The sequence below is a fragment of the Erwinia mallotivora genome, from assembly GCF_000590885.1.
Classification (GTDB): domain Bacteria; phylum Pseudomonadota; class Gammaproteobacteria; order Enterobacterales; family Enterobacteriaceae; genus Erwinia; species Erwinia mallotivora.
Genome location: NZ_JFHN01000075.1, coordinates 1 through 57,671 on the forward strand (window position 1 = coordinate 1; position 57,671 = coordinate 57,671).

Annotated in this window: 53 protein-coding genes and 1 pseudogene (1 of these 54 running past the window's edge); 26 read left to right on the forward strand and 28 right to left on the reverse strand. The window is 55.6% G+C overall.

Translation table 11 applies throughout. The features are described from left to right. The 6 genes from BG55_RS20065 to mntR form a co-directional block, all read right to left on the reverse strand. Positions 1–229, reverse strand: a 229-nt coding sequence (locus BG55_RS20065; RefSeq protein ID WP_034941384.1) for a DUF3289 family protein, incomplete at its 3' end; no start/stop codon positions are given. 275 nt (positions 230–504) lie between these two features. Continuing rightward, positions 505–2,061: an efflux transporter outer membrane subunit gene (locus BG55_RS20070; protein WP_034941386.1), complete on the reverse strand. Its 1,557-nt coding sequence runs from the start codon at positions 2,059–2,061 to the stop codon at positions 505–507. Between the two features lies 1 nt (position 2,062). Then, positions 2,063–3,631, reverse strand: a complete 1,569-nt coding sequence (locus tag BG55_RS20075) for a DHA2 family efflux MFS transporter permease subunit (RefSeq protein WP_034941388.1) — start codon at positions 3,629–3,631, stop codon at positions 2,063–2,065. Beyond that, the gene (locus tag BG55_RS20080) at positions 3,628–4,746 is read right to left on the reverse strand and encodes an HlyD family secretion protein (protein WP_235192806.1); all 1,119 of its coding nucleotides are present in this window, start codon (positions 4,744–4,746) and stop codon (positions 3,628–3,630) included. The genes BG55_RS20075 and BG55_RS20080 overlap by 4 nt, the downstream gene beginning before the upstream one ends. A 117-nt stretch (positions 4,747–4,863) precedes the next feature. Next, positions 4,864–5,979 (reverse strand): SLC13 family permease, encoded by a 1,116-nt coding sequence (locus BG55_RS20085; RefSeq protein ID WP_034941394.1) that lies wholly within the window; start codon positions 5,977–5,979, stop codon positions 4,864–4,866. Positions 5,980–5,998: 19 nt separating this feature from the next. Further along, positions 5,999–6,451: a manganese-binding transcriptional regulator MntR gene (gene mntR / locus BG55_RS20090; protein WP_034941397.1), complete on the reverse strand. Its 453-nt coding sequence runs from the start codon at positions 6,449–6,451 to the stop codon at positions 5,999–6,001. A 165-nt stretch (positions 6,452–6,616) separates the two neighbouring features. Here mntR and BG55_RS23420 point away from each other — a divergent pair, with 165 nt between their 5' ends. After that, positions 6,617–6,742 (forward strand): hypothetical protein, encoded by a 126-nt coding sequence (locus BG55_RS23420; protein ID WP_261641632.1) that lies wholly within the window; start codon positions 6,617–6,619, stop codon positions 6,740–6,742. Between the two features lie 45 nt (positions 6,743–6,787). On the opposite strand, the gene ompX is transcribed toward BG55_RS23420, so the two are convergent. Beyond that, entirely contained in the window at positions 6,788–7,300 is a 513-nt protein-coding gene (gene ompX / locus BG55_RS20095) for an outer membrane protein OmpX (protein WP_034941399.1), read from the reverse strand. A 360-nt stretch (positions 7,301–7,660) separates the two neighbouring features. Between ompX and rhtA the strand changes: the two genes are divergently transcribed. The 5 genes from rhtA (at position 7,661) to glnQ (ending at position 11,977) form a co-directional block, all read left to right on the forward strand. Continuing rightward, positions 7,661–8,560: a threonine/homoserine exporter RhtA gene (gene rhtA, locus BG55_RS20100; protein ID WP_034941401.1), complete on the forward strand. Its 900-nt coding sequence runs from the start codon at positions 7,661–7,663 to the stop codon at positions 8,558–8,560. 364 nt (positions 8,561–8,924) lie between these two features. Beyond that, positions 8,925–9,428 (forward strand): DNA starvation/stationary phase protection protein Dps, encoded by a 504-nt coding sequence (gene dps / locus BG55_RS20105; RefSeq protein ID WP_034941403.1) that lies wholly within the window; start codon positions 8,925–8,927, stop codon positions 9,426–9,428. Positions 9,429–9,778: 350 nt separating this feature from the next. Further along, positions 9,779–10,522 (forward strand): glutamine ABC transporter substrate-binding protein GlnH, encoded by a 744-nt coding sequence (gene glnH, locus BG55_RS20110; protein ID WP_034941406.1) that lies wholly within the window; start codon positions 9,779–9,781, stop codon positions 10,520–10,522. Positions 10,523–10,598: 76 nt separating this feature from the next. Beyond that, positions 10,599–11,258 (forward strand): glutamine ABC transporter permease GlnP, encoded by a 660-nt coding sequence (glnP, locus tag BG55_RS20115; protein WP_034941408.1) that lies wholly within the window; start codon positions 10,599–10,601, stop codon positions 11,256–11,258. Further along, positions 11,255–11,977, forward strand: a complete 723-nt coding sequence (gene glnQ / locus BG55_RS20120; protein WP_034941410.1) for a glutamine ABC transporter ATP-binding protein GlnQ — start codon at positions 11,255–11,257, stop codon at positions 11,975–11,977. Before glnP ends, glnQ begins: the two co-directional genes overlap by 4 nt. 59 nt (positions 11,978–12,036) lie before the next feature. Here the strand turns inward: glnQ and rlmF are convergent, their stop codons facing one another. Next, positions 12,037–12,969 carry a 23S rRNA (adenine(1618)-N(6))-methyltransferase RlmF gene (rlmF, locus tag BG55_RS20125; protein ID WP_034941413.1) on the reverse strand — a complete coding sequence of 311 codons (933 nt, stop codon included), beginning with the start codon at positions 12,967–12,969 and terminating at the stop codon, positions 12,037–12,039. Between the two features lie 118 nt (positions 12,970–13,087). Here rlmF and BG55_RS20130 point away from each other — a divergent pair, with 118 nt between their 5' ends. Continuing rightward, positions 13,088–13,720, forward strand: coding sequence for a flavin reductase family protein (locus BG55_RS20130; protein ID WP_034941414.1), 633 nt, complete (start codon positions 13,088–13,090; stop codon positions 13,718–13,720). 69 nt (positions 13,721–13,789) lie between these two features. Then, complete coding sequence (locus BG55_RS20135) at positions 13,790–14,326, forward strand: 5' nucleotidase, NT5C type (RefSeq protein WP_034941416.1); 537 nt, start codon at positions 13,790–13,792, stop codon at positions 14,324–14,326. Positions 14,327–14,335: 9 nt separating this feature from the next. On the opposite strand, the gene hutG is transcribed toward BG55_RS20135, so the two are convergent. Then, positions 14,336–15,115, reverse strand: a complete 780-nt coding sequence (gene hutG / locus BG55_RS20140; protein ID WP_034941417.1) for an N-formylglutamate deformylase — start codon at positions 15,113–15,115, stop codon at positions 14,336–14,338. Then, positions 15,112–16,332, reverse strand: a complete 1,221-nt coding sequence (gene hutI / locus BG55_RS20145) for an imidazolonepropionase (RefSeq protein ID WP_034941420.1) — start codon at positions 16,330–16,332, stop codon at positions 15,112–15,114. The genes hutG and hutI overlap by 4 nt, the downstream gene beginning before the upstream one ends. A gap of 76 nt (positions 16,333–16,408) precedes the next feature. Here hutI and BG55_RS20150 point away from each other — a divergent pair, with 76 nt between their 5' ends. Next, positions 16,409–17,764 carry a formimidoylglutamate deiminase gene (locus tag BG55_RS20150; RefSeq protein WP_034941424.1) on the forward strand — a complete coding sequence of 452 codons (1,356 nt, stop codon included), beginning with the start codon at positions 16,409–16,411 and terminating at the stop codon, positions 17,762–17,764. Further along, positions 17,761–18,336, forward strand: a complete 576-nt coding sequence (locus BG55_RS20155) for a HutD/Ves family protein (protein ID WP_052018970.1) — start codon at positions 17,761–17,763, stop codon at positions 18,334–18,336. The genes BG55_RS20150 and BG55_RS20155 overlap by 4 nt, the downstream gene beginning before the upstream one ends. A gap of 38 nt (positions 18,337–18,374) precedes the next feature. On the opposite strand, the gene hutC is transcribed toward BG55_RS20155, so the two are convergent. After that, entirely contained in the window at positions 18,375–19,130 is a 756-nt protein-coding gene (gene hutC / locus BG55_RS20160; protein WP_034941427.1) for a histidine utilization transcriptional repressor HutC, read from the reverse strand. A 206-nt stretch (positions 19,131–19,336) separates the two neighbouring features. Between hutC and hutH the strand changes: the two genes are divergently transcribed. The 4 genes and pseudogenes from hutH (at position 19,337) to BG55_RS20180 (ending at position 24,509) form a co-directional block, all read left to right on the forward strand. Next, positions 19,337–20,905 (forward strand): histidine ammonia-lyase, encoded by a 1,569-nt coding sequence (gene hutH, locus BG55_RS20165; protein WP_034941433.1) that lies wholly within the window; start codon positions 19,337–19,339, stop codon positions 20,903–20,905. Further along, positions 20,905–22,590, forward strand: a pseudogene (gene hutU, locus BG55_RS20170) (urocanate hydratase). The gene hutH and the pseudogene hutU overlap by 1 nt, the downstream one beginning before the upstream one ends. Before the next feature lie 116 nt (positions 22,591–22,706). Beyond that, entirely contained in the window at positions 22,707–23,885 is a 1,179-nt protein-coding gene (locus BG55_RS20175; protein WP_034941434.1) for a M20 aminoacylase family protein, read from the forward strand. Positions 23,886–23,918: 33 nt separating this feature from the next. Further along, positions 23,919–24,509 carry a flavin reductase family protein gene (locus BG55_RS20180; RefSeq protein WP_034941435.1) on the forward strand — a complete coding sequence of 197 codons (591 nt, stop codon included), beginning with the start codon at positions 23,919–23,921 and terminating at the stop codon, positions 24,507–24,509. A 127-nt stretch (positions 24,510–24,636) separates the two neighbouring features. Here BG55_RS20180 and ybiB read toward each other — a convergent pair whose 3' ends face one another. The 3 genes from ybiB to BG55_RS20195 form a co-directional block, all read right to left on the reverse strand. Further along, positions 24,637–25,608 carry a DNA-binding protein YbiB gene (ybiB, locus tag BG55_RS20185; protein WP_034941436.1) on the reverse strand — a complete coding sequence of 324 codons (972 nt, stop codon included), beginning with the start codon at positions 25,606–25,608 and terminating at the stop codon, positions 24,637–24,639. Positions 25,609–25,680: 72 nt separating this feature from the next. After that, complete coding sequence (gene dinG / locus BG55_RS20190) at positions 25,681–27,843, reverse strand: ATP-dependent DNA helicase DinG (protein ID WP_034941444.1); 2,163 nt, start codon at positions 27,841–27,843, stop codon at positions 25,681–25,683. A 68-nt stretch (positions 27,844–27,911) separates the two neighbouring features. Beyond that, entirely contained in the window at positions 27,912–28,811 is a 900-nt protein-coding gene (locus BG55_RS20195; RefSeq protein ID WP_034941855.1) for a LysR family transcriptional regulator, read from the reverse strand. A 127-nt stretch (positions 28,812–28,938) separates the two neighbouring features. Between BG55_RS20195 and speB the strand changes: the two genes are divergently transcribed. After that, positions 28,939–29,907: an agmatinase gene (gene speB / locus BG55_RS20200; RefSeq protein WP_034941446.1), complete on the forward strand. Its 969-nt coding sequence runs from the start codon at positions 28,939–28,941 to the stop codon at positions 29,905–29,907. A 50-nt stretch (positions 29,908–29,957) separates the two neighbouring features. On the opposite strand, the gene BG55_RS20205 is transcribed toward speB, so the two are convergent. Together BG55_RS20205 and BG55_RS20210 are read right to left on the reverse strand one after the other, a co-directional pair. Further along, on the reverse strand, positions 29,958–30,533 hold the full coding sequence (locus BG55_RS20205; RefSeq protein ID WP_034941448.1) for an Ail/Lom family outer membrane beta-barrel protein: 576 nt from the start codon (positions 30,531–30,533) through the stop codon (positions 29,958–29,960). Between the two features lie 240 nt (positions 30,534–30,773). Beyond that, positions 30,774–31,310, reverse strand: a complete 537-nt coding sequence (locus tag BG55_RS20210) for a GNAT family N-acetyltransferase (protein ID WP_034941449.1) — start codon at positions 31,308–31,310, stop codon at positions 30,774–30,776. A 173-nt stretch (positions 31,311–31,483) separates the two neighbouring features. Here BG55_RS20210 and BG55_RS20215 point away from each other — a divergent pair, with 173 nt between their 5' ends. The 8 genes from BG55_RS20215 to BG55_RS22160 all read left to right on the forward strand — a co-directional run bounded on the left by BG55_RS20215 (position 31,484) and on the right by BG55_RS22160 (position 37,333). Continuing rightward, positions 31,484–32,215 carry a MerR family transcriptional regulator gene (locus tag BG55_RS20215; RefSeq protein ID WP_034941451.1) on the forward strand — a complete coding sequence of 244 codons (732 nt, stop codon included), beginning with the start codon at positions 31,484–31,486 and terminating at the stop codon, positions 32,213–32,215. Positions 32,216–32,223: 8 nt separating this feature from the next. Then, positions 32,224–32,655: a nuclear transport factor 2 family protein gene (locus tag BG55_RS20220; protein WP_034941452.1), complete on the forward strand. Its 432-nt coding sequence runs from the start codon at positions 32,224–32,226 to the stop codon at positions 32,653–32,655. Continuing rightward, positions 32,652–33,368, forward strand: a complete 717-nt coding sequence (locus BG55_RS20225) for an SDR family NAD(P)-dependent oxidoreductase (RefSeq protein ID WP_034941454.1) — start codon at positions 32,652–32,654, stop codon at positions 33,366–33,368. Before BG55_RS20220 ends, BG55_RS20225 begins: the two co-directional genes overlap by 4 nt. A 3-nt stretch (positions 33,369–33,371) precedes the next feature. Next, on the forward strand, positions 33,372–34,649 hold the full coding sequence (locus BG55_RS20230; RefSeq protein WP_034941455.1) for an NAD(P)/FAD-dependent oxidoreductase: 1,278 nt from the start codon (positions 33,372–33,374) through the stop codon (positions 34,647–34,649). Next, positions 34,646–35,359: a DUF1365 domain-containing protein gene (locus tag BG55_RS20235; protein ID WP_034941456.1), complete on the forward strand. Its 714-nt coding sequence runs from the start codon at positions 34,646–34,648 to the stop codon at positions 35,357–35,359. Before BG55_RS20230 ends, BG55_RS20235 begins: the two co-directional genes overlap by 4 nt. A 3-nt stretch (positions 35,360–35,362) precedes the next feature. Continuing rightward, positions 35,363–36,589 (forward strand): SAM-dependent methyltransferase, encoded by a 1,227-nt coding sequence (locus BG55_RS20240; protein WP_034941457.1) that lies wholly within the window; start codon positions 35,363–35,365, stop codon positions 36,587–36,589. A gap of 23 nt (positions 36,590–36,612) precedes the next feature. Beyond that, positions 36,613–37,143, forward strand: a complete 531-nt coding sequence (locus BG55_RS20245) for a DUF3833 domain-containing protein (RefSeq protein ID WP_034941458.1) — start codon at positions 36,613–36,615, stop codon at positions 37,141–37,143. An 85-nt stretch (positions 37,144–37,228) separates the two neighbouring features. Next, a complete protein-coding gene (locus BG55_RS22160) occupies positions 37,229–37,333 on the forward strand; it encodes a protein YohO (protein ID WP_034941461.1) in 105 nt (34 codons plus the stop codon). A 66-nt stretch (positions 37,334–37,399) separates the two neighbouring features. Here the strand turns inward: BG55_RS22160 and idi are convergent, their stop codons facing one another. The 8 genes from idi to BG55_RS20290 form a co-directional block, all read right to left on the reverse strand. Next, positions 37,400–37,942, reverse strand: a complete 543-nt coding sequence (gene idi, locus BG55_RS20255; RefSeq protein WP_034941462.1) for an isopentenyl-diphosphate Delta-isomerase — start codon at positions 37,940–37,942, stop codon at positions 37,400–37,402. A 150-nt stretch (positions 37,943–38,092) separates the two neighbouring features. Next, positions 38,093–39,988 carry a methyl-accepting chemotaxis protein gene (locus tag BG55_RS20260; protein WP_034941857.1) on the reverse strand — a complete coding sequence of 632 codons (1,896 nt, stop codon included), beginning with the start codon at positions 39,986–39,988 and terminating at the stop codon, positions 38,093–38,095. A gap of 404 nt (positions 39,989–40,392) precedes the next feature. Further along, positions 40,393–42,690, reverse strand: coding sequence for a beta-glucosidase BglX (gene bglX / locus BG55_RS20265; protein ID WP_034941463.1), 2,298 nt, complete (start codon positions 42,688–42,690; stop codon positions 40,393–40,395). Positions 42,691–43,277: 587 nt separating this feature from the next. Further along, positions 43,278–43,703 (reverse strand): DUF943 family protein, encoded by a 426-nt coding sequence (locus BG55_RS20270; protein WP_052018971.1) that lies wholly within the window; start codon positions 43,701–43,703, stop codon positions 43,278–43,280. Beyond that, positions 43,700–44,512 carry a DUF3289 family protein gene (locus BG55_RS20275; RefSeq protein ID WP_034941464.1) on the reverse strand — a complete coding sequence of 271 codons (813 nt, stop codon included), beginning with the start codon at positions 44,510–44,512 and terminating at the stop codon, positions 43,700–43,702. The genes BG55_RS20270 and BG55_RS20275 overlap by 4 nt, the downstream gene beginning before the upstream one ends. Before the next feature lie 363 nt (positions 44,513–44,875). Next, positions 44,876–47,314 (reverse strand): DUF3772 domain-containing protein, encoded by a 2,439-nt coding sequence (locus BG55_RS20280; protein ID WP_034941862.1) that lies wholly within the window; start codon positions 47,312–47,314, stop codon positions 44,876–44,878. A gap of 90 nt (positions 47,315–47,404) precedes the next feature. Next, on the reverse strand, positions 47,405–48,346 hold the full coding sequence (gene pbpG, locus BG55_RS20285; RefSeq protein ID WP_034941864.1) for a D-alanyl-D-alanine endopeptidase: 942 nt from the start codon (positions 48,344–48,346) through the stop codon (positions 47,405–47,407). Positions 48,347–48,635: 289 nt separating this feature from the next. Continuing rightward, positions 48,636–49,223, reverse strand: a complete 588-nt coding sequence (locus tag BG55_RS20290; protein ID WP_034941465.1) for a Yip1 family protein — start codon at positions 49,221–49,223, stop codon at positions 48,636–48,638. Positions 49,224–49,520: 297 nt separating this feature from the next. Here BG55_RS20290 and BG55_RS20295 point away from each other — a divergent pair, with 297 nt between their 5' ends. From BG55_RS20295 to BG55_RS20305, 3 genes are all read left to right on the forward strand, one after another. Then, positions 49,521–50,114, forward strand: a complete 594-nt coding sequence (locus tag BG55_RS20295) for a DedA family protein (RefSeq protein WP_034941466.1) — start codon at positions 49,521–49,523, stop codon at positions 50,112–50,114. 57 nt (positions 50,115–50,171) lie between these two features. Further along, positions 50,172–51,986, forward strand: a complete 1,815-nt coding sequence (locus tag BG55_RS20300) for a glycoside hydrolase family 15 protein (protein WP_034941470.1) — start codon at positions 50,172–50,174, stop codon at positions 51,984–51,986. Between the two features lie 182 nt (positions 51,987–52,168). Beyond that, a complete protein-coding gene (locus BG55_RS20305; RefSeq protein ID WP_034941867.1) occupies positions 52,169–53,401 on the forward strand; it encodes a L,D-transpeptidase family protein in 1,233 nt (410 codons plus the stop codon). An 88-nt stretch (positions 53,402–53,489) separates the two neighbouring features. Here the strand turns inward: BG55_RS20305 and BG55_RS20310 are convergent, their stop codons facing one another. The 4 genes from BG55_RS20310 to rhlE form a co-directional block, all read right to left on the reverse strand. After that, positions 53,490–54,518: a transporter gene (locus tag BG55_RS20310; protein WP_034941471.1), complete on the reverse strand. Its 1,029-nt coding sequence runs from the start codon at positions 54,516–54,518 to the stop codon at positions 53,490–53,492. 168 nt (positions 54,519–54,686) lie between these two features. After that, the gene (locus BG55_RS20315; protein ID WP_034941472.1) at positions 54,687–55,868 is read right to left on the reverse strand and encodes an MFS transporter; all 1,182 of its coding nucleotides are present in this window, start codon (positions 55,866–55,868) and stop codon (positions 54,687–54,689) included. Between the two features lie 198 nt (positions 55,869–56,066). Beyond that, the gene (gene dusC, locus BG55_RS20320) at positions 56,067–57,014 is read right to left on the reverse strand and encodes a tRNA dihydrouridine(16) synthase DusC (RefSeq protein ID WP_034941474.1); all 948 of its coding nucleotides are present in this window, start codon (positions 57,012–57,014) and stop codon (positions 56,067–56,069) included. 153 nt (positions 57,015–57,167) lie between these two features. Then, positions 57,168–57,671, reverse strand: partial view of an ATP-dependent RNA helicase RhlE gene (rhlE, locus tag BG55_RS20325; protein ID WP_034941475.1) — the end only. It continues 909 nt past the right edge of the window; 504 of the gene's 1,413 nt are visible here — the last part of the coding sequence; its start codon lies beyond the right edge, outside the window; the stop codon is at positions 57,168–57,170.

The window sequence follows — 57,671 nt, forward strand, 5'->3', positions numbered from 1 at the left end:
CCTTCTCGCCGGTCGGGCGCATATTACAACAGTATCGGCTACGGGGGCTGTCCAGCGCCGAGCGGCGCGTCAGCGTCCAGGGATCAACCCGATCAGAGAGGTAATTCAGTCCGTAATGCGTTTTTAACTGTGATGCGGATAAATCCCCGCAACGCATATCTTTCGCATTGTCATCGTCCATCCGGTTTTGCGTTTTAAAAATGGTACAGGGAAAGGGTAATGCGCTCATGGTGATACACTCCTTGTGTTATCGTCCGTTGTGGTCAGCACATAAAATATTAACCGTTGAGCGCCGAAAATAATCATTCAGCACGATCAAATGTCCGTAATTTTAGCGGTTATATATGGGCATCGTAATAATAAGGTGAAGGCCTGAGCAACAACCTTCACCAAAAAAACACCCTGCCGGCGTGTTGCTTGCAGGGTGGTTGAAAACAGATTTTTAAACGCCGCCCCCTACGAAGAAGGCGGGTTTTAGCCCGGTGATAAGAACCAGTAAGTCAATCAGCCAGACGGGGTATCGCCGCTTTCAGCCGGGCCAAACACCGAATAGTCCGGGAGCTTCACATTCTGATACAGCTCCCAGCCGCCGCCCAACGCTTTATACAACGCCACCAGATCCAGACTACTCTGCATCCTCGCGGAAATAGCCTGCTGTTGTGCCTGGCTCAGCTGCCGCTGGGCATCCAGTGCGTCGATAAACGATGACAGTCCTTTGGAGTAGCTGTCATTCGCCAGGTTGAAGGCATTCTGAAACGCCTCCACCGACTGGTCCAGTGCTTCAACCTGCTGTTGATCGCTACGATAGCTGACCAGCGCATTTTCCACATCCTGCAACGCGGTCAGCACTGTCTGACGATAGTTCAGTGCCGCGCTCGCCTGCTCAGCACGCGCCATCTTCACCCCCGATACCAGACGGCCTCCCTGAAATATCGGGATGGAGACGGACGGGCCAAAGCTGTAGAAATGACTGCTCCAGTTATCCAGATAACTGATATCAGTATTGCGCATCCCGAACTGGCCGGTGAGCGACAGGTCCGGAAACAGCTGAGCCACGGAAACACCAATATTGGCCGTCGCCTCATGCAGTTTAGCTTCCGCCTGACGCACATCAGGGCGGCGTCGCGCCAGGGTAGAGGGCAGGCCGACCGGCACGGCTTTTGGCAGAGCAGGCATCGCTCTGACCGTCATCAACTCGGCATCCAGCGCGCCCGGTGCTTTGCCCGTTAATACTGCCAGCCCGTTCATCGCCTGGTGGATCTGCGCCTGATATTGCGGCAGTTGCGCGCGCAAAGAACTGAGCTGGGCACGGGCATTTTCCACATCCATCAGCGGTGCCAGACCGTTTTTCTGCTGGCTTTGCGTCAGATCCAGCGTCTGCTGCGCTACCGAAATCTGCGTTTCCAGCGTCTGAACAATCGCCTGCGCGCCGCGCAGCTGTAGCCAGGTGCGCGCCACTTCCGCTTCCAGCGACACCAGCGCATCATTGCGGCTCTCCAGCGACTCCTGCTGCTGGGCATCCGCTGCTTCAACCTGGCGGCGAACCTTGCCCCATAAATCCAGCTCCCAGGAGGCATCAAAACTGCCCTGGTAGAGGCCGACAGGCTTGGTCAGCCCATCCAGCGTTGAACTGAGCTGAGGGTTGGTCTGATCGACCTGCTGGTAAACGCCTTTCGACTCCAGCTCACCCTGTAAACCAAGCTGCTGACGTTGGGCGGAAACTTTACCATTAACCGACGGATACCATGCTCCCCGCGCCTGATTAAGTTGCTGACGCGATGCGGCGATACGCAGCACCGCCTGTTGCAGGCTCAGATTTCCGGCGATGGCACGCGTGATCAGACTGTCAAGCTGCGGATCGTTAAACGATTTCCACCAGGCCGGGCTGGTCGCCGTGGCCTGGGGCTTTGAGTCACGGTCCGACGACAGACTGTTAAAAGCAGCGGGCGTGGCGGGTTTTGGCGCCTGATAGTCCGGGCCGACCGAGCAGGCTGAGAGCGCCAGCGTGGCGACCAGCAGCACGCTGAATCGCGAACGCGCAGAAGAAGGGAAAACGTTCATGTCAGTGTGCTCCAGCACTGCCTTCGCTCTTAATTGGCGCAAGCAGTAAACAAAAAGGGATCAGGATCAGCGCAATAACGCTGAGGCCCATAAAAACGTCGATATAAGCGAGGAAACGTGCCTGCACGATCATTTGTTTATAGATCTGGCCGGTTGCCAGGGTGACAGGATCGCCCACCGCCGAGGTAAAGTCCCGAATACCCTGTGCCCAGCGTTCTACCGTCAGATTAAAAGGCTCGTTTAACGGCGTCATGTTATGCACCATGTTTGCGCTGCGCGCCTGCTCCCGTTCGGTGATCATCGCAGTGGAGAGAGAAATCCCAATCGATCCCGCAACGTTACGGCACATGGTAAACAGCGCCGACGCATCGGCATTCAGTCGCTGTGGGATGGTGACAAAAGCGATAGTGGTCAGCGGCACGAACAGGAATCCCAGCCCGATGGTTTGCGCACTGCGCATCAGCACCAGCGTGGTGAAATCCACATCCGGCGTCAGCGTCGCAGAATAGATAAACGACAAAAACAGGCAGGTAAAGCCAAAGGCAATAATCAGGCGGGTCTGCACCAGTGGCATCAGTTTCAGTACCAACGGAATCGACAGCACAATCAGCACTGCGCCCGGCGACAGCACCAGCCCCGACCAGGTGGCGGTATAACCCAGGTCCTGTTGTGCCAGCTGCGGGATCACCACTGAACTGCCGTAAAGGATCATCGCCATTCCTGCCATTAACAGACTGGCAACCCAGAAGTTGCGGTCCTTCAGCACATGCAAATCGACCACCGGTTTTCTGGCGTACATCAGCCAGTAGACTGCGCCTACCAGGCCAATCGCCGTCAGTACGGCAAAGGTGATAATGAAATTTGAATGGAACCAGTCATCATCTTCACCACGATCCAACATTACCTGCAGACAGCCAAGACCGAGCGTAATCAGACCGATGCCAATATAGTCAATGTTCAGTTTGCCTTTTGCCCATTTGCGCTCCCAGGGCGGATCTTCCAGCAGCTGGTAGATGGCCAGCACGCTGATAATGCCAACCGGAATATTGATAAAGAAAATCCAGCGCCAGCTGTAGTTATCCGTGATCCAGCCGCCCAGCGTCGGACCAAGGACCGGTGCAACAATGATGGCAATCGAAGAGAGGCCAAAGGCTTTGCCCCGATCTTCCGGTTTAAAATAGTCCAGTAGCACCGACTGCTGTACCGGCTGCAATCCGCCACCGAAAAAGCCCTGTAGCACCCGAAACAGAATGATCTGCCACAGTTCCGTCGCGATACCACAGAGAAAAGAGCAGATGGTAAACATCACAATGCAGATCAGGAAGAACTGCTTGCGGCCAAAGAGGCGGCTGAAAAACGCCGAGATAGGCAGCACGATGCCGTTAGCCACCAGGTAAGAGGTCAGCACCCAGGTGGACTCGTCATAGCTGGAAGAGAGCGAACCGGCAACGTGTGGCAGCGCCACGTTAACAATGGTGGTATCGAGGATCTCCATAATTACCGCCAGCGTGACCGTCATCGCAACCAGCCAGGGATTGCTGGCCGGTTGCCAGTTTTCGCTGTGACTCATTCCACCGTCACCTCAGGCTCGACCGACAGCCCCAGCGGCAGAGGCTTGTTGGGATCCAGCCCTTCGTCGATAACAATTTTTACCGGCACGCGCTGCACGATCTTCACGAAGTTACCGGTGGCATTCTCCGCCGGGAACGTGGAGAAGCGAGAGCCCGATCCCATCTGAATACTGTCCACATGTCCATGCAGCTTTCTGTCAGGCCATGCATCAATGGTGATTTCAGCTTTGTCGCCGGGTTTCATGCGTCTTAGCTGTGACTCTTTGAAATTAGCGGTTATCCAGACATCCGGGGAAACCAGTGAGAACAACGCGCTACCGGCCTGTACCAGGGTGCCCACCTGCACATTACGTTTGGTGACAAAACCATCGTAAGGCGCACGCACTTCGGTATAGGAGAGATTCAGGCTGGCAGTGTTGAGCTGCGCCTGTGCCTGTTGCACCTGCGACTGACGGGCTTCCACATTGGTTTTCTGCTGACGGATTTGCAGCGCAATTTGCGAGGCGACCTCCACCTGTGCTTTTGCACTTTCCAGTTCGGCTTTTGCGCTTCTCAGCTGTGCGCTGGCCGCATCGATATTGCGCTGGGAGGTGGCACGGGGGTCCACGCCGCGCTGGCGCTTATAATCTTCCTGCGCGTTGAGCATGTTAGCTTCTGCTTTCGCCTGCTGAGCCAGCGCCTGGTCTTTTTGTGCCGGATACTGCACTTCGGACAGCGCCAGCTGGGCCTGAGCCTGATGCAACTGCGCCACCGCCAGCCCAAGCTGCGCCTGAGCCTGATCGCGCTGTGCGGTGTTGTCACGCGGATCGATCACCACCAGCAAATCGCCCTTTTTCACCCGTTGGTTATCACGCACCAGTAATTGCGTCACATAGCCGGAAGCTTTTGGCGCAATGGTGACCGCATCGGCTTCGGTGAAGGCATCATCGGTGGATTCGATATTGCGGGTAGTGAGCCAGAACCACAGTGCAACAACCAACGCAATGACCACCACTATCGCCAGGATAATCAGTGGCTTTTTGCCGGGGCGTTGACGTTCAGATTGTTGGGGATTGTCCTGTTGCTGGGTGTGATGCTGCTGATCATCAGGCTGAGAAGTTGATTGGTTGTCCATAGGTCTCATCGGTTCGCTGTGGACCTCTGTCAGGCCCGCAAAATTTATGCAGCTATAACAATAAGACGTAAAATGACAAAAGTCAGCGTTTCTTTACTTACCAGCCTGATAATGCGTCTATGCCGCATTCAAAGCTAAAAGCAGGCCCCAGCCGACCAGTATGGCCCAGCCCAGCATCGGCACAGAATAGAGATGAAAACGCCACCAGATGCTGCGATCTTCCGCCATCCGCAGGGCAATAAGATTGGCCAGCGATCCGGGAAGTAATCCAAAACCACCAATATTCACCGCCCAGGCCAGTAAGGTACTGGCGGGCAGGCTGTGCAGCAGCAGGATAGTCGCGGGAACGTTACTGATCACCTGCGACAAACCTGCCGCCACCAGATAATGCCCGCCCGCCGGTAACCGGGTTACCTGATGCAGAAGATGCTGAAGTTCCGGTATCTTTGTCAGCAGGAACACATCAATAAACATGGCGATAAACACCGCCAGCAGGCTCCAGTCGATGGTTAACAAAATACGACGGGCAGTTAACAGCAAGACCGCAAACACCACCACCAGTCCCCAACCGGCAAAGTTCAATTCCAGCAGGACGATAAACAGCAGATAAAGCAGCACAGCGGTTATCAGTAACGGGCGCTGCCACTCCTGTTCCTGTTGATGGGATGAGCGTTCAATCTGGCGGCGGGGAAAGCAAAAAAACGTCAGCACCAGCAGGCTGACCATCAGCACCAAAGCCAGCGGCAGCATTTGCCAGACAAACTGGCCGAAATCCATTGCGCCATGTCGCCACAGCAAAATATTTTGCGGATTACCGATTGGCGTCAGCATAGAACCGGCGTTGACCGCCAGCGCTTCAAAGATAATCAGTCGGGAAAGAGGCAGCGCGGAGTACTGCCGCAACGACAGGGTCAGCGGCACCAGAATAAACAGCGCCACATCGTTGGTCAGAAAGGTGGAAAGTAACGCGGCAGCGGCGACAAAAAACAGCGCCAGCGATCGCTGATAACGAAAGCGTTGTATCAGACGCCGTCCCAGCACATCAAAGTAGCCACTGGCTTCAATCGCCTTCGTCAGCATCAGCAGACCACAAAGAGTAATCATGGTCTGCCAGTCTATCGCAGCCGGAAGCTCAGCCAGTGAAAAGGGTGCCAGGCAGGCCAGCAGCAGACCAAGCAACACCAGCAGATGCAGAAAGCGATCGTGCAGAAACGGCCTGAGCAAGGTTGTCATAGAGTCTCACTGAGAGGGATTATTGTCGGCTTTCATAAAATTGCTGGAAAATCGCCAGCGTTTCATCACTCACGTGATGTTCCAGTCCTTCCGCATCCCGGCGGGCAGTGTCGGGACTGATCCCCAACGCCAGAAGAAACGTTTCGACAATGTGATGGCGTTTGCGACTCTCTTCAGCCAGCGCCTCACCTTCTGCGGTAAGAAACACGCCACGGTAGGGGATCTGTTCAATAAGCCCACCACCAGCCAGTCTTTTCAACATCTTCGCTACGGTCGGTTGTGAAACACCCAGACGAGCGGCCATATCCACCTGACGCGCTTCCCCAAATTCACGGATTAAATCGGAAATCAGCTCAACATAATCATCAATAAGTTCACGGCGGTGAGCTTCGCGCACCTGACGAAAACCTTCTACATGCTCTTCAATATCTTTTAATGGCGTGGATACTGCCGTTTTTGCGCGACGACTCATTCAGCTTCCTCATTATTATCACTGACGCACAGACACAGCCGCATCAACCTGGTAGTGCCACATTGTAAACGAAGCTCAAAGAAGCACAAATTTTCACGCAACAGCACTGGCTATGAAATATAGCCTGTGCTATACCTGTGGATAATGTGAACGGAGGAATTCACCATGAATAAACCACTTCTGTTGCAGCTGCTTTGTCGGTCGCCATTTACTCTGCGGCTCCAGCTACTGGAAATGTTAACTGCCAGGCCAGATACGCCAGAATTCAGCCATAAAAAAATCCGCCACTGAGAGCGGATTTTTTTTGCCAGCCGGAGCTGGCAAAGCGGAGACAACTTAGAAGCTGTAACCTACGCCAGCAATCCAGGTGCCAACGTCAACGCTACGGATACGGCTCTGCTCGTAACCAACATCCAGGGCAACGTTTTCGATACCTGGGTTGAACTGCATACCTGCACCGTAAGAGAAGCCAACATCGCTGGAGTCAGATTTGTTACGATCCGGGCCGTTAGCCTGGAATTTACCGTAACCGATACCTACAACACCGTAGATGCTTGCCCAGTCGTTCAGACGGAAAGCAGGACCACCGGTCACACCGTAATACTGAGCTTTGTTGTAAACGCCAGCATCGGTGTTATTTTTAGCAGTGTAAGTCAATGAACCAATCCAACCCAGTGGGTTGCTACCGTCTTCGTAACGGTATTTCAGGTTGAAACCGTTGGCTTTATTCATCACGCCCTGCATATCGCTCTGAGCGTAACCACCGGAAACAGTGCTTTGTGCCATTGCAGAACCAGCAGTTACAGCCAGCACACAAGCTAATGCGGAAAGACATGCAATTTTTTTCATAACCACCTCAAATGTGAAAATACTTATCTCCTGACAACCCTGAAAATATAACAAAACTCAGAAAGAAACTCTGCCCCGATTTTGTTGTCCAAGACAAAGTTTGGTGTAACAGGACGTTAATGAAGTTTCATATGTCATTCTTTTTTCTTATAATTTAAGAGTTCCCTCAGGCTTTTAACCACTGTGTAAAAAAATGTTCATCCGGTTAATTCTTAATTGATTTTGACGCTTCTTTACTGAAAAAAAGCTTCTGCTGACAGGTTACAGACTTTTTTATGTCAGATATTGAAGGTTTGTCTCCGCTGTCCGTTACACTGTAAGCACTCTCCCCTGCATGGACAAAAAAGGTTGGTCTACAGGATGTTTTCTTCATCTTCTTCACGTTCCCCACTCTGGCTGCCTGTTCTGGTTTTGTTAATCGCCATGACCTCCATTCAGGGGGGAGCCGCTCTGGCTAAAACCCTGTTCCCACTGGTTGGAGCGCCAGGTATTACCGCCCTGCGCCTGGGGCTGGGCACGGCAATCTTATGTATTATTTTCAAACCCTGGCGTCTGCGATTTACCCGTCAACAGCTCATCCCTCTGCTGATGTATGGCCTGGCGCTGGGGGGAATGAATTACTCTTTTTATCTGGCGCTTCGCACTATTCCACTGGGCATTGCCGTCGCCCTGGAATTTACCGGGCCACTGGCGCTGGCGCTGGCTGGTTCACGAAGACCCCTCGATTTTGTCTGGGTGCTGCTGGCACTGTTGGGCCTGTGGCTTCTGTTGCCGCTCGGTCAGGATATTGCCAGCATAGACCTGCATGGCGCATTGCTGGCGGTACTGGCCGGTGCATTCTGGGCAATTTATATTTTGTGTGGACAGCGGGCAGGCGCGCAGCACGGTCCGGCAACGGTAGCAATGGGGTCTTTGATTGCCTCACTGGTTTTTGTTCCTCTCGGTCTGACCTTTGCCAGCAGTGGGATCTGGAATCTTTCCCTGTTACCCATTGCCCTGGCTATTGCGGTCCTGTCCAGCGCTCTGCCCTACTCTCTTGAGATGGTGGCATTAACCCGCCTGCCGGCCAGGATTTTTGGCACGCTGATGAGCATGGAACCCGCTATGGCAGCACTTTCAGGAATGTTGTTTTTGGGTGAAATGCTCACCATGATGCAGTGGCTGGGGCTGCTGGCCGTGGTGCTGGCATCGGTGGGTTCAACGCTGACCATGCGACCAGCAAAATCGAAAATTACCCCAGTCAGTGAACGGCGAGAGTAATCCCGCCGTTTTATTTATCAGGCAGAACCGGCCAGAAAGGAATTACCGGCGAATGAGGGTTATTAATTAAACCAATGACATAGCACCAGCATTTATCTGACAGAATAACTGTAAACAAATTTTATAAAAATAGCGTCATCTCATAAACAAAAAACCAAAAATATCAATACATTATATAATTTTTTTAACTGATAATCTTTATCATTATTATTCAGGGAGAGAATAACCCTCATTTATTTCCCCCGACATAACCTGAGGAAAATACAATTTAACCGATAGGCATTAACTTTCCGGCAGAGTTAAAAACTGGTGCTATAATGATTGCTTAGCTTTAAGGTCAACGCCTATTAAGAGGATATTAATGATGAGTACCGCTAAACTGGTTAAAACGAAATCTTCTGATTTGATTTACACCCGTAACAACGTGGCCGACGATGAAAAAAGAGCCACCATTGAGGTGCTTAATCGTCTGGTAACAGAGTTTATTGATTTATCGCTGATCACCAAGCAGGCCCACTGGAATATGCGTGGTGCAAACTTTATTGGTGTTCATGAAATGCTGGACGGGTTCCGTACTGCTATTACCGATCATCAGGATACTATCGCCGAGCGTGTGGTTCAGCTGGGCGGCGTGGCGCTGGGTACAACTCAGGTCGTTAACGACAGAACGCCACTGAAGAGCTACCCACTAAATATTCATACTGTGCAGGACCATCTTAAAGCCCTGGCTGAACGTTATGCGGTCGTTGCTAACGATACCCGCAAGGCGATCGGTGAAGTTGAAGATGAAGACACGGCGGATATCTTCACCGCCGCATCCCGCGATCTGGATAAATTCCTGTGGTTTATCGAATCAAACATTGAATAATTGTCACAGGCCGCTCGCGGCCTGTTAGCGTAACAATTAACGGGCAGATGAATAATTCATCTGCCTTTTTCTTTTCCAATGCCGCTCCTTCCTGTCGCTTCCCGCCATTCGTCTCTCCATGAAGTTGGTATTTATTTCCAGTCTGGTTACAGACTCTTTGCACAGTAATAAAAATTACTAACTATTTTAAATAAAATTAACAGTATTATTAACCAAAAAAACAGAATTTAGTCGATGATTTGACTTAAAATGCTGCATTAAATATATTCCGTAAAGGTGGCATATTTTTTTCATATGGATGCTGGCATTTAATCGGGTACGCATTCCGCCTGACGCATAAGGAACACAGAATGAAGTCAATTGTTAAATTCTCACTGGCTGCGCTAACGTTGGCGTTTGCTTTCTCTTCTGCTGCTGAAAAAAAACTGGTGGTGGCAACGGATACCGCTTTCGTCCCCTTTGAGTTCAGGCAGGGCAACAAATATGTCGGCTTTGACGTTGAGCTGTGGGATGCCATTGCCAGTCAGTTGAACATTGATTACACCCTCAAGCCGATGGATTTCAGCGGCATTATTCCCGCCCTACAAACGCGCAATATTGATGTGGCAATGGCGGGCATTACCATCACTGAAGCGCGTAAACAGGCTGTCGATTTCTCCGATGGCTACTATAAAAGTGGCCTGCAAGTCATGGTCAAAGCCAGTAACGATCAGATTAAAAACCTCGACGATCTGAACGGTAAAGTGGTGGCGGTGAAGAGTGGGACGGGTTCGGTGGAATACGCCAAACAACATATCAGGACCAAAGACCTGCGCCAGTTTCCTAACATAGATAATGCTTACATGGAGCTGGCTACTGGCCGGGCAGATGCCGTGCTGCATGATACGCCAAACATCCTCTACTTTATCCACACGGCAGGCAAAGGCCAGTTCAAAGCTGTCGGCAGCTCACTTGAAGCACAGCAATATGGTATTGCCTTTCCAAAAGGTAGCGATACGTTGCGCGAACAGGTTAACAGTGCACTGAAGACGTTGCGCGAAAATGGCACCTGGAACACCCTCTACAAAAAATGGTTCGGCACCGAACCTGAATAATTTCTTTGTCAGACTTTTGCAGGCCCTCGCGTCTGCCTTTCCCCCCGCTACGGGGTATTGAACCGGAGAAAGAATAATACAGTTTGACTGGAGTGCTATCTGGCCTTCAATTCCTGCCCTGCTTGAGGGGGCAAGGCTGACCCTGTGGATATCGGTACTGGGCCTGGCAGGCGGCCTGATTATTGGCCTGCTGGCCGGTTTTGCCCGCGCTTATGGTGGCTGGGCTTCACGTAATATCGCCCTGGTATTTATCGAACTGATTCGTGGTACGCCGATCGTGGTGCAGGTGATGTTTATTTACTTCGCCCTGCCGATGGCATTCAGTGACCTGAGAATCGATCCTTTCAGCGCGGCAGTGATTACCATTGTCATTAACTCCGGTGCCTATATTGCAGAAATCACCCGCGGTGCGGTGCTTTCTGTTAACAGAGGGTTTCGCGAAGCCGGGCTGGCGCTGGGCCTTTCGCACCGTGAAACCCTGCGCTATGCCATCATGCCGCTGGCGCTTCGCCGTATGTTGCCACCGCTGGGCAACCAGTGGATCGTCAGCATCAAAGATACCTCACTGTTTATCGTTATCGGCGTTGCTGAGCTGACCCGTCAGGGGCAGGAAATTATTGCCGGCAATTTTCGCGCGCTGGAAATCTGGAGCGCCGTGGCCGTTATTTATCTGATTATTACCCTGGTGCTGAGCTTTGTTCTGCGTCGCATTGAAAGAAGGATGAAAATCCTGTGATTGAATTTAAGAACGTCTCAAAACATTTTGGTGCAACGCAGGTGCTGCACAATATCGATCTGACCATCAATAAAGGAGAAGTGGTGGTCATTATTGGCCCGTCCGGCTCGGGTAAGTCCACCCTGCTACGCTGCATTAACAAGCTGGAAGAAATAACCAGCGGTGAGCTGATTGTCGATGGTCTGATGGTCAACGATCCTAAAGTCGATGAGCGGCTGATCCGTCAGGAAGCCGGTATGGTTTTCCAGCAATTTCACCTTTTTCCACAGATGAGCGCGCTGGATAATGTGGCATTTGGTCCAATCCGCGTGCGCGGGATGAAAAAAGAGCCCGCTCACCAGCTTGCCAGAGAGCTGCTTGGCAAAGTCGGTCTTGCGGAGCGCGCCCACCATTTTCCTTCAGAATTATCGGGAGGCCAGCAGCAGCGAGTGGCGATTGCCCGCGCACTGGCCGTCAGGCCAAAGATGATGTTGTTTGACGAGCCGACCTCGGCGCTGGACCCGGAGCTACGCCATGAAGTGCTGAAAGTCATGCAGGATCTGGCAGAAGAAGGGATGACAATGGTGATTGTGACGCATGAAGTCGGCTTTGCGAAAAAAGTCGCCTCAAGGCTGATCTTTATCGATAAGGGGCATATTGCTGAAGATGGCCATCCGGACCAGCTGATTGATAACCCTCCCAGCCCGCGACTTCGTGAGTTTTTGCAACACGTATCCTAAGAAAATGACCGCTGAGAAAAGTTGACGGGCTGCCCCGCTCCCGTCACTTTTCTTCCCGATTAAACGCGGGACATCAGCCGCTCCCGCTGCGGTTTTTCCTGGAAGGTCCAGGCGACAAAGCGACTTTGCTTCTGCCCCTGGGCCATATTAATCGTGCGTACCGCCGTGGCCCCCACCTGTTCCAGCGCCCGCCATATTTCCGGCAGGTTTTCTTTGCGCGAGACCAGCGAGGTAAACCAGATGCACTGACGGGCAAAAAGAACGCTTTCGGTAATCATCCGGCTGATAAACGCCTTTTCACCCCCGTCACACCAGAGTTCAGCCTGTTGACCGCCAAAATTAAGCGGCGCACGGCTGTCGAGCCCGAGGTTGCGCACCTTACGCCGGCTGCCCTGCTGTGCCTCATCGGCAGAGGCGTGAAAAGGGGGATTGCAAATCACCGCCTGATAATAATCGTTCTTGTGAATGATGCCGTTAAAAATTGCCTGGGGATCTTTCTGCCTGCGCAGGCGCACCGTCCGGTTCAGACCTGCATTAGCAGCAACAATCGCACTGGCGGATCGCATCGCCTCTTCATTGACTTCACTGCCGGTGAAACGCCAGCCATACTCATTCTGACCAATCAGCGGATAGATGCAGTTGGCCCCGCAGCCAATATCCAGCACATTAATATTGCGCGGTGGCACGGCTTTGTTATCTTCCGCCAGTAAATCCGCCAGATAGTGCAGATAATCAGCCCGACCGGGTATCGGCGGACAGAGAAAACCAGCCGGAATTGTCCAGTGCGCAATCTGGTAAAAATGGTGCAACAGCGCCTGATTCAGCATCCTGACCGCTGCCGGATTGGCAAAATCCACCGATTCATCGCCATACTGATTCACTGCCACAAACTCTGCCAGCGCAGGATGCGTGGCGATAAGTGCAGCAAAGTCATAGCGGCCCCGATGACGATTGCGGGGATGCAGTGGGTTCTTTTCGGCGGTGTTTTTCATGGGCGGCTCTCTTGTCTGAAGGCGCGTAAGATACCTGCTGCCACGGCAATCGTAAACCATTGTCGCTTATTTCCGCCCCGTCACGCTGAGGGGTAAACATAGTAACCAGGGAGTTCTGATGACCCGTTCCCGCCACTATTATCAACCCCGGCTTGGCCACGGTCTGCCACACGATCCACTCAACGCCATCATTGGCCCCCGGCCGATAGGCTGGATCAGTTCACAAAGCAGCCAGGGTGAACGCAATCTTGCACCCTACAGTTTTTTTAACTGTTTTAATTATCAGCCGCCGGTAATCGGTTTTGCCAGCCAGGGCTGGAAAGACAGCGTGGCGAATATCCACCAGACGGGTGAATTCGTCTGGAACCTGGCAACGCGCGATCTGGCCGTGGCGATGAACGAAAGCTCCGCAACGGTGCCACCGGGTGAGGATGAGTTTATGCTGGCTGGTGTCAGCGCCCTGCCCGCTCGACTGGTCAACGTCAGCATGGTGGCCGAAAGTCCGGTGAATTTCGAGTGCAGGCTCACTCAGCTGATTCAGTTGCAGGATGCAGCGGGCAACCAGTTGGATCAGTGGCTGGTACTGGGAGAAGTGGTGGCGGTACATATCGACAGCAGCCTGCTGGAGGATGGCGTCTACCAGACGGCAAAAGCCCGGCCCATTCTGCGCGCTGGCGGGCCAACGGCTTACTACGGTATCAGCGAGGATTTGCGCTTTGATCTGCTCCGCCCCGATGCGCGAAAATCCTGAGCCTGATGCCATCATCGCCGCTGCTTTTTGCTATGATGCGCACTCTTTTTTACCGTCATGGAGCGATCAATGAAAAGAATAGCCATCGACATGGATGAGGTTATTGCCGATTTTCATCCCAAAATGGTACGGACAGTTAACCAGCATTTTGCCACCCCCCTCAGCCTCCAGGATCTCAATCTGTTCAGCCTGCACCGGGAAAAACCGGAACTCCTGCAACAGATTATGCTGCTGCTCAGCGATGCCGATTTTTTTGCCGATCTGGAGGTGATTGCTGACAGTCAGCAGGTGATCGCCGCCCTGAGCCAGCACTATGAGGTGTTTATCACCACTGCCGCCATGGCAATGCCCAGCTCGTTCAACGCGAAATTTCAGTGGTTAAAGCAGCACTTTCCGGCGATAAAACCCAGCCATATTGTTTTCTGTGGCGATAAAAGTATTATCCGTGCCGACTATATGATTGATGACAACGCCTTCAATTTTGAGAATTTTTGTGGCGAGGGCATCCTTTACTCTGCACCACATAACCAGCATGTGACGGGCTACAAACGGGTGAATAACTGGCAGGAAATAGCCAGTCTCTTGCTGCCAGACTCACGCCTCTGACCTGGCCGGTCAGGGCCGGAGCAAGGCGTCGATAATGCTCTTCAGCACCGGCTGCAATCTGACGGCCTGCTGCTGCTGCCAGGCATATGGCGGCAGTTCATTCATATAGTTCAGTTGGGCCAGCTCAAGTTGTAACGCATGAATATTCTCTGCGGGCCTGCCCCATGCTCGGGTGATGTGGCCGCCCTTAAAGCGACCATTCACCACCCAGCTGAACGCTGACTGGGCGGCAAACAGATCTTCCAGTCTGGCAGTGAAGCGCGGATCACAGCTCAGCCCACCGTTGGTGCCAAGGTTCAGATCCGGCAACCTGCCGTCGAACAACCGGGGGATGACGGAGGCGATAGAGTGCGCATCAAACAGCAGCGCATAGCCAAACTGTTGTCTGATGCGCCTGAGTTCCTCACCGATTTTGTGATGATACGGTGTCCAGATATTTTCCAGATACCCCTGACGCTGAGCCGCCGTCGGGGCCATGGCGGGCCTGAAGGTAGGCGTGCCATCGAACAGGGTTTCCGGATAAAGCCCGGTGGTGGCGGTGGTGTAGAGCGCAGCATTGTCTGCCGGACGGTTCAGGTCGATAACCAGGCGGGAATAGTTTGCCACCAGCACGCTGGCACCCATTTCATACACAAAATCGTACAGCTGTGGCAAATGCCAGTCGGTATCCGGCAGGCCCTGCGCAGCTGCACTCAGCCCCTGTGCCACTTCATCGGTCAACGCCGTACCGGCGTGAGGAATACTGATCAGCAGGGGTAATCTTCCCTGGATAAATTCATACGGTTTCATCGCACTCTTTCTCCCCTGAACACCACCTGACAGGGCAGCTGCCCTCCCAGCCAGTAAGCCAGTTCTGCCGGACGTTGCAGCGGCCAGTGAACAAAGTCGGCAAATTTTCCCACCTCCAGCGACCCGTGCGTCGTTGCCAGCCCAAGCGCTCTGGCACCGTGCAGGGTGACCCCTGCCAGTGCTTCTTCCGGGGTGATACCGAACAGAGTACAGGCCATATTCAGCATCAACCTGAGCGACAGCGCAGGAGACGTACCGGGATTGGCATCACTGCCCAGCGCCATGGGTACACCATAGCGGCGAAACAGTTCGATCGGCGGGCGCTGCCGTTCGCGCAGCAGATAAAATGCGCCGGGCAGCAACACCGCCACCGTGCCGCTGGCTGCCATTGCCGCCACATCACTCTCGGTGGCGTATTCCAGATGATCGGCGGAAAGCGCATTAAATCCCGCCGCCAGCGCACTGCCTCCGAGTGATGAGAGCTGTTCAGCATGCAGTTTGACCGGCAGTCCCAGACGCCTGGCGGCGTCAAACACCCGTTCCACCTGTGACGGTGAAAACGCCAGATGCTCACAGAATGCATCCACCGCATCGGCCAGCTGCTGTTGCGCCACCTGCGGCAGCAGCTGCTCACAAATCAGGGTGATCCAGCCGTCCGGATCGCGGAGAAACTCGGGGGGGATGGCGTGAGCAGCCAGACAGGTGGCGCGCAGCTGCGCCGGGACCTGCTGTTCCAGCTGACGGATCGCCCGCAACATCCGCAGCTCCGTCTGCTGATCCAGACCGTAACCGGATTTAATTTCCACGGTGGTCACGCCCTCTGCCAGCAGATGCTCCAGTCGCCAGGCCGCGCTGCTGACCAGTTGCTCCAGACTGGCGCGTCGGGTGGCATCGACTGTCGAAAGAATACCGCCACCCCGTGCCGCAATGTCACTGTAACTCACGCCATTGAGACGCTGCTCAAACTCATCGCTACGGTCGCCGCCAAATACCAGGTGAGTGTGGCAATCGACCAGCCCCGGCGTGATGATCCCGCCATCAAAACGGCTACGGACTTCGGCTTTAATCTGCTTTGCGCCCTCTCGCGGCCCAATCCAGACGATCTTATCGCCGGAAACGGCCAGCGCGCCGTCGTTGATGATGCTGTATTTCCCGCCCTGCATGGTGACAATATCCGCGCCATACCACAGGTGGTCACAGCGAAGTTCTTCGCTCATTGTCTCTCCCGGCTTTACTGCTGACCTATAAGTATGTATATGTATATACAAGCACATTATCCGGGAAACAACCACCATGAGTCACTTTTTTGCGCCCCGCGCCCTGCTGGCCGATGGCTGGCATCGTCACGTATTGATTGAGGTTAACGCCGACGGCAGCCTGCACAAGCTGACCCCCAACGCCTCAGCCGGAAACGCGCAATACCTGCATGGCACGGTGATCCCGGCAATGGCAAATCTGCACTCTCATGCTTTCCAGCGAGTGATGGCCGGGCTGGCTGAAGTGGCGGCTGACCCGCAGGACAGCTTCTGGAGCTGGCGCGACCTGATGTATCGCATAGTGGCACGCCTGACGCCGGAGCAGGTTGGCATCATCGCCAGCCACCTCTACGTGGAGATGCTGAAAGGCGGTTACACCCAGGTGGCTGAGTTTCACTATCTGCACCATGACCCGCACGGCCAGCCTTACCCGGCTGATGAGATGCTGACGGCGCTGACTGCCGCCGCTGAGCAGGCCGGAATCGGACAGACCCTGCTGCCGGTGCTTTACAGCTATGCCGGATTTGGTGCACAACCGCCGCAGCCTGCACAGCAACGTTTTATCCAGGACAGCGACCGCTATCTGCAACAACAGCAACGTCTGCAACAGCTGATTGCCGGTAAGCCACTGCATCAGCGCGGGATCTGTTTCCATTCGCTGCGGGCGGTCAGTGAAGTGCAGATGCGTGAGGTGCTGGCCGCCAGCCCCACCGATCTGCCCGTGCACATTCACGTTGCCGAGCAGGAAAAAGAGGTGAGTGACTGTCTGGCCTGGAGCGGTGAACGGCCGGTAAGCTGGTTGTTTAATCGCTTTCATCCTGATGCCCGCTGGTGCCTGATCCATGCCACGCATCTCGATAAAGAGGAAATTTCCCGTCTGGCTGCCAGCCAGGCGGTAGCCGGACTTTGCCCAACCACCGAAGCCAATCTGGGGGACGGAATTTTCCCGGCCACGGACTATATCAGCCAGGGAGGACGCTGGGGCATCGGGTCTGACAGCCATGTCTCGCTGGATGTGGTGGAGGAGCTGCGCTGGCTGGAATATGGTCAACGTCTGCGGGATCGTCGACGTAATCGCCTGACCTCACAACAGCATACCGCGACGGGGGACCTGCTTTATCAGCAGGCACTGGCAGGTGGTGCGCAGGCCTGCGGCGTGAAGATGGGATGTCTGGCACCGGGTTACCGCGCCGACTGGCTGGTGCTGGCTGACGATGCGCTGCTGGGGGGCACCGATGACAGCGCGCTGCTCAGCCGCTGGCTGTTTGCCGGGCATCGAGGTCAGATCCAGGATGTGTATGTCGCGGGCAACGCGGTGATCTGCCAGGGACAACATCCACGACAGCAGCAGATTGCAACGGCTTTCCGCCAGGTGCTGGAGGCGCTGAAATGATCCATTTCTTTGACACTCAGACGTTACCGCTCAGCCGCTGGCGTAACGGCGGAGGTGAAACGCGGGAGATTATCCGCATTCCGCCTGATGCGGAAAACTTCAGCTGGCGGGCCAGTGTTGCGACCATCACCGCCGACGGAGACTTTTCATTCTGGCCAGGTATTGACCGGGTGATTGTGCTGTTAACCGGTGACGGTATCGCATTGCACAGCGACACGGCTCACAGTCTGATACTGCGCCAGTATCAGCCCTGGGCTTTTGCTGGTGAAGAGTCGATAAAGGCAAAACTGACCGCAGGCACCAGCACCGACTTCAACCTGATGGTCCGCCGGGCAACCCATCAGGCGCAGGTCAGGCGGATGAGCGAGGCTTTCACGCCTGAGCCTTCTGGCGATGGGCTGGTGTATGTGCTTTCCGGGACGTGGCAGGCGGGTGATCGTTTGCTCCACCAGGGCCAGGGCGTCTGGTGGCAGCCGGACGATAATGGGTTGTTTGCCAGCAATAAAGATCTTTGGCTGCACCCGGCGAGCGACGGAGCCCTGCTGCTGCTGGCAGAGATTGTTGCCAGCTGAAGCCGTCTCAGGCCGCGGGCAAACCGCCGACCGGCCTTTCAGCCGTGCCCTTTAAATCTGCCGAGCAGCTTGTATCTGGAGCCGGGATAGAGCAGCCGGGCGGCGGTGACCACCTTTGCTTCGCTCCAGGTCTGACGATGGATAAGCAGGCAGGGCTCGGTGGCGTCCAGCGCCAGCAGGCTGCACTGCTGAGCATCCGGCAATACCGCTTCCACGATATGCTCACCGGCCGTGAGTGGGGCGACGCGCATCAGATAGATGTAAGGCGTCTGTTGAAGATAATCCTGACGCAGATAATCGGGGGCCGCCTGCGGATTGACCAGGCGGTCTTCCAGCTGCACTGGCAGGTCGTTTTCATAATGAACAATCAGCGAATGAAACGCCGCACTGCCCAGGGACAACCCCAGTAAGGCCGCCTGCTCTGCATCGCAGCGAATCTCACCCAACGCAGCAATCTCACAGCGGTGGCGATGCCCACGCTGCGCAATCTCTTCCGCAATATTGTGGACCTCAAGCATCGCGGTATAGCCTTTCGACTCGGCGACAAAAGTGCCAACGCCCTGCATCCGGATCAGGTAGCCCTCGCTGGTCAGTTCGCGCAACGCCCGGTTAATCGTCATCCGGCTGACGCCCAGTTCAGCGACCAGCTCACTTTCGGAAGGGACGCGCTGATTCGGCTGCCAGACGCCTTCCGCAATCTGACTGATAATTGCCTGTTTGACCCGTTGATAGATGGGCGCTGGCTGATCGCTCATGGCAGCGGAGAGTTGTGAAACGGCAGTCTGTGCGGCCATCACGGTATCCTTACTGAAAATTATGGCGGCAGTGTAGCGAGCGGAAGCTTAAATGTATAGACATCTGTAGTCAGCACGCCGAATTGTATAGACAAGATTATACATATCTGGTTCACTGCGAAACATGCTCTGTTTTTTTCAATAACCCATTGCCGCTGATCCTCAGGGGACAGGCGCAAAAGAACTTGTCTATACAGGAGTATACCATGTCAGTCACCCCACATAATTGTCAGCTGGCACCAGGTGAAGTCGGGCTGACCACACTGAAACGCATCTGGCAGGGCAACGTGCGCCTGTCACTTGATGAGGATGCCCTTGCGCGTACAGATGCCGCCCGCAGGACGGTGGACGCTATCGTCAACGCAGGAAAAGTGACCTACGGCATCAACACCGGCTTTGGCAAGCTGGCGCAGACCACTATTCCGGCACAGCGTCTGGCGGAGCTGCAACGCAACCTGGTACTGTCTCACAGCGTGGGGATTGGCGAACTGCTGCCCGATGATGTGGTTCGGGTGATTATGGCCTGCAAAATTATCAGTCTGGCCAGGGGTCACTCCGGCGTGCGTATCGAACTGATTGAGGCCTTGTTGGCCCTGTTTAATGCCGGAGTCATGCCCTGTATTCCGGAGAAAGGCTCGGTAGGGGCATCGGGCGATCTCGCGCCGCTGGCGCATCTCTCGCTGATGCTGCTGGGCGAAGGCGAGGTCCGGGTGGCGGGCAAACTGATCCCGGCCGTCGAGGGGCTGGCGCTGGCCGGGTTGCAGCCTTTCGTACTGTCCCCGAAAGAGGGACTGGCGCTGCTGAACGGCACCCAGGTTTCCACCGCACTGGCGCTGCGCGGCCTGTTTGAAGCCGAAAATGTGTTTGCGGCCGGGCTGGTGGCGGGTGCGCTGTCGCTGGAAGCGATAAAAGGCTCGATTAAACCGTTCGACAGACGTATTCATGAAGCCCGTGGTCAACAGGGACAAATCGCGGTGGCGGCGGCGGTCAGCACCTTGCTGGATGGCAGCGAGATTCTCCACTCTCATGCGGAGTGTGGGCGCGTACAGGATCCCTACTCCGTGCGCTGTGTGCCACAGGTGATGGGCGCCTGCCTCGATAACCTCAGCCACGCCGCCCGCATTCTGCAAATTGAAGCCAATGCCGCTTCAGATAATCCACTGGTGTTCAGTGACAGCGGTGAGGTGATTTCCGGCGGCAACTTCCACGCCGAGCCGGTGGCGTTTGCCGCCGATATTATCGCCCTGGCGGTGGCCGAAATCGGGGCCATCTCTGAACGGCGCATGGCCCTGCTGCTGGACAGTGCGCTCTCCGGCCTGCCGCCCTTTCTGGTCAACGATGGCGGCGTCAACTCCGGGTTTATGATCGCCCAGGTGACGGCCGCCGCGCTGGCCTCCGAGAACAAATCACTGGCCCATCCGGGCAGCGTTGACAGCCTGCCGACCTCGGCCAATCAGGAAGATCACGTATCGATGGCGACCTGGGCCGCACGTCGGCTGGGCTCTATGTGTTTTAACACTGCGGCGGTGGTGGGCATTGAAGCAATGGCTGCCGCTCAGGGCATTGAATTCCATCGCCCGCTACAGAGTTCAGCCCCTCTTGAACGCGAACTGGCCGCCCTGCGCCAGCGCGTGGCATTTCTTGCAAAGGATCGCCTGATGGCACCCGATATTGAACAGATGCGTTTATGGGCCAGCGGCGACAGCTGGCCTGCTCCGGTTGCGGCACTGCTGCCCAGCCGGGCGCTCGCTTCCGCTACCCTGAGGAATCAATGATGAGTGAGAGATTAAGCAACGCCGTGGCCCGCGTGATCCGTGCGCCGCATGGCAATCAGTTGCACTGTGCCAACTGGTTGATTGAGGCCGCCTTTCGCATGATCCAGAACAACCTCGATCCCGATGTGGCCGAGCGCCCGGACGATCTGGTGGTCTACGGTGGCATCGGCAAAGCAGCCCGCAACTGGCCCTGCTTTGAGCAGATCCTGCGCACATTGCAGCTGCTGCAACCGGACGAAACCCTGCTGGTGCAGTCCGGCAAGCCGGTCGGCGTGTTTCGCACCCATGCCGATGCCCCACGCGTATTAATCGCCAACTCCAACCTGGTGCCCCACTGGGCCAACTGGGACCATTTTAACCAGCTGGATAAAGCCGGTCTGATGATGTACGGCCAGATGACCGCCGGTTCCTGGATCTACATTGGTGCGCAGGGCATTGTGCAGGGCACCTGGGAAACCTTCGTCGAGGCGGGCCGCCAGCATTATAACGGTGACCTGCGCGGCAAATGGATCCTCACTGCCGGACTGGGCGGAATGGGCGGTGCGCAGCCGCTGGCGGGCGTGCTGGCGGGCGCATCGGTGCTGGCGGTTGAGTGTTAGGAATCGCGCATTGATTTTCGACTGCGCACCCGCTACCTCGACTATAAGGCGCATAGCCTTGATGAAGCGCTGGCGATGATTACCCGGGCGAATCAGGAACAACAGGCCATTTCTGTCGGTCTGTTGGGCAACGCGGCAGAGATCCTGCCGGAACTGGTTGAACGCGCCCGCAAAGGTGGCATGAAGCCGGATATCGTCACCGACCAGACTTCGGCTCATGACCCGCTCAACGGTTATCTGCCCGCGGGCTGGAGCCTGGAACAGTGGCATGACGCGCGCCAGCAGCATCCCAAATCGGTGGAAAAAGCCGCACGGGCGTCGATGGCGGTTCACGTGCAGGCGATGCTCGATTTTTATCATATGGGCATCCCCACCGTTGATTATGGCAACAACATCCGTCAGGTGGCGCTGGATGAAGGGGTGAAAAACGCCTTTGACTTCCCCGGTTTTGTCCCCGCCTACATTCGCCCGCTGTTCTGTGAAGGCAAGGGCCCGTTCCGCTGGGTGGCGCTCTCCGGTGACCCGCAGGATATCTTTAAAACCGATGCCAGACTGAAACAGCTGTTCCCGGATAATAAAAATCTGCACCGCTGGCTGGATATGGCGCAGGAGCGCATCGCCTTTCAGGGGCTGCCCGCCCGTATCTGCTGGCTGGGCCTGGGTGAGCGTCATCTTGCCGGGCTGGCGTTTAATGAAATGGTGCGCAATGGCGAACTGAAAGCTCCGGTGGTGATTGGTCGCGATCATCTGGATTGTGGTTCGGTGGCATCGCCAAACCGCGAAACAGAAGCCATGCAGGATGGTTCTGATGCCGTTTCCGACTGGCCGCTGCTCAATGCTCTGCTGAACACCGCCGGGGGGGCCAGTTGGGTCAGCCTGCATCATGGCGGCGGCGTGGGGATGGGCTTCTCACAACATGCCGGGATGGTGATTGTCTGCGATGGCAGTCGGGAAGCTGACCAGCGTCTGCAACGGGTGTTATGGAACGATCCGGCAACCGGCGTGATGCGCCATGCTGATGCAGGCTACGAACTGGCGCAACAGTGCGCTATCCGGCATCAGCTTAATCTGCCCATGATTGACTGACGATGACGGACTGGCCTGTTGCGGCCGGTCCGGCGTGTCATCCCCCATCCTCCTGCCTTTTTATGCTACTTTAAGTCAGCCCGTTGCCAGAAACGGTCACCTGAAAAGGAGAGGATATGACTATTCCCGCATCGCTGATTGAAGAGGCCATCGGCTGGCGCAGAGCGTTTCACGCCACACCGGAACTGGGCTACCAGGAACATATCACCTCACGCCGGGTGGCGGAACTGCTGCAAACCTTCGGACTTCAGGTTCACACCGGCCTGGCCGGCACGGGCGTGGTGGGTACGCTGGAAAACGGCCCCGGCGACGCCATTGGCTTTCGTGCCGATATGGATGCCCTGCCCCTCAGCGAACTGGGCGATGCGCCCTGGCGTTCCACCCGCGCCGGGGTGATGCACGCCTGTGGTCACGATGGTCACACGGCGATGCTGCTGGCAGCGGCGCGTCACCTCAGCACCACCCGCAACTTCAGCGGCACCCTCCATTTTGTCTTTCAGCCCGCCGAGGAGAACCTTGGCGGCGCACGCAAAATGGTGGCCGACGGACTGTTTGAACGCTTTCCAATGGCGGCTATTTACGGAATGCACAACTGGCCGGGGCTGCCGGTGGGACATCTGGCGGTCAACAGCGGTGCGATGATGGCCTCGCTTGATGCCTTTTCCATTACGCTGCAAGGAAAAAGCTGCCATGCGGCGATGCCGGAAAACGGTGCCGATCCGATTGTGGCTGCCGCCCAGTTGATTCTGGCACTGCAAACCATTCCTGCGCGCCGCCTGTCACCGCTGGCGTCGGCGGTGGTGAGCATCACGCAAATCAACGCGGGTGATGCAATTAATGTCATCCCGGAGGAGGTGGTACTGCGCGGCACCCTGCGCTGCCTGCAAAGCGAAGTGCGGCAAAACGTGCGCAGGATGATCGAAGAGTTTGTCACTACCCTGACCGCCCCGCTGGGTATTGCCGGTCGCATCAGCTGGCTGACCGATTATCCTGTCACCTGTAATCACGCCGCCGAAGCGGAAAAAGTGCGTGACTGCGCGCTGTCACTGCTGCCCGCAGAGCAGGTGCACTGGGAGATTAACCCCTCGATGGCCTCGGAAGACTTTGCCTGTATGCTGGAAGCCTGTCCGGGAGCCTACTTCTGGATCGGTGCCGATGGGCCAACCCCCTCCAGGCCGCTGCACAATGCCCACTATGATTTTAACGACCAAATCATCGCTGAGGGTGTCACCCTGTGGACCACGCTGGCTGAACGACGCCTTCCGGTTGACAGGGCCCGGCACGATACAGCATAAAAGCGCGACGAAACCCTCAGTAAGGAAACATCAATGGACACCATTGCACCGGTTGAACTGGATAAAGCTTATCGTTTAATCAATCACGGCCCGACGATCCTGCTGTCTGCGCGACATCATGGCTGTGACGACGTGATGGCGGCGGCCTGGGCTTGCGGGCTGGACTTTTCGCCGCCAAAACTCACCGTGGTGATTGATAAAATCGCCAGAACCCGCCAGCTGGTTGAAGCCAGCGGAACCTTTGTCATTCAGGTTCCCTGTGTGGCACAGATTAAACTGACCCACGCCGTTGGCACCCGCAGCCTGTTTACCGAGCCGGACAAACTGGCGACATGCGGCGTGGAACTGTTCAGTTTTGACGGTTTTGATCTGCCCTTCGTCCGTGGTTGTACAGCATGGCTGGCCTGCCGACTGATAGCCGAACCGCACAATCAGCAGGCACACGATCTGTTTATTGGCGAAGTGACCGGGGCCTGGGCAGACACCCGCGTATTCCGCGACGGTCACTGGCATTTCGACAGCGCCGACCCGTCGCTTCGCAGCCTGCATTATGTGGCAGGCGGACAGTTCTGGGCCACCGGTGAATCGCTGAATGTCACCCAGAGCGGCGGGGAGAGTGCGTGAAAATGATGGCTCACCAGCACCGCCTTATCCTGCCCGGCTGAGCCACAGACCCGCACACAACAACCGGGCAGTTTCAGACAACGCTTCAGCGCCCGAAATGCTTTCCGGCGCTGACCGAGGCCATCGTTCAGTACCCCAGCTTCTCCAGCAGCATCAGCCCCTCATCGACGGTGGCTGCCCGTCCGGTTGCCACATAGCAACAGGCTATCTGCAGACGTAGCGACTGCGGAACAGCGACTTCACGTCGCAGGCAGCGGGCGATCCATTCGGCCGTGGTAACGGCATCTTTTGCCTGCGGCAACCCGTCGTGAGGAATATCGAACGCCTGCTGACGGGGCAGTAACAGTTGAGGCTCGGCACCGGCAATCAGGCTGATGGACGGGCAACGCAGCGGGCTGGCGTAGACTTCCCCTTCTGTACCATTCAGCAACAGCGCACGCCCGGCAATGGTCTGGAAGAATTTCCCCACGCGGGGAATATATTCCGGATGGGAGACGCTGGAGAGACGCAACGCGGCCTGTTCTGCAAAAGGCGTCAGCAATTTAGCCAGCGTGTGGGCGCTGTTACGCACCCCCATCCGCCAGCGCAGCGCCAGCTGTTTTTCCAGTGGCGGGCAGAGCGCCCCGACCGGCATAAATACCGCTTTACCCTGCCCGAGCCTGGCCTGCGCTTCGGCGGCGGTGGTGACCGGCGGCATATCCAGCGCGGCGAAGATGGCTTCGCTGGTGACCCGTGTCGGATCGTCACTGACGCCGTGAACCACCACCGGAAAGCCGGCGGCATTGAGCAGCAGCGCCAGCAGGGGCGTCAGGTTGCCCTGCTTACGTGCGCCGTTATAACTGGGGATCACCACCGGCATCGGCAGACCGGCAGGCGGCGTCAGCTTCAGCACCCGCTCCTGCATCGCCTGATAAAATCCCGGCATCTCCTCTTCGCCTTCGCCTTTGATGCGCAGGGCAATCAGGATGCTGCCCAACTCAAGATCCGGCACCTCGCCGTCCAGCAGGCGGCAATAGAGCTGATATGCGGTGGTAAAATCGAGATCGCGGGCGTGATTTTTACCGCGCCCCACTTCTTTGATGATTTTTTTGTATTCCATAACCTTACTCAGTCAGAAAATTGGCGGCCACGGATACTGGCCCTGGCTGTCAGTGGTGTGAACCCGGGCAGTTCAGCGACGTCGGCGTCGGTTTATCTTCATCTCTGCGGGAGCGGTTGTTACTTTCGGCAGTTCACCCTCCGGCACCGGCGGCTGCTCAATCGGAAACACCGGCAGTGCTCCCAGCAGCCTGGCACCGTAACGCTTACTCAGTAGCCGCCGGTCATAAATCACAATTTCACCGTAGCATTCATGGCTGCGGATCAGCCTGCCCACCTGCTGGATCAGGTTGAAGGATGCGCTGGGCAGGCTCTGTACCTCAAACGGATAGCGCTTCAGGCTTTTCAGCCACTCACCTTCGGTCAAAATAACCGGGCTGTCCACGGGAGGAAATGCAATTTTATGAATATGCACCTGCGACAGCAGTTCACCTTTTAAATCCAGCCCCTCGGCAAAAGATTGCAGGCCAATCAGAATACTGGTTTTACCCTGTTCCACCGTCTTGCGGTGCAGGGCGATCAATGCCGGACGGGGTTTGTCCCCCTGCACCAGCATCATCAGCCGCAGTTCGGGCAGATAAGCAATAAACTGCTGCATCGCCCGGCCACTGGCAAACAGCACCAGAATGCCTTTGTGCTCAGCCTGTTTAATCTGCTGGCGAAAAAAATGCGCCATCTCCGCCAGATGCTCGCTTTCACTGGCCAGCGCCGGTTCATAGCGCATCTGCGGAATAATCAGCCTGCCCTGTTCAATGTGATTAAAGGGTGAATCCAGCGCCACAAAGCGATCGTCCGCTTTCTCACTCAGTCCGGACAGCTCCTGCAAACGCTGGAAGCTGCTTAAAGAACGCAGGGTGGCGGAAGTCAGTACCACATGGGGAATTTTGCGCCACAGCAGCTTTTCCAGCTGCTCACTGACGCGAATACCGGCGCAGTGAAAGCTGAGGTGCGCACTGCCCTCACGGATATCCCGCGTGGCCCATTTCGAGACGGGCGCGCCGGAAGCCTGTTCCAGCGCGGCCAGCCGCCACAGCTTGCTGCTGGCTTCAAACCAGCCCAGCGCACGGTTCATCTGCAACAACGCACGATGCAGCCTGACCACGTCAAACTGCCCGGTTTTGTCGCTCAGATCGTTGACGAAGGCTTCCGCCAGCCCACGCAGACCATCGCTGAGTCTGAACAGTCGGGCGCACAACTGTTGCACCTCTTCGGGCAGGCGTCCCATCTCGAAACGATACTCCCCTTCCTGATTGTCTGGTGGTAGCCACTGCACCAGTATCTGCGACAGCTGCTGCAACTGCTCACGCAGCTCATCGCAGTGCCCTTTCAGCCGCTCCGGCACGCTCAGCGCCGGAGGCCTTTTTGGCCGGAACTGAGCCATACACTGCTCCACCAGCCGACAGAACAGATCAAGCTGAACGCCGTACCAGCCCGGCGTGATTTCGCCACTCATCTCCAGCGCATCACGGGCCACGTCCGGCAGATGATGCCCCTCATCCAGCACCAGCAGCAGATTTTTGGCCGGCGGCAGCACCGATTCCGTCTCCAGCGCCGCCATCACCAGCGAATGATTAGCCACCACCACATCCGCCTGTTCAATTTCCCGCCGCGCCACGTAAAACGGACATTCGCGAAACCAGTGGCAGCTACTGCCGAGACAGTTGGCCTTATCGGTGCTGAGGCGCTGCCAGAGCGAATCCTCAATCGACTCGTCACAGTGATCGCGCAGGCCGTCCCACTGATACCGTTTCAGCTCGCTCTCCAGCTGTGTGCACCGCGCCCGCTCATCCTTGCTGGCGGTCATCGCATCATCCAGAAACAGCAGCAAATCGCCCTGTTTTTCCTCGTCGGTTGCCAGCGCCGACAGATTGCGCGGGCAAACATAGCGCCCACGACCAAAGGCAGCGGTAAAGCGCAGATCGGGAATGATTTTCCTCAGCAGCGGCAGGTCTTTACTGTAGATCTGATCCTGTAACGCCACATTGGCGGTGCTGACCACCAGCGGCTTTTCCTGTTCGCGGCTGACCGCAATACCCGGTATCAGATAGGAGAGGGTTTTGCCCACGCCGGTGGGTGCCTCAATCGCCAGATGACGGCCCTCTTCTCCGGCCAGCGTCCTGGCCACCGCCGCAATCATCTGCCGTTGCGGGGCGCGGGGGATAAAATCCGGGATCTGCTGCTGGAGGGCTTTGTACCATCCGGCAATTTGCGCTTTTAACGCGGTATTCAGCGCCATAACAACCACTTTTCACCAAAACAGACTGTATTTTTACACAGTATTTCTTCGGCGTCAGCCAGTTCCGACTATTCCTTCGGCCCGGCTCGCAATTTAACCTGGTCACGAAAGGCGCGGATCAGCGTTTCGCGGCTGCGGCCACGGCGAAAAATCAGTGAAAACGGTGCCCGATAGCTGAACTGCTGCGGCAAGAGTGTCCGCAGCTGTCCCTGTTCTACCCAGCAGCGGGCATAATGCTCCGGCAGGTAGCCGATATAACGACCGGAGAGGATCAGAATCAGCTGCGCCTCCATGCTTTCGACCGAGGCGGCGCTGGCCTTAAAGCCACGGCGTGACAGCTCCGCAGCATTCCAGTAGCTGCGGGTGACAAATCCACAATCCGCCAGGTCTTCGATCTTTTCATCACTTACGGCATACAGCGGGTGGCGGTTGCTACAGTAGAGCCAGTGCTGCTCATCATGCAGCGGCAGGCTCAGCAGATTACTGACATTAACCGGAAAGTGACCCATTGCCAGATCCAGCCGATTATCCAGCACCTGCTGTTGCAATTCGTTCGGGCTGCTGACCGTGAGATTCAGATAGATAGCAGGAAAGCGTTCGCTGAACTGGCTGATTATCCCGGCTAATGCCAGCTCTCGGTCGGTGGTGGTCGAATCCACCACGCCAACAGAAAATACGCCACCCTGCTCCGCCTTCAGGCCGTCAACCTGGCTGGCAAAGTCTGTCAGCGTTGCCAGTAACTGGTGACAGTAGTGCAGAAACTGCTCACCTTTGGGCGTCAGCGCAAATCCGCTGCGCCCACGCTGACAAAGAATGAAGCCCAGCTGATGTTCCAGTTCACTCATATAGCCGCTGATAGCAGGGGTGGTCATGTTCAGCGCCTGCTGGGCGCGGGAATAGCCCTGACAGCGCACCACGGTGGTAAATATGGTCAGAAGTTTCAGGTTGGGCAGACGACCAGCATTCACGGCATTTTCCTTCGGGGTAAAAAAGACAGTTAAGTAATCTCTGAACTGATTATTTGCTGTCAATGATTTTTCTGTGACGGCTGCCGCCCGACAATGGGTTCTGTTCAGCAGATATCCGGAACGTCAGATGACAGATAACCAGCGCGATGATGTTTTTTTTCAGCCACAAAGCGGTAATGAGATGCCGCGTTTTGCCGGGCGCGGCACCATGATGCGCCTGCCCGCCGTCGAACATCCGCACGGTCTGGACGCGGCTTTTATAGGTGTGCCGCTGGATACCGGCACCTCACAGCGCGCCGGGACGCGTTACGGTCCCAGAGCGATTCGTGCGGATTCGGTGATGATCCGCCCTTACAATATGGCGACCGGCGCAGCGCCTTTTGATTCCCTCCAGGTCGCCGATCTGGGGGATGTGCCGATCAATCCTTACAGTCTGCATAAGTCTGTGCAGATTATTGAGGATTACTACAGCCGTCTGAATGATTTTCCGCTGATCCCTCTCACCCTGGGGGGCGACCATACGCTGACGCTGCCGGTGTTGCGGGCGTTGGTGAAAAAACATGGACCGCTGGGATTGATTCATGTGGATGCCCATACCGACACCAATGATGAAATGTTCGGGGAAAAAATCGCGCACGGCACTCCGTTTCGCCGTGCGGTCGAAGAGGGTTTGCTGGATGTTAATCGCGTGGTGCAGATTGGTCAGCGTGCCCAGGGCTATGACGCCGGGGACTTTCAGTGGGGCATTGATCAGGGCTTCGAGCTGATCCCAGCCGAAAAATGCTGGTATCAGTCGTTAGCACCGTTGATGGCAAGGGTGCGACAGCGGATGGGCAGCCAGCCGGTGTATCTCTCTTATGATATTGACAGCTTTGACCCCGCCTGGGCACCGGGGACCGGCACGCCGGAAGTCGGCGGCCTGACGTCGGTTCAGGGGTTGGAGATCGTGCGTGGCTGCCGTGGGCTGAATCTGATCGGTGCCGATCTGGTTGAAGTCTCACCGCCGTATGATATCAGTGGCACCACCTCGCAACTGGCGGCGAATATGCTCTATGAGATGCTTTGTATCTTACCCGGCGTGAAATATAACGGGTGACGCAAGGTGGCAGCGCGCCGAACAGGTTACCGCTGCCGCCAGCCGTTGGCTCAGAAAGCGTACCCCATCCCCACGTTGAAACCGCTCATGGTATATCTGCGGCCTTCAATACTTTTACGACTGCCTTCGTAGCCCAGATCGAGCACCAGATAATGGGTAGGATTAATTTGCAGACCGCCGCCCCAGGCAAAGCCGGTGGCGTGTTTCAGGCTGTGGAGAGTATCGTCACCCTCATACAGGCGCGCACCGCTACGATCGCGAAGCGGAGAGTAGCTGACCTGCGCATTATTGACCCCGGCCAGGGCGTACAGGCTGACATGGCGGTTGATGCGATAAGTCGGCCCGACCAGTAAGCTGGTGGTTTTTACCCGCAGATTGTTTTTCACCGTGTTGCCGGTGCTGCTCAGCGCGTCGTATGCATCACTGCCTGAGACAAAACTGAAGGAGCCGATCAGGCCGTAGCGTTCAGTGAATTCGTAGCGGTATTTCAGGTTGATACCGGCGAAGTGGTTGAAATGCTTCACTTCCTGATAAGCGTATCCGGCGGAAAGAGAGTGTGTTTCAGCCTGTGCGGTCCCCATCAAAAAAATGGCAGCCACGGCTGCCGATGAAAGCCTCTTCAACATGTGCAATATCCTTATCATTGAGTCCATTTAACCGGGCGGAATAAGCTCACCCGCTTCTCTCCGGAACAGATCCACAGCCAGAGAATAAACCACAGGGAAAACCCGTCAGGGCCTGTTCTGGTGCGGCAACTTTAGGGAATATGCCCTGCTGACGCAATGGTTTCTGGATATTTTTCAGACAATTGCCCGCCGTTACGGCATCGGTGCCGTCGCACTAACCAGCCTCACCGTGCTACAGCATCAGCGCGCCGCCTGCCCGCCCGCCATTTTGTACATCACCGTGGTGCCCTCCAGCTCTCCACTGGTCGACAGCGCAAAGTCAGGTATTCTGCCGCTGATTTGCCACCCTTCGCGCAGGTAGAGCTGCTCTGCCACGTCTCCGCTGCGTGTATCCAGCACCAGCAGGGTTTTGCCTGCCTCTGCCGCCCGCCGTTCTGCCTGGCGTAACAGCTCACGGGCAATTCCCTGCCGACGAGCTTCCGGATGCACCAGCAATTTGGCAATTTCCGCCCGGTGTTCACCGTTAGGCATCATCCCCAGCACCAGAATCACCGTGCCGACGATACGGCCATGATGCCGGGCAACCAGCAACTGTTTATCCCCATCGGTCAGGCTGGCAACCACCCCCTGCCAGAACCTTTTCATCGGCTGTTGATCGATGCTGATAAAGCCGACGCTGGCACCCTCTGCCACGCAACCACTCAGGACATGCAGCAGCGAGGGCAGCTCGGCTGCGGCCTCGTCACTGTTCAGATATTGATAGCTCACATCACGCATTATTCCGCCTCAGACTTGTGGGTATGATAACTTTCCGAAAAAAATTAACCCGCCTGACGACAGGATGTACAGGGAAAAAAGCAGCCCGGCTAACTTGTACAGATAAATAATAGTTGTACAACCTGGCTAAGTCCGCTACGGTTTAATCAGTCAGGTCAGTAAAGAGGACGTTTATGGCACTGTACAGTATTGGTGACGTTGCCGAACGCTGTGGAATTAACCCGGTCACCCTTCGGGCGTGGCAACGTCGTTACGGGTTATTAAAACCGCAGCGTACCGAAGGCGGTCACCGTCAGTTTGACGATGAGGATATTCAGCGCATTGAGGACATTAAGCGCTGGATTGAAAGCGGTGTTCCCGTCGGGAAAGTAAAAGCCCTGATTGAGGGCCAAATCATTAATGAAAATGATGAATGGTCGGCGACACAGGAAGAGCTTATCAGCCTGCTTCGCCTGGCCAGACCGGCTAAGCTGAGAGCCAGAATCGCGGCTCTGGGGCGAGAAACCCCCGTAGATCTGCTTATTGACCGCGTTTTCATTCCGCTAAGACAGCGACTGGGACTGGATCAAAATACCGCAAGAACTATGTGCAGTTTACTGGATGGTGCTTTAATTGGTTATGTCGCCTTCTGTTTAACCGGATGCAGGAAGAAAGCCGGTCACGATGCACTGATTATGGGTTGGGGAGCAGAAGACCGGACGCGCATCTGGCTGGAAGCCTGGCGGCTTTCGCAGCAGGGGTGGCGCATGGATGTTCTGGCTGAACCGCTGGAACTCCCCCGGCCTGACCTCTTTCCCGGCCAGCATGTTTTTCTTTTTACCGGCAAGCCACTGACCCGACGTCAGCAGGAGCAGCTAAGCCTCTGGCAGGAGCAGGGATTACTGGTAGCCTCTCAGGGCAACTGAGGAGGAGTATGACTCAGCAGGCGACGTTAGAAAGACTGGTGACCCTTTATCAGCAGCTGGACAAAATCGATTTAAGCCAACTGGCAGAGATTTATCACGACGATATCTGCCTTATCGATCCTGTTGCTGAACACATCCGTCTGCACGTGGTGGAAAACTACTTCGCCTCCCTGCTTAACAACCTGCATTACTGCCGGTTTGAGGTGAGTGAATGCCACCTTTTTAACGGCACTGCATTACTGATCTGGCAAATGATCTATGCCCATCCGGCTCTGCAACGCGGTAGTGAACAGCATCTGTCTGGTAGCAGCCACCTGCGCTTTCGCGATGAAAAAATCATTTTTCAGCGGGACTACTACGACATGGGGGCCATGTTGTATGAAAAAATTCCCGTGCTGGGATCGGTAATCAGGCAGCTCAAAAAGAGGTTACAACCATGAAACGCGTTCTGATTACCGGCGCAAGCTCCGGGATTGGCTATCAGCTGGCGCTGGATTATGCCAGCGAAGGCTGGCATGTCACGGCTTGCGGCCGTAGCACCAGCAAATTAGAGACGCTGCATGAGAAGTTCAGCAGCATCAGGTTATGTGAATTTGACATCACTGATCTTGCGCAAACCCGCCAGGCACTGGACGGCAAAAGCGCCGACCTGGTCATCTTATGTGCCGGAACCTGTGAATACCTGAATGATGGCGAAGTCGAAGCAGAGAAAGTCCATCGGGTAATGAACGCCAATTTTAACGGCCCGGTTAACTGTCTTGATGCGTTGCTGCCACAGCTGGCACCGGGCAGTCGTGTGGCGCTGGTCGGTTCAACCGCCTGCCTGGTCCCTCTGCCGCGGGCCGAAGCCTATGGGGCATCCAAAGCGGCGCTGGCTTATTTTGCGCGCAGTCTGGCACAGGATCTGAAAGCCAGACAAATTGCTATCAGTCTGGTGCTGCCCGGTTTTGTCGATACGCCCCTGACCCGACGCAACGATTTTGCCATGCCGATGATCGTCAACGTCGAACAGGCCTCGCGCTACATCCGTCGGGGTCTGGCAAAAGGTAAAGCAGAATTCGCCTTCCCGCGCCTGTTCTCCATTATTCTGCGCGTCACTTCCCGGCTGCCCTATGCATTACAACGTCTTCTTACTCAACAGATAGCGAGGTAAAAGTTGAAAACAGCCATTATCGGCAGTGGTATTGCCGGGCTCAGCTGTGCGTGGAAACTGGCCTCACGGGCCGATGTTCACCTGTTTGAAGCCGGTAAAACGCTGGGCGGTCACACTGCGACGGTGGATGTTGAAGTAAATGGTCAACACTGGGCGGTTGATACCGGCTTCATTGTTTTTAACGATCGTACCTACCCGCAATTTAATGCACTGCTGGCGGAGCTGGGGCTGGAAGGTCAGCCCACTGAGATGAGTTTTTCCGTACGTAATCTTCACAGCGGGCTGGAGTATAACGGTCATTCACTCAGCAGCCTGTTTGCCCAGCGTCGTAACCTGCTACGCCCCTCTTTCTGGCGATTTCTCAGCGAAATCGTCCGTTTCAACCGCAGTGGTAAGCAGTGGCTGACGACGCATCAGCAGACAGTCGGGCATCAGGATACGCTGGAGAATTTCCTGCAACAGGAGAATTTCAGCCCATTTTTTATCGGCCACTATATTCTGCCGATGGGCGCGGCTATCTGGTCCTGCTCAGTCGGTGAAGTGCGCCAGATGCCGCTGAGCCTGTTTCTGCACTTTTTCAATCATCACGGTCTGCTCGACTTAACCCGTCGCCCGCAATGGTACGTTATCCCCGGCGGCTCACGTGAATATATCCGCAGGCTGATGGCGTTGATCGGTGACCAGCTTACCGTCCACCTCGATACGCCGGTGCTGCGGGTTGAACGTCATGCTGAAGGGGTGACGTTGCACAGCGCGGCGGGCAGCGAGGCATTTGACCAGGTCATTTTCGCCTGTCACAGCGACCAGACGCTGAACCTGCTCAGCGACGCGACTGCCGAAGAGCAGCAGATGCTGGCAGGTGTTCCTTACAGCGCCAGTGAAGTGGTGCTGCATACTGACACCCGCCTGTTGCCGGAAAACCGTCGCGCCTGGGCCAGCTGGAATTATCGTCTGGATACGGCACAGCGTGAGGATGACCACCGGGGGGCGACGGTGACTTACAATATGAACCGCTTGCAGGGCCTGCAGGCGCCGGTCACCTTCTGCGTCACGCTGAATGCCGCAGAACAGATCGATGCCGGTAAAATCCTTGGCCGCTATGTTTATCACCATCCTCAGTTTGGCCTGCAAAGTCTGCTGACCCAGCAATCCCGCCTGTTGCTGAATGGCGTAAATCGTAGCTGGTACTGTGGTGCCTGGAGCTATAACGGTTTTCATGAAGATGGCATTCGCAGTGGCCTTGATGTGGTTGCCGCAATGGAACGGGCAGGCCTGCTGTGAACAGCGCACTTTATCGCGGTCATGTCCGCCATCGCCGCTTTATGCCGGTTGAACATCAGTTCAGCTACCGCCTGTTTATGCTGCTTATTGACCCCGACGAACTGCCGAAGTTACGCAGCGTCGGCATCCGCGAGGGTAAATTTTCAGCGGCGTCGTTCTGCGCCGCTGACTATCTGGGCGGTGGCAATATCAGAGAGCAGGCACAGGCGCGCATTGCCGAATTAACCGGCGAACGGCTGACCGGGCGGGTGATGTTGCTGACCCAGCTACGCTATTTTGGCTGCTCGTTTAATCCGGTGAATTTTTACTATCTCTATGATGAGCAGGAGCAGCTGCGCTGGATGCTGGCCGAAGTGCGTAACACGCCGTGGAATGAACGACACACCTATGCGGTTAACCCTGACGGGCGTGAAACCACGCAGAAGACCTTTCACGTCTCGCCCTTTAACCCACTGGATATGCTTTATCACTGGCGGCTGTCGGCACCGGGAAAATCGCTGTCAGTGCACATTGAAAATCATCGGGCGGGCAAAGCATTTGATGCCACCCTGCATCTTCGCCATCAACCGCTGAACCGAAAAACGCTGCGTTATCATCTCTGGCGGTTTCCACTTATCACCCTGCGCAATGCGCTGGCAATCTACTGGCAGGCATGGAAACTGTGGCGTAAAGGCGCACCGGTTTATCCCCATCCCGGATCGGAGAAATAACTGATGTATCCACCTGAGCTCACCTGCACCTCTCGCGCCGATTCGGGCAAACGGTTATCCACCTCGCGGCGGTTAATTTTCTCGCTGCTACAGCACATTAAGGGAGCCGGTCTGCATCTGCGCGATCCCCATCTCGGCAGCCGTTTTTTTGGCGAACCGGGGGCAACGTTACAGGCTGAAGTCAGCGTGCATCACTCCCGCGTTTATCGTCGGATCCTCGGCGGTGGCAGCATCGCCGCAGCGGAAACCTTTATGGATGGTGACTGGGACTCGCCCGACCTCACGGCGGTGATTCAGGTGCTGGCAACCAATATCAGCGTGGTCGATAAGCTGGGTTCACGCTTCAGCCTGCTACCCGCGTTGATAAATAAAACCCGCCATCTGTTGCGTCACAACAGCGTCCGTCAGGCGCAGCGTAATATCGCCGCGCACTATGATTTGGGTAACGATTTTTACCGCACGTTTCTCGACCCGTCGATGCTTTACTCCAGCGCCTGGTATCAACAACCAGAGATGTCACTGGAACAGGCGCAGCAGGCGAAGATGCGCCGCTTATGCGACCAGCTGGCGCTGACCTGTGACGATCATTTGCTGGAAATCGGCACCGGCTGGGGCGCGCTGGCAGAATTCGCCGCACGGGAGTATGGCTGTCGCGTCACCACCACCACCATTTCACAGGAGCAGTATGATTTCAGCTGTCGACGTATCGCTGAGGCGGGGCTGAGTGAGCGGGTGACAATCCTGAAGGAAGATTATCGCCATCTGCGTGGTCAGTATGACAAGCTGGTGTCGGTAGAGATGATTGAAGCGGTCGGTCAGCACTATATTCCGTTGTTCTTTGCCCGCTGCAACCAGCTTCTGAAGCCTGGCGGACGGCTGGCATTACAGGCCATTACCATCAGCGAGGCGCGCTATGCCAGCTATGCCCGCAACGTCGATTTTATCCAACGCTATATCTTCCCCGGTGGGTTTCTTCCTGCGCTGAGTCTGCTGGAAAAAAACCTCGCCGAAAACCGGTTCGAGCTGCACTGCCGCCTGGATATCGGAGCGGACTATGCCCGCACCTTACAGGCCTGGCGGGAGCGCTTCGAGGCGGCCTGGCACCCGTTGCAGAACGGACGTCTTGATGCGCATTTCCGCCGAATGTGGCTGTTTTACTTATGCTATTGCGAAGCCGGGTTTCTTGCGGAAACCATAGGCACGGTGCAACTGACCGCCACGCGGAAATAATGCGGCTTAACCGGAGGTGAATAATGTGGAAATCCCTGTTACTGGCCGCCAGTCTGCTGCTGAGCGGCTGCGGTGTGGAGGTCGAAAATTATCAGCAGGCGTTGCCAAAAATCGATATTTTCAGCTGGTTCAGCGGTGACTCCCGCGCCTGGGGAATGGTGCAGGATTACCGGGGCAGACAGATTCGCCGTTTCGAGGTTGCTATCCATGGCACCGTGAGCGGCGATACGCTGACGCTGGACGAACACTTTGTTTATGACGATGGCGAAAAACAGACCCGTCGCTGGCAGATCCGCAAACAGGCCGATGGCAGCTACACCGGCACCGCCGGGGATATTATCGGCACGGCCACCGGCAAAACCGCAGGCAACGCCTTTAACTGGCGCTATACCATGACGGTAAAAACCGCCTCCGGCAGCCACACGCTCAATTTCGATGACTGGATTTTTCAACAGGACGCTCAGCACCTGATGAATGTCACCTCAATGAAAAAATTTGGTATTGAAGTGGCCCGCGTCACGCTGTTTTTTAACAAAGCGCACGATGCAGGGTAATAAAAAGTCGGCAAAGGCTTAACCCTGCATCAGCAATGGCGCTATAATTCGCGCTCTTTTCGCTTCAGCTTAAACGGGCAACGGCATGAACTGGCAAAAAATAGCAGTGATCTCTCTCTTCCTGATGATGGCCCTTGGCGGCATCGGCGGCGTGATGCTTACCGGTTATACCATTCTGATCCGCTCTTAGGCTCCCCGGGGCCGGAAAATAAGGCCACGTACAGGCCAGACAAAACAGCCGCCAGGCTCCCTTCGCTCAGCCTGCCAGCCGCTGTGCGGTAAAACGTTGCAGTTCCGCCGGGATACGCGGGAAGGTATATAAAAACCAGGGCGTAAAACGCTCAGGATGCCGTTCCGTTTCCTGTTGAATCTCCGCCAGTGACGACCAGCGCCACCCGTCTGCTTCTTCAGGATTGGGTACAGGCTGCTCATCGCTGTGGGCAAAAAAGACATGACCGTATTCGTGTTCAGTCAGGCCGTTGTTTAACTTAAGGTTATAGCTCAGTTCAAACACCGGGCAGAGGGGGATTTGCAGCCCCATCTCCTCACGCAAACGACGCTCTGCCGCATGTTGAGCAGATTCATGGGGATAAGGATGACCGCAGGTGGTATTACTCCATAATCCGCCGCAGTGGTATTTACCGGTGGCGCGCTGTTGCAATAACAGCTGATGGCGTGAATTGAACACATAAACGGTGACGGCGCGATGCAGTAACCCTTTCTGGTGCACTTCGAGCTTTTCCATTCTGCCAATGGCACGATCGTTACCATCAACCAGAACCACTTCAATCGCAGACATGCAGACTCCTCTAAACGTCGTCCGCATAGTGTGGCATATCCTGCAACAGGCCGACGGGAAAATTCGTGCAATTTTGTGACAAAACGGCAGGCTGAAACAGCACCGCGGGGAGATTCAGCCCGACCTGCCGCTGGCAGGCCGGGCCGGAGGTCAGAGTTTAAAGCTGCTGACTACACGCTCAAGTTGAACACTCTGCTCTTCCATCGCCTGGGCGGCGGCAGAAACCTGCTCCACCAGCGAGGCGTTCTGCTGGGTGCTGCTGTCGAGCTGGTTGATGGCGGTGTTGATCTGATCGATGCCCATACTTTGTTCACGGCTGGCTGACATGATTTCGGCCATCAGCGTGGTCACGCTGCTGACGCCGTTCATCAGTTCATCCATGGTGCTGCCCGCTTCCTGCACCAACAGGCTGCCGTGGTCGATATTGGCAACCGACTCTTCAATCAGCTTTTTAATCTCACGGGCGGAGTTTGCTGAACGCTGAGCGAGGTTACGCACTTCAGAAGCCACCACGGCAAAACCACGCCCCTGTTCACCCGCACGGGCGGCTTCCACCGCAGCGTTAAGGGCAAGGATGTTGGTCTGGAAGGCAATGCTGTCGATAACGCCGATGATATCAACCACTTTGCGTGAAGAGGTATTGATTTCGCCCATGGTGGTAACCACCTGTTTCACCACGTTGGAGCCACGCTCTGCCACGCGGGACGCGTCTCCGGCCAGCTGGTTTGCATGGGTGGCGTTATCCGCATTCTGCCGCACGGTGCCGGTCAGCTGCTCCATTGAAGCGGCAGTTTCCACAATTGAACTGGACTGGTCTTCGGTACGGGCAGAGAGATCGAGGTTACCACTGGCAATTTCTTTCGAGGCCGAGGTGATCGCCAGCGCACTGTCACCCACCTGACGCAACAGGCCCTGAAGGTAACTGATAAAGTTGTTAAAACTCTGCGCCACCGCGTCAAATTCCGGGCTGCCGCTGGCAGGCAGACGACGGGTTAAATCAGCACCGCCGGAAGAGAGCGCGATAATGTTGTCATTCAGTCCGCTGAGGCGTTTCATCATTGCGCGCACAGAGCCCAGCACCACCAGCAGCAGCAGAATTGCCAGCGGGATTTGCACCAGCCCCAGCCGGGTCAGGATAGCGTTGCTCTGTTTTGACAACAGCGCGGTGGGCACATCACTGGCGATATACCAGGGGCTGCCGCTGATTTGCTGAACAAACAGCGTGTGGTCGCCGTCTTTACCTTCGTAGTTGCTTTGCACCGGGCCTGATGCCGCCTGCCCTAACAGGGCGCGCAGCGGCGTGGCCATCGGCACAGAAAGCTCGCTCAGATTACGCAGGGTTGGCGTGGCATCCACCAGGCTGGCATCCCCCACCACTTTCCCGTCGGCTTCCACAATCAGCACCTGCCCCTGCACCGCGCTGCTCATCTCTTTCGCCAGATGGTTAAAGAAACCCAGCGTCACGTCGATGGTCGCCACGCCCCATGCGCTGCCATTGCGATAAATGCCCATTGCACAGTTGGTACGGGGCTGCGGGCTGGCGGCGTCCTGATAGGCTTTCGCCCAGGCACACTGCCCTTTTGCCGCTGCCATACCATCTTTATACCAGGGCTGTTCGTAATAATTCGGCGCTTCGGCGGAGTTCCAGAAGGTGTTGACCTGCAACGTATTGCTGCTGTCGCGCGCGAAGAAAGTACTGAATTTATCTTTTGCCGGGTCACGCAGTTTTGGCAGAGGCCAGATACCGCCACCAAAGACGTTGACGTCCTGGTACTGGTTAACCAGCGCCGGTAAAACTTTATCAATGGTGTCGCTGTCCAGCACGGCTACGGTTTCGGTAATGCTGCGCTGCTGCGCCTGAATACGGTTCATCATATCGGTGATACGTGAGCCAATCGTATCGACTTCATAACGCACCAGCCGACTCTCACTGGTCGTGAGCTGAGGCGCTACAAATATTTTTATCACCACTACCGTGATCAACAGCAGCAACACGAAGAAGCTGATGATCAGGAGGGTAAATCTGCCCTGGGTAGTTTTTAACATGGAGAGCCTCGTTAAACTCAATAAGGCATAATTGCCTGATCGAATTAACGGCGCGCCGATGGCTTTCTTGAGGTGATCCTGCTCACAAACCGCAGATTTTACGCTGGCTGTCCAACAGGCTGCATCGCCCGGTGTGCCGCCGGGAAACGGCGGGTTTCCGCCACGCGCATCCAGCGCCGGGCCGCTGGCCGCACAGGGCATGACTGGAGGCTATCCCGCAGCAAAAACATCGCGGTTGCGGGTTAGCGGTTCTGGATAAAAAAGGGGACGAAGCCTTCGTCCCCTGTGGCGGCACCCAGCGAGTGGGTGCCTGAAGATGAGTTCTGCACGGCGTGACGTTCAGAAAGCCGCAGTAGCCACTTGTTCTACTGCGCTTCTGGCCGCAAACAGCCAGAGGGTGCACCTCACAGATAGTCAAATTCCGCGCTGTTGGTGCGGGCGGAATCCAGCCCAATCATCACCCTGAATTTGCCCGGTTCAGCCACCTGCTGCATCTTCGCGTTCCAGAACATCAGCGCCTGCACATCAATCGGGAAGGTCACCGTCTGCGTTTCACCGGCCTTCAGCATAATACGCTTAAAGCCTTTCAGCTCTTTCACCGGACGGCTGATGCTGGCCACTTCATCGTTAAGATAGAGCTGCACCACGGTGGCACCGTCGCGTTTGCCGGTGTTGGTAACCGTGACGCTGGCGTTGAGCGTGCCGTTGCGCGGCATCGTTTTGGCCGACAGCGTCACCGGCGATACCCGGAAGGTGGTATAGCTCAGACCGTAGCCGAACGGGAACAGCGGACCGTTGGCGGCATCATAGTAGTGCGAGGTGTATTTGTTCGGTTTTTCCGCGTCATAAGGACGACCGGTGTTGAGATGGTTGTAGTAAATCGGAATTTGCCCGACAGAGCGTGGGAATGACATCGGCAGCTTGCCTGACGGGTTGTAGTCACCAAACAGCACATCGGCAATGGCATTACCGCCTTCCGTGCCGCTGAACCAGGTCTCCAGCAGCGCATCTGCCTGCATATTTTCCTTCACCAGCGCCAGCGGACGCCCGTTCATCAGCACCAGAACCAGCGGTTTCCCGGTGGCTTTCAGCGCGTCAATCAGCGCCAGCTGGCTCGGAGGGATGGTGATATCACTGCGGCTGGACGCCTCATGCGCCATACCCTGCGCCTCACCGACCACCGCCACCACCACATCGGATTTTTTCGCCGTCGCCACCGCCTCATCCAGCATAGCCTGCGGCGAACGGGGATCGACAACCACCGCTTTTTCGTAAAGGTTAAGGAAGTCCTGTATGCCTTTATTGTCCGTTACGTTGGCCCCTTTGGCATACAGCACGGTGGCTTTGCCGGCGGTGGCATTTTTCAGCCCCTGCAACACGCTGACCGACTGTGAGGCGACGCCTGCCGCTGACCAGCTGCCCATGATGTCACGCTGGCTGTCGGCCAGCGGGCCAATCAACGCAATGGTGCCGGACTTTTTCAGCGGCAGCGTATCCAGCCGGTTTTTCAGCAGCACCATACTTTTGCGCGCCACGTCGCGTGCTTCCTCACGATGCAGACGGCTCTCGGCATTGGTATCCTTTGGATCGCTCTCTTTCGGCCCCAGATGGCTGTAGGGATCGTTAAACAGGCCCATATCATACTTGACGTTCAGCACATGGCGGGTGGCGTCATCAATTTCCTGTTCACTGACTGCGCCACTCTTCACCAGGTCCGGCAGATATTTGCTGTAGTATTCATCGCTCATGCTCATGTTGACGCCGGACTGAATGGCAATGCGCACCGCCTCTTTCGGATCGCTGGCCACGCCATGTTTGATCAGCTCTTTGATCGCGCCGTGATCGCTGATGGTAATGCCTTTGAATTTCCAGTCATGACGCAGCAGATCTTTCAGCAGCCAGCTGTCTGCGGTTGCCGGCACGCCATTCAGTGAATTAAGCGCCACCATCACCCCGCCACTGCCCGCATCCAGTGCGGCTTTATAGGGTGGCAGATAATCCTGCGCCAGTCGTTGTGGGCTCATGTCAACGGTGTTGTAATCGCGCCCGCCTTCCACCGCGCCGTATGCGGCAAAGTGCTTAACGCTGGTCATCACCGAATAACGGTCGGCCGGGCTTTTACCCTGCATTGACATCACCAGCGCACGGCCCATCTGTGACGTCAGGTACGTGTCCTCGCCCAGTCCTTCCGAAACCCGGCCCCAACGCGGCTCACGGGTGACATCCACCATCGGCGCCCAGGTCATATTCAGTCCGTCGTCTGCCGCTTCATAAGCAGAAATCCGTCCCACCTGTGATACTGCATCCAGATCCCAGCTGGCAGCCAGCGCCAGCGGAATAGGAAATACGGTGCGATGACCATGGACCACGTCATAGGCAAAGAACAGCGGGATCTTCAGGCGGCTGAGCTGCATCACCTGATCCTGCATGGCACGGATATCCTCCCGGGTGACGGTATTGAAAATGGCACCGACCTGCTCGTGCTTAATCATCTCGCGGATCGCTTCTTTCGGGTTATCCGGCCCTACGCTGATTAACCGCAGCTGGCCGATTTTTTCGTCCAGGGTCATTTTTTTCAGCAGGTCCGTGACGAAGGCATCGCGGGCTTCCGGGGTCAGGGCGTGGGGGGCAGGCCGTTCTTCAGCAAAAGCCGGCTGCATAATGAGGGCGGCAGCAAGGCTGACAGAGCAAATCCATTTCATCAGATTGGTTTCTCTCAAATAGCGGCAAAAACAGGGAGTTATTGTGTTACAGGATTGTAAGGCGCTCAGTGTGCCATAAGTTGAGGATAGCAGATAGTTTTCCGCACACGGCTGCGAGACGGATCTGATTTTCAGGAGAAAGTCTTGTCCACGGATTACACATCTACCAGCAGCAATGATTAATCCTGGTTGTAAATGGCTGCTCCATCGCTTTCACCCAATCAGGCTTCAGCAAGGCTGACCAGGAAAGCACAGGGTGGCTCATGTTAACCGGGTTCCCCTCAAAGCGAACTTCCGCTTCACACGCAGGCGGTGTGAAAACGCACACCATGAACGGAGGTGGGTGAATTTATGGAAAATCCTCAACAGAAGGTCTGGCTGGTAAGATTCAAATTTTACTCAGCGACGCGGTTTAATCTCCATTTTTCGCTTTAACTACCTACAGAACACGTTTTCACACAGCCTGCACTCAACGCAGGCTTGCAGATTTTATTTTTACTGGTGAAAACTTTCAGCTCATTGGTGAGCTGATATAAAAATCAATATAACAACCTTATCGTTAGTTTCTGATTTTACAATTACAGAATTTATTGCACCCTTATTGATTCAGGACCGTTGAGGTTTTTTTGAATTGTCATCAATATGTTTTTATCAATGCAATTTGCATCTTCTTTAAGAGATGTAAAGCATAAAAGATCGGACGTTTCAGTGCTGAGTCGGTTGTCATTATCAGGTATTTTTTTATAGACCCCGTCAAATGACCATATTGTAATGATATATCTTCCCTCATTGTCTTTTTTAGGGAAATTAAATTTATTTTGTATTTCATCTCTGTTTTTTTTCCACCACTCCCTCTTACCATATTCACTGAGCGGGAAGTTTTTCACCAAAATAAATGTAGAAATCTTATCCTGGTAAACCGCAACAACCTGGACAGGTAAAAGGAATCTATATAACAATACAACCAACAAAGTAAAAGTCGAAACGAACAAAAGTTTTTTAACCAGCTTCATTTCCGCTCTCCAGAGATTTCTATTGTCGTTTTCATATTAGTGAAGAACGGCTGAAAACCTAAACCATTCCATCGCTGAAGAACAAACCATATACGAAATGCACGTAAATAGTGAAACTTACGATTCATAATGTCTTTTTTATCCAAGCCGAAGTGGTCCTGACCTTTATATAGCAGTTTCGCATGGTAAGTATTATTATCTATCTTAATCTCTGAAATCTGGATATTGGTAGCATATACATCATGGACAGACATCCCCATACCATTAAAAAAATCTTTCCAGCGGTTAAATTTTGGCAAAACAGAGACACTTAACGCCTCCCTTATTACCTCCACGCCAGAACTATCCAGACACCCCTTGTCCCAGTTTATATTTTCCTTCAGGCTTTCTTCAATTATATAAAGAGAACTACTTTTATTTTTACGGGCAGAAATAATTTTCTCCCTGTAGGCCATATCAAGAAGTAGACTGGAAAATGCTTTTCCCCGCCCACTGTAGAAATGCTTCACCAAACCAGTAAACAACTGTCGCTGCCCGAAATAGTATGCTGGTATGGACAGGCGTAAAAACTCCTGAAAGAGCAATGTGGCTGTTTCTGCTTTAGATTTAGGACGAGACTTTCTGAAAGCACTGAAAAGCGAAACCTCTTCACCTGTCCACGGATTGACGACATCTGACACGTCATCCAGTCCAAAATCCTGCCTGAGCTGCTTTGCGGTCAGGTCACCATAGCGCATGTCATCTGCGCTGTAATCGTTAAACCTGTGCTGTGTCTGATAAATTGTATAAGGAAACTGCAATGCTGACATAACCAATCCTTGTAATGACAGTACTGTTGATTTTGCGGTTAAAAAACCGATGTACTTTAAACGAGAGGAAAATGAAATAAAACATTGGCAGGTAAAAATAGGAGTCTGCCCGGATTTAAGCAGTATATTTCCTGAGATATATATCGCAGGGTGATCATGGTCACGTAATATGGACACGGCCCTGAGCGAAGTTCTGGATTTAACATTGTTCAGGACTAAGACCACCGCATGCGCCGCAGCAACGCCAGCGATGGTAATCACACTCAATATAATTAATCCGAAGCGAGTCAGGCATGACGAATAACCCGCCAGACGGTAAGGCATCCTTGCCACGCTGCCGGTTAACGCAAGGCACAAACCCTCTCAAGGCGTTGCGCTGTCGTCCATCACCACTTTCTGACCGTTGCGCCGCTCGACAATCATCGTCTGTGGCGATGACAGCACCACGCCCTCTTTGCGCAAGCGGGTAAGAATATCAAACAGCAGATCGCTTTTGGCACCGGAAACCTGACGCGGGCTGGCAACGTTGCCGGTCACCGACAGCACAATCCCCGCCGGGATCAGATCCTTGAACGTCACCGAAGGTTCCGGCGTCTCCAGAATGCGCTCATTTTCAATATAGACATCCAGCAGCAGCTGACGTACCCGTACCGGATCGATATCCAGAGGGAAAGTCAGGGTGATGGTCGCCACCCCCTGGGCATTGCCCATCGTGGCGTTGCGGACGTTCTGCGAAATAAATTGCGAATTAGGCACGATGACCGTCGAACGATCGCCCAGCTGGATTTCCGTGGCGCGCACGTTAATGCGGCGAATATCCCCTTCAATACCGCTGATGCTGACCAGATCCCCCACTTTGACCGGACGCTCGGTGAGCAGGATCAGACCGGAGATAAAGTTCTTCACAATTTCCTGTAGGCCAAAACCGATACCGACCGACAGGGCGCTGACGATCCATGCCAGTTTGTTCCATTGCAGGCCCATGATCGACAGCGCCAGCAGGAACACCAGCACATAGCCGAGGTTGCTGAACAGGGTGACCAGTGAAACCCGCATCCCCGCGTCCATGGTGGTTTTTGGCAGGAAATCCTGATCGAGCCAGCGTCTGGCGGAGCGCAGTACGTAGATGCCGACAATCAGACACAGCAGCGCATTCAGGACATGCGCAGGGACGATGTTCAGCGTTTCCAGCCCTTTACCACCCCAGAACTCAATGGCTTTCTGCACCAGTTCAATCGGCGTTGCGCTGCCAAAAGTGCCATTGAGCAGCGCCATCGCCGCCACCAGCACCAGAATCGTTTTACCCGCCGCGCCCAGCAGGGTTGCCACCTGCCCCAGGTGGCGTGCATCGATATTTAGCGAGCGCTGGATACTTTTACCGGAGGCGTTATTGACTGAAAACAGGCTTTCGCAGGCGTCAGCCACCAGCTGGCTGAGAATGTAGAACGATCCAAACACAATCCCGGCCCAGATCAGCTCGTAAGCGAGGAAGCGTGCGAGTGTGACATAGCCAATCAGCAGCGACAGCAGGATGGCCACGCCAGCGAGGGTGATTGCCATCTGGATAAGCCCTACCAGGGTCGATTTGGCTTCCGGATGCCCGCCTTCCAGCGCCATTTTGCGTCGGGCGCGATTGGTGCGGAAGCTGATGGACAGTGCAGTGCTGCCGATCAGCAGCGCGGTGATACCGTTTGCCAGCACGGTGGTGGCGACGCTGGTATTGGCGCTGTTGTTAAGAATTTCCAGCATCTGGAAGATAAACACCAGCGAGGCCAGCAGCGGAGGGAATGGCTTCAGCGCCAGCGCGACCTGATTGGAGATATTCGGTAAGCGCCAGGAGGGACGACGGGTGGAGAGGAACGCCCTGCCAAGACCGGCAATCAATCCGCAAAAAATGCTCAGGCCCACCAGCTTGTCAGCAAAGGTGCGCACATCGTCCACGACCTCGTCATGCCGGGTGAAGGCCAGATTCAGAAAGTTAAACGCCAGCACCACCGCCACCAGCGTGGTCAGGGCGGTGGCCGCCGCGAGGAAACTGCGGCGCAGACGCCCTTCCGGCAGCAGGTGAATGCCAACCCAGGCCAGAAACTCTTCCAGATAACGGCGTCCCTGAGTGGCGACCAGCAGGGCCAGCATCACCCAGATTATCGTGCCCAGACGCCAGCCGGGTTGCCAGGAGAGCAAAGCGGTATTGCCCAGCTCGCTGACAAAATCACTGACTTTAGCGCCGTCATCGCTCTGGGTATTGAACATCGGTGACCAGAAGCGCGGGCCAAAAATACTGCCTGCATTCAGTGCCAGCTGGGTTTTCAGTCCTTCGCGACGCAGGTTAACAATCTGTGCAGAGAGGTTAATTGCCCCGCTTTTGATCGCTTCTGTTTGCTGAACCTGGTCATCCATTTTTGCCTTCTGGTTTTCCAGATTCTTACGCTTACTGGTCACTTCAGCGGTTTCTTTTACGCCACTTTCCGCCTTTGGTGCCGGTCCTAATACCGCCAGCTGCGCCTGCAACTGGGCGCGCTGAGGAATGATCCCCTGCATCAGGGTGTCGGCATCACCTGAAAGCTCCAGGGCCATATCATTCAGCGCTGACAGGCGGCTGTCGTTGGTTTCACCTGAAACCTGCTGCTTAATTTTATCCAGCACTTTCTGCATCTTCGGCAGCTCAACTGCCGCGTTGACTTTAACCGGCGCTTCACCGGTTTGCTGGCTGGTTTCATCGCTGGCGGCCTGGCCGACGACCGGCAGCAGGGTAATCAGCACCAACAGAAAATAGCGAAAGAAGAGGCGTAAATGAGACATGAAAAATTCCGGATAAAAAACAAGACCGTTAAATGCCATCCCGAAAAATCGGGATGCGTTTATTCCGCCTGAAAAGGTCGGACGGGTTGATTACTCGACCACATCGGGCGCGCCGTCATTGCTGACCATCTCGGCCGCCTTCTGCTTTTTGTAACTCAGCGCGGCAGGCGGCACCGGAGAAATCTTGCCGGTTTCCAGCCAGTTCCGCAGCCGGTTAGCGTCCGCAAAATGGGTGTATTTACCAAATGCATCCAGTACCACCAGCGCCACCGGACGGTGATTAAACACCGTACGCATCACCAGGCAATGCCCTGCCTGATTGGTGAAGCCGGTTTTGGTCAGCTGAATATCCCAGTCAGGCCGGTACACCAGGTGGTTGGTGTTGCGAAAAGGCAGAGTGTAGTTCGGACTTCTGAAGGTCGCCATCTGCTCATGGGTGGTACTAAGCTGGCCAATTAATGGGTAGCGTTTGGTGGCAATCAGCAACTTCGTCAGATCGCGCGCGGTGGAGACATTGAGGATCGACAGCCCGGTCGGCTCGACGTAGCGGGTATGGGTCATTCCCAGCGCATGCGCTTTGGCGTTCATCGCGCGGATAAAGGCGTCATATCCCCCCGGATAGTGGTGGGCCAGGCTGGCCGCCGCACGGTTTTCAGAAGACATTAACGCCAGCAACATCATGTTTCTACGGCTGATTTCACTGTTGAGCCGCACGCGGGAATAAACGCCGCGCATCTCTGCGGTGTGGCTGATATCCACACTCAGCATCTCATCCATCGGCAGGTGCGCATCCAGCACCACCATGACCGTCATCAGTTTGGTGATCGAGGCCATCGGCCGCACCAGGTCAGGGTGGCTTTCGTAGATCACCTTATTGGTGTTCAGATCGACAATCATCGCGCTGCCAGAAGCAATCTCCGGCTGGGCAGCCAGTTGCGGCTGACGGGGACTGGCAGAAACCTGATGCAGAAAGGCCGGTGTGGAAAAAAGCAGAGCCAGAGTGAGAAGCGATAAGCGAATTTTTGCAGGCATTTTATAAAACTTAACCGGATGATGATTCAGATGCAGCCAGGCTGCACGCTGCCACCGTGCCATAAGGTCTTAACGGGGGCTGGCTTGCGCATCATACAGCGGGTATTCAGTTATTTCCTAAAGGTTATTCGTTTCCGGGCGTTAATAAACTATTAACAGTTTTACGACAGATGATGACAGCCAGGGTGGGTGGTAGGCGAGTGTTGCAGCTTACCGCGCCCGGCAGCATGATGTGCTGAGATAATGCTTCCGGGCGCTGTCGGGCAAAAGGCTGTCACTGACCGGTCGATCAAACCAGTTGATAACCATAACCCCAGAGTAATACCGTCAGCGCCAGCAATACTTCAAGCACCAGGATGCCCGTTGCCAGGATGGAGCCAGAAAAGCGCAGGCTCTCCTGCCGGTCAATATTCAGAAATGTCGGAATGCCGACACTGAGCAAATACCCGGTATAAAGCAGTGCCAGTGCGCCAGTCAGCACACAAAGCCAGACCAGTGGATAAAGCGCCACCACGCCACTGATAAACAGCGGGGTGGCAACATATCCGGCAAAGATTGTACAACGCGCCAGAGCAGGACGTTGTGGATAGTCACGCGCCATCCAGAAAATGACCCGCCCCATCACCGCTACTCCCATTAGCATCAGGCCATAAAACAACGCCGCCAGTGACAGAGCGGTAACAGGCGACAGCAAAATTCTCTGCTGTGCGCCAACATCCCAGCCAACCCGGGTGGTACCGATAAAAGCGCAGATCACCGGGATCAGCGCCATCAGCAAAACATGATGTGTGTAATGATGAGAGACGGTTTCATTTTCCTGCCGGATATCGTGCATCTCGCGATCAGGATGCGCCAGAAGTCCCCATACATGGTTCATTTCTTCACTCCTCTGCTGCCGACGGATGGCCGCCATCGGGCTGATGGCGGGTCACTTCAAGTATAATGCGGGCTGAAATGTTTATTTTTTAAACCGCCACATTTAAAACTAATTCGTTCAATTTCCGGTTAAAAAATTGCTTTTCAGCGCGTTTTAAGCACCAGCGTATAGACTGAATGTTTTCGCGCCGCGTCTGACTGACGGCAGAAATGGCTCTGCTGGCTGATTAAATCGTCGCCCGCCATTCGCCGCCGTTGTCGCAACATGACCGCGCCACACCCGCAGGAGGAAAGGCATATGGATGTTAATCATCTGATCACAGAATACGGTTATCTGGCGCTGTTTGTTGGCTGCCTCGCGGAAGGAGAAACCTTTACCCTGCTGGGCGGCGTGGCGGCACATCAGGGGCTGCTCAACTATGGGCTGGTGGTGCTGACTGCAACTCTGGGTGGCATTCTGGGTGACACCGCGCTGTTTTTTATCGGCCGTTATTATGGCCCGGCCGTGCTGGAGCGGTTTAAAAAACATCAGCAGCACATCGCGCGCGCCAGGCGGCTGATCCGCAAACGTCCGGTGCTGTTTGTCATCGGCGTGCGCTTTATGTACGGACTGCGCATCGTCGGCCCGGTGATTATTGGTGCCAGCCGGATAAAACCACAAAAATTTCTGCTGTTTAACGTTATCGGGGCGGTGCTCTGGGCGCTGATCTTTGTCTCACTGGGCTATGCGGGCGGCCGGGTTATCGCCCCCTGGCTACACAGTCTGGACCAGCACCTTAAACCTTTGTTCTGGGTGGGGTTGATGGTGCTGCTGGTCTGGCTGGTCCGGCTTTATATTAAGCATCGCTCACAGCACGAAAATCATGCAGAGGACAAGGGCAATACGGACTGAGGCCGCGCTGTCGTTATCACGGGACGACATCTTATTGCGTTAACCACGGGGGAAAGAATGAGTGAGATAAAACGCCGGATTGAAGATCATGGGGTGATAGGCGATTTACAGACCTGCGCGCTGGTTGCCAACGATGGCAGCATTGATTATTTCTGCTGGCCAAATCTGGACAGCCCGTCGGTATTTACTGCCCTGCTGGACAGCGATAAGGCCGGACTTTTTTCTCTTTCGCCTGACTGGCAGGACGCTAAGCGCCAGCAGATCTATCTGCCGGATACCGCCATGCTACAAACCCGCTGGCTGGCAAAACAGGGCGTGGCGGAAATGACCGATTACATGCCGGTTTGCCCGCAGGAAGCGCAGTCGCCACGCATTATCCGCCGGATAAAAATGGTCAAGGGGGAAGCCACCTTCAGCCTGCGCTGCGCGCCGGTACATGACTATGCCAGAGCCAGCACCACCGCCCGTTTGCAACAAAACAGCGTGCTGTTCAGCGCCAGTGAGCAGCCCGACCTGCGGCTTTGCGGCGATCTGGACTTTACGCTGGATGAGGCAGCCGCCGTGGCGACGTTCACCTTAAAAGCTGGTGAATACCGCGAATTTACCTTCGGTGCCGCCGATGATAAGCGGCTTGATCAACTGAGCAGCGAAAAGTGCTTTCAGGAGACGCTGAGCTTCTGGCGGAACTGGCGCGCGCAAAGCACCTATAACGGGCGCTGGCGGGAGATGGTCAACCGCTCAGCCCTGACCTTAAAACTGTTAACCTCACGTCAGCACGGTTCCATCGCGGCAGCGGCAACCTTTGGCCTGCCGGAGGAGCCAGGCGGTGAGCGTAACTGGGACTACCGCGCCTCCTGGATCCGCGACGCCTCATTCAGCATGTATGCGCTGATGCGTCTTGGCTACGTTGATGAAGCGCGCCACTTTACCCGCTGGGTCGGGCGCTGCGTCGAAAACAGCCATGATGAGGTGGAAAAATTGCAGGTGATGTACCGGCTGGACAGCGGCACCGAACTTCAGGAAAGCGAGTTGCCAAATCTCTCCGGCTATGCCGGTTCCACGCCGGTCAGGATTGGCAACGCGGCCTGGCGACAGACGCAGTTGGATATATACGGCGAACTGATGGATGCCGTCTATCTGGCGAACAAATACGGTGAAGCCATCTCGCACCGTGGCTGGATGCATGTCAGTAAAATGATCGATTACGTCAGCGAAAACTGGAATCAGGCCGATGCCGGGATCTGGGAGATGCGTGGCGAACCTCAGCATTTTCTGCACTCCCGTCTGATGTGCTGGGTGGCGCTGGATCGCGCCATCCGGCTGGCGAATAAACGCTCCCTCGCCTTCCCCTGCGCCCGCTGGTGCGCGGCGCGTGACCAGATCCGTGAAGATATCTGGCAGAATTTCTGGAATCCGGAACGCGGCCATTTTACCGCCACCCGCCACGGCGACTTTGTCGATGCCTCGATGCTGCTGATGCCGCTGGTGCGTTTTGTCGGCGCTACCGATCCTGACTGGCTGGCCACGCTGGACACCATCAAGCTACAGCTGGTCAGTGATGGTCTGGTAAGACGCTATAATTTAGCGCAAACCCCGGCTGACGGGCTGTCAGGTGAAGAAGGTGCCTTTGCCGCCTGTTCGTTCTGGTATGTTGAATGTCTCGCCAGAGCAGGCCGGATGGATGAAGCCCATTTTGAATTTGAAAAGCTGCTCAGCTATGCCAGCCCACTTGGGCTGTATGCCGAAGAGTTTGACCATCAGGGCGATGCGCTGGGTAATACCCCACAGGCGCTCACCCATCTGGCGCTGATCAGCGCCGCTTTTTTTCTCAATCGTAAACTTGATGGTGACGATCCACAGTGGCAACCCTGAGGGCAAAATGCGGTTTAATCCCGGCAGAGCCAGGCTTTACAGATAATTCCGGGTAAATTTAGTTAAGGAACCACAAATCCAGGTTTATCCTGGCGAATTATGACCATATAATGTGCAGCCGGTCACATCTGCCGGTACAGGTTTATTTATCCACTGATTACATGGCGCTTTACCTGAAAAATATGAAAAAGAGCATCCGCGCATTAGCCGCTTTAGCCCTGGCCGTAACGGCATACAGCCAATCCGCCTCAGCCGTTGTTTACTCCCTGCCTGCGGCAAACAGTCGTCTGATTGGTCAGAACCTTGAAATCACCCTGCCTCAGGACAGTAAGCTGCCGCTTGAAGCCTTTGCCGCACAGTACCAGATGGGCCTGAGCAACATGCTGGAAGCCAATCCAGGGGTGGATGTCTACCTGCCGAAAGGCGGTTCGAAGCTGATTATTCCTCAGCAACTGCTGCTGCCTGATGCCCCGCGTGAAGGTATTGTGATCAACAGCGCTGAAATGCGCCTGTATTACTATCCGAAAGGCACCAAAACCGTGGTGGTACTGCCAATCGGTGTCGGTGAGCTGGGTAAAGACACGCCAATCAGCTGGACTACCAAGGTCGAACGTAAAAAAGATGGCCCGACCTGGACACCCACTAAAAAGATGCATGAAGATGCCGCCGCAGCGGGCGCACCATTGCCTGCCTACTTCCCTGCCGGACCGGATAACCCGATGGGACTGTATGCGCTGTACATCGGTCGCCTGTACGCCATCCACGGGACTAACGCCAACTTTGGTATTGGCCTGCGCGTCAGCCACGGCTGCGTTCGTCTGCGGGCGGACGACATCAAGTGGCTGTTCGACAACGTGCCGGCAGGTACGCGCGTGCAGTTTATCGATCAGCCAATTAAAGCCTCGGTTGAGCCGGATGGTTCACGGCTGGTGGAAGTGCACAATCCTCTGTCACAGACCCAGGAGCAGTTCAACTCTCGCGAGCCGGTTCCGCTGACTATTACCCCGGCAGTCAATAAAGTGGTGGGTGATGCCAGCATTGACAGCGCGGCGCTGGATAATGCGATGAAAGCCCGTAGCGGGATGCCGGTTAAAGTGAACGCCGGCGCGGACAACAGCTTTGCCACACCGGTCGCCGTTCCACAGTCGGAGGGCGCGATGCCCAAAGAGGAGCCGATGACGCCGGTCACCAGCCAGGGTGCCAACGTGGTTGATCAGAATGCCGCCCCCGCGCAAAACCCGCAGGCGGCTGCTCAGGATCAGTCCGCTGCGGCCCAGGCTGCGCCTGCCAGCGGCCAGCCCGCGGCGACCAATACCGATGGCAGCTTTGTGGTGCCCAGCCAGCCCGGCCCGGTTTACGAAGATAAATCCACGGCGGATGCAGCAAAAAACAGCAGCGGGACGGCCAGTCAGTAACCAGTCACGCCTGGTCAATATACGGGCCGTAATGGCCCGTTTTTTATTGCCCGTCATCAGCCAGCTACAGTAAACATCGCACCGTGCATTACATTCTGTCCCGCTGACGCAACGCCAGCCAGCCTGCCACACAGGTAAAAAGCGTGACCAGTAGCACCAGCATGATAAAACCGTGTGGATTAGCAGAAAACGGTATCCCTCCGACATTCATGCCAAAAAAGCCCGCCACGATATTAATCGGCAGAGCCAGCACGGTGATCACCGTCAGCGTGTAAAGCGTGCGGTTGCTCTGCTCCATTTGCCGCGAGGCGATCTCCTCCTGCAACAGCCGGATGCGTTCTGTCAGGCTGGTCAGGTCATTCAGCACCACCGTAAATTCCTCGGTGAACTGCCGCAGATCCTGTACGACCTGCCGATCGAGCCAACCCGGTGGACGGTTGATCAAGCGAAACAGCGCCGCCGGTTCCGGGGCCAGCAGACGCTGAAAACGTAGCAACGTCCGACGCAGCCTGCCCAGATCGCTGCGGTTGTTCTTGATATGGTGGGTCAGCAGGCGCTCTTCGATTTGATCAACACAGAGATTGGCATGACGGACTATCTGCTCCAGTAATGTTTCCTGCTCCACCAGCAGCTGCGCCAACAGTTCGGTGGAAGATTGCAATGCCAGATCGTCCAGCTTGCTGACCAGCCGCTCGATCAACCGCACCGGTTTGTAGCGGGCGCTGACCACCAGCCCTGCCCGACACCAGATCCACAAGGTGGCATTCTCGTTAACGGTTTCCGTAGGATCAAAAATGACGTCGTTGAGTACCGCCATCAACGCCTCATTTTGCCTCTCAATCCGGGTGGTAGGAGAACCATGGCGAATTTCATCAAAGAAGGTGTCATCAACACTGAAGTTATTTTTCAGCCAGCGGGCGGCGGTGGCGTGGCTGAGATTAATATGCAGCCAGAGAAAATGATGGTTGCTCTCAGACTGCTGCCAGCGATCGCAGGCCTGCTGTGCAGAGAGACGTTGCGGGCCTGTACTGTCGCAAAACCAGTAGCCATAAATCAGACCGGCCACCTCATCACTGAAATCAGGGTGTTGCAAAGTTAATGGCTGGCGATGGGTCATGAAAATCCCGTCTGTCAGTAAAATGTCACCAGACTGTAACGCAACTCTGTGACAGAGAATTGACGGTCTGTTCAGTGAAGAGGTGACATTTTTCGGCTTGTTATCGCCGTGCCTGCTGCCGCAGGATGGCGACCCTGTAGAACAGCATGGACCACCACCCTGACACGGCTAACTTTTACAGCTGATTTGCAGCCGCAGAATAATCATAAATGCGAACAATACGATCAGCGCGGCGGCCAGGTAGATGGAATCCACGCCCTGCCAGCCAATCAGCAGCCCCGCCAGCGGGCCGGTGATGCCCAGCCCGAAGTCAAGGAAAGCGGAATAAAGGCCCAGCGCCGACCCCTGATTCTGTGGCGTCACCTGTTTGATGGCTTCGACGCCCAGTGCCGGGAACACCAGCGAAAAACCCGAGCCGGTAAGAAAAGCCCCGATATCCACCATCAGCGGCGAGTTGCCCTGCCAGATCATCAGCAGGCCAGCACTTTCAATGGCAAACGAAACCAGCGAGACGCGAATGCCGCCGAAGCGACCAATCGCGTTGCTGAACACCAGCCGCATGGCCACAAAACCCAGGCTGAACAACGTGAGCGAAAAGGCGGCTCCCTGCCAGTTGTGACTGGAGAAATAGAGGGTGATAAAGGTGGCAATAGTGCCAAAGCCCACGGTGCCCAGTCCAAGGCACAGGCCATACAGCCAGATACGTGAGAAAACTTTATGAAACGGAATGCGCTGTCCCACCGCCACCACCACGGCGGGACGCTGCGTCGCCAGCCAGAAGCCCAGAACTGCCATCAGCATAATCAGTACCGCAAAACCGGGGATACCGAAGGCGCTGTTGAGCATCACCCCCAACGGTGCCCCGAGCGCCATCGCCAGATAGGTTGCCACACCATTCCAGGAAATCACTCTGGCGCTCTGCACCGTCCCCACCAGGTTAATTCCCCACAGCGTCGAGCCGGTCGCCGTCAGGCTTTCTCCGATACCCAGCACCACGCGCCCTGCCGCCAGCAGCAGCAGGCTGGTTAACGGCGTGCCTGCGGCCAGTACCGCCAGCAGGCTGAATAATCCGCTGGCACCACAAAACAGTAAGCCCACCAGCACCACTTTTTTTGGGCCAAGCAAATCAGCATAGCGCCCGGCCTGCGGGCGACTGACCAGGGTGGAGAAGTATTGCAGACTGATAATCAGACCGGCAATAAACGAGCTGTACCCCAGATGATGCTGGACGTAGCCGGGCAGTACCGCCAGCGGCAGGCCGATCGACAGGTAGCAAAAGAAGGTAAAAATCACCACTGAGATAATACGTTTGTTCAGCTGTGAGCCGGACAGTGCGGGAGCAGAAGACATGTCAGAACCAGAAAATTAATGCGATGTGATTTATATCATACGCGTAGCAGGCTAAGAGATCGCGGCCGCAGCAGGAAAAAATGTCTCAGCCTGCAACAGAGAGTAAAAGATCCCGCTTAAAATGCGGCTTCAGCTGGCGGGGTAGCGGCTTTTTCCGCCAGGGTACGCCTCAGGGATGTGCCGTGGGCTTCAGCCCAATCAGACCAGTGCCTGCACATTAACGTCGATAGCTGCCGCAATCTCTGCGGAATTTTTCATTGCCCGGATCAGACTGAACAGATCGCTGGCCTGCGGGTACTGTTTCCGCAGATAGCCAAGCCACTGTTTGATCCTCGCCACGTGGTACAGCCCGGTATCACCCTGTTTTTCCAGCTGAATGTAGCGGTATAACAACAGCAGCACTTCCGGCCACGGCATCGGTGGCGCGTTCTCTTTTATTACCCGGCTCAGATTGGGGATGCACAATGCACCGCGTCCGATCATCACGGCATCGCAACCGGTTACCTGCATACAGGCCTGCGCGCTTTGCCAGTCCCAGATTTCACCGTTGGCTATCACCGGAATGTTCAGTCGCTGCCGGATGTCCGCAATCGCCTGCCAGTTTATTCGCTCAGCCCGGTAGCCATCCTCTTTGGTACGGCCATGCACCACCAGCTCGGTGGCACCCGCCTGCTCCACCGCATCAGCGATTTCAAACTGCCGCTCGCCGGACTCCCATCCCAGCCGGACTTTTACCGTCACCGGCAATGAAGCCGGCACCGCCTGACGCATGGCGCTGGCGGCCTGAAAAATCAGTTCGGGATCTTTCAGCAAGGTGGCCCCGCCCCCGCTGCCATTCACCGTTTTAGACGGGCAGCCACAGTTAAGATCAACGCCCCAGGAACCCAGCGACACCGCACGTGCGGCATTTTCCGCCAGCCATGAAGGATGCTGTCCCAGCAGCTGAACACGCACCCGGGTGCCGGAGGGTGTGCGGCTGGCATGGTGAAGTTCAGGGCAGAGACGGTAAAAGGATTTGACCGGCAGCAGCTGGTTAACCACCCGCAGGAATTCGGTAATGCAGAGATCGTAGTCGTTGACGCCGGTAAGCAGTTCACGCACCAGTGAGTCCAGCACGCCCTCCATCGGGGCCAGTAAAACGCGCATATCACAAGCCGTCCACAATAAAAGACAGGGAGTCTGACAGGCTGAGTTTTCCCGGCGGCATCAGCCGCAGAACAGCAGAGTGCAATGCCTGCCGGGATCTGTATATGTCAGCCCGCAACCGCAGGGAGAGCTGACCTCCCCCTGCAAAAGCCGTTATGCCGGATCAGAGCGGCGCTGGCGGGGTTTGTTACGCGCAGCACCGTTGCCGCCAGCGGCAGGTTTTGCCCCTGAGCCAGAGCCCTGACGGCGTTGACCACCATTCTGGTTACGCTCACCGCCCGACCAGGGACCGCGCTCTCCGCCGCCACTGCTGTTGCTTTTGCCGCCGCCCTGACGACCTCCGCCGCGATGCCCCTGAGGCGCGCCCCGTCCACCGCCGCCGCCGCGCTGCTGACGCCCATTCTGGATCGGCTCGGCTTTAATCGACGGGTCTGGTTCAAATCCGTCTAAAGCAATACGTGGGATCTCACGTTTCAGCAGACGTTCAATATCACGCAGCAGTTTATGCTCATCGACACAAACCAGCGACAGCGCCTCGCCGGTTGCCGCCGCGCGACCGGTACGCCCTATGCGGTGAACATAGTCTTCCGGCACGTTTGGCAACTCATAGTTCACCACATGAGGCAGCTCAGAAATATCAATGCCACGCGCGGCAAT

Coding starts and splice junctions, on each gene's coding strand:
- BG55_RS20070 (WP_034941386.1), bottom strand. CDS start 2,061: ATGAACGTTTTCCCTTCTTCTGCGCGTTCGCGATTCAGCGTGCTGCTG.
- BG55_RS20075 (WP_034941388.1), bottom strand. CDS start 3,631: ATGAGTCACAGCGAAAACTGGCAACCGGCCAGCAATCCCTGGCTGGTT.
- BG55_RS20080 (WP_235192806.1), bottom strand. CDS start 4,746: ATGGACAACCAATCAACTTCTCAGCCTGATGATCAGCAGCATCACACC.
- BG55_RS20085 (WP_034941394.1), bottom strand. CDS start 5,979: ATGACAACCTTGCTCAGGCCGTTTCTGCACGATCGCTTTCTGCATCTG.
- mntR (WP_034941397.1), bottom strand. CDS start 6,451: ATGAGTCGTCGCGCAAAAACGGCAGTATCCACGCCATTAAAAGATATT.
- BG55_RS23420 (WP_261641632.1), top strand. CDS start 6,617: ATGAATAAACCACTTCTGTTGCAGCTGCTTTGTCGGTCGCCATTTACT.
- ompX (WP_034941399.1), bottom strand. CDS start 7,300: ATGAAAAAAATTGCATGTCTTTCCGCATTAGCTTGTGTGCTGGCTGTA.
- rhtA (WP_034941401.1), top strand. CDS start 7,661: ATGTTTTCTTCATCTTCTTCACGTTCCCCACTCTGGCTGCCTGTTCTG.
- dps (WP_034941403.1), top strand. CDS start 8,925: ATGAGTACCGCTAAACTGGTTAAAACGAAATCTTCTGATTTGATTTAC.
- glnH (WP_034941406.1), top strand. CDS start 9,779: ATGAAGTCAATTGTTAAATTCTCACTGGCTGCGCTAACGTTGGCGTTT.
- rlmF (WP_034941413.1), bottom strand. CDS start 12,969: ATGAAAAACACCGCCGAAAAGAACCCACTGCATCCCCGCAATCGTCAT.
- BG55_RS20130 (WP_034941414.1), top strand. CDS start 13,088: ATGACCCGTTCCCGCCACTATTATCAACCCCGGCTTGGCCACGGTCTG.
- BG55_RS20135 (WP_034941416.1), top strand. CDS start 13,790: ATGAAAAGAATAGCCATCGACATGGATGAGGTTATTGCCGATTTTCAT.
- hutG (WP_034941417.1), bottom strand. CDS start 15,115: ATGAAACCGTATGAATTTATCCAGGGAAGATTACCCCTGCTGATCAGT.
- hutI (WP_034941420.1), bottom strand. CDS start 16,332: ATGAGCGAAGAACTTCGCTGTGACCACCTGTGGTATGGCGCGGATATT.
- BG55_RS20150 (WP_034941424.1), top strand. CDS start 16,409: ATGAGTCACTTTTTTGCGCCCCGCGCCCTGCTGGCCGATGGCTGGCAT.
- BG55_RS20155 (WP_052018970.1), top strand. CDS start 17,761: ATGATCCATTTCTTTGACACTCAGACGTTACCGCTCAGCCGCTGGCGT.
- hutC (WP_034941427.1), bottom strand. CDS start 19,130: ATGGCCGCACAGACTGCCGTTTCACAACTCTCCGCTGCCATGAGCGAT.
- hutH (WP_034941433.1), top strand. CDS start 19,337: ATGTCAGTCACCCCACATAATTGTCAGCTGGCACCAGGTGAAGTCGGG.
- BG55_RS20175 (WP_034941434.1), top strand. CDS start 22,707: ATGACTATTCCCGCATCGCTGATTGAAGAGGCCATCGGCTGGCGCAGA.
- BG55_RS20180 (WP_034941435.1), top strand. CDS start 23,919: ATGGACACCATTGCACCGGTTGAACTGGATAAAGCTTATCGTTTAATC.
- ybiB (WP_034941436.1), bottom strand. CDS start 25,608: ATGGAATACAAAAAAATCATCAAAGAAGTGGGGCGCGGTAAAAATCAC.
- dinG (WP_034941444.1), bottom strand. CDS start 27,843: ATGGCGCTGAATACCGCGTTAAAAGCGCAAATTGCCGGATGGTACAAA.
- speB (WP_034941446.1), top strand. CDS start 28,939: ATGACAGATAACCAGCGCGATGATGTTTTTTTTCAGCCACAAAGCGGT.
- BG55_RS20205 (WP_034941448.1), bottom strand. CDS start 30,533: ATGTTGAAGAGGCTTTCATCGGCAGCCGTGGCTGCCATTTTTTTGATG.
- BG55_RS20210 (WP_034941449.1), bottom strand. CDS start 31,310: ATGCGTGATGTGAGCTATCAATATCTGAACAGTGACGAGGCCGCAGCC.
- BG55_RS20215 (WP_034941451.1), top strand. CDS start 31,484: ATGGCACTGTACAGTATTGGTGACGTTGCCGAACGCTGTGGAATTAAC.
- BG55_RS20220 (WP_034941452.1), top strand. CDS start 32,224: ATGACTCAGCAGGCGACGTTAGAAAGACTGGTGACCCTTTATCAGCAG.
- BG55_RS20225 (WP_034941454.1), top strand. CDS start 32,652: ATGAAACGCGTTCTGATTACCGGCGCAAGCTCCGGGATTGGCTATCAG.
- BG55_RS20240 (WP_034941457.1), top strand. CDS start 35,363: ATGTATCCACCTGAGCTCACCTGCACCTCTCGCGCCGATTCGGGCAAA.
- BG55_RS20245 (WP_034941458.1), top strand. CDS start 36,613: ATGTGGAAATCCCTGTTACTGGCCGCCAGTCTGCTGCTGAGCGGCTGC.
- BG55_RS22160 (WP_034941461.1), top strand. CDS start 37,229: ATGAACTGGCAAAAAATAGCAGTGATCTCTCTCTTCCTGATGATGGCC.
- idi (WP_034941462.1), bottom strand. CDS start 37,942: ATGTCTGCGATTGAAGTGGTTCTGGTTGATGGTAACGATCGTGCCATT.
- BG55_RS20260 (WP_034941857.1), bottom strand. CDS start 39,988: ATGTTAAAAACTACCCAGGGCAGATTTACCCTCCTGATCATCAGCTTC.
- bglX (WP_034941463.1), bottom strand. CDS start 42,690: ATGAAATGGATTTGCTCTGTCAGCCTTGCTGCCGCCCTCATTATGCAG.
- BG55_RS20270 (WP_052018971.1), bottom strand. CDS start 43,703: ATGAAGCTGGTTAAAAAACTTTTGTTCGTTTCGACTTTTACTTTGTTG.
- BG55_RS20275 (WP_034941464.1), bottom strand. CDS start 44,512: ATGTCAGCATTGCAGTTTCCTTATACAATTTATCAGACACAGCACAGG.
- BG55_RS20280 (WP_034941862.1), bottom strand. CDS start 47,314: ATGTCTCATTTACGCCTCTTCTTTCGCTATTTTCTGTTGGTGCTGATT.
- pbpG (WP_034941864.1), bottom strand. CDS start 48,346: ATGCCTGCAAAAATTCGCTTATCGCTTCTCACTCTGGCTCTGCTTTTT.
- BG55_RS20290 (WP_034941465.1), bottom strand. CDS start 49,223: ATGAACCATGTATGGGGACTTCTGGCGCATCCTGATCGCGAGATGCAC.
- BG55_RS20295 (WP_034941466.1), top strand. CDS start 49,521: ATGGATGTTAATCATCTGATCACAGAATACGGTTATCTGGCGCTGTTT.
- BG55_RS20300 (WP_034941470.1), top strand. CDS start 50,172: ATGAGTGAGATAAAACGCCGGATTGAAGATCATGGGGTGATAGGCGAT.
- BG55_RS20305 (WP_034941867.1), top strand. CDS start 52,169: ATGAAAAAGAGCATCCGCGCATTAGCCGCTTTAGCCCTGGCCGTAACG.
- BG55_RS20310 (WP_034941471.1), bottom strand. CDS start 54,518: ATGACCCATCGCCAGCCATTAACTTTGCAACACCCTGATTTCAGTGAT.
- BG55_RS20315 (WP_034941472.1), bottom strand. CDS start 55,868: ATGTCTTCTGCTCCCGCACTGTCCGGCTCACAGCTGAACAAACGTATT.
- dusC (WP_034941474.1), bottom strand. CDS start 57,014: ATGCGCGTTTTACTGGCCCCGATGGAGGGCGTGCTGGACTCACTGGTG.